Origin of the sequence: Devosia rhizoryzae, from assembly GCF_016698665.1 — a bacterium.
GTDB lineage: Bacteria > Pseudomonadota > Alphaproteobacteria > Rhizobiales > Devosiaceae > Devosia > Devosia rhizoryzae.
On record NZ_CP068046.1, the window covers coordinates 1,738,628 to 1,796,298 of the forward strand.

53 protein-coding genes (1 of these 53 cut by a window edge) are annotated in these 57,671 nt (G+C 62.1%); 25 read left to right on the forward strand and 28 right to left on the reverse strand.

Going from position 1 to position 57,671, the window contains the following annotated elements; translation table 11 throughout:
• Positions 1-19, reverse strand: the 5' portion of a protein-coding gene (locus JI748_RS08635; RefSeq protein WP_201637160.1) for a helix-turn-helix transcriptional regulator. 593 nt of this gene lie to the left of the window's left edge; the window shows 19 of its 612 coding nt (coding positions 1-19); it begins with the start codon at positions 17-19; the stop codon falls past the left edge of the window.
• Positions 20-203: 184 nt separating this feature from the next.
• Here JI748_RS08635 and JI748_RS08640 point away from each other — a divergent pair, with 184 nt between their 5' ends.
• On the forward strand, positions 204-755 hold the full coding sequence (locus JI748_RS08640) for a flavin reductase family protein (RefSeq protein ID WP_201636863.1): 552 nt from the start codon (positions 204-206) through the stop codon (positions 753-755).
• A 53-nt stretch (positions 756-808) separates the two neighbouring features.
• Complete coding sequence (locus JI748_RS08645) at positions 809-1,087, forward strand: DUF6894 family protein (protein ID WP_201636865.1); 279 nt, start codon at positions 809-811, stop codon at positions 1,085-1,087.
• Here the strand turns inward: JI748_RS08645 and JI748_RS08650 are convergent.
• Positions 1,084-1,224, reverse strand: a complete 141-nt coding sequence (locus tag JI748_RS08650; protein ID WP_201636867.1) for a hypothetical protein — start codon at positions 1,222-1,224, stop codon at positions 1,084-1,086. The two genes, JI748_RS08645 and JI748_RS08650, sit on opposite strands and share 4 nt — an antisense overlap.
• 157 nt (positions 1,225-1,381) lie before the next feature.
• Between JI748_RS08650 and JI748_RS08655 the strand changes: the two genes are divergently transcribed.
• The 9 genes from JI748_RS08655 (at position 1,382) to JI748_RS08695 (ending at position 11,508) form a co-directional block, all read left to right on the forward strand.
• Positions 1,382-2,326, forward strand: a complete 945-nt coding sequence (locus tag JI748_RS08655) for a class 1 fructose-bisphosphatase (protein WP_201636869.1) — start codon at positions 1,382-1,384, stop codon at positions 2,324-2,326.
• Positions 2,327-2,391: 65 nt separating this feature from the next.
• On the forward strand, positions 2,392-3,663 hold the full coding sequence (locus JI748_RS08660) for an AGE family epimerase/isomerase (RefSeq protein ID WP_201636871.1): 1,272 nt from the start codon (positions 2,392-2,394) through the stop codon (positions 3,661-3,663).
• A 57-nt stretch (positions 3,664-3,720) separates the two neighbouring features.
• Positions 3,721-4,506 carry an SDR family oxidoreductase gene (locus JI748_RS08665; RefSeq protein WP_201636873.1) on the forward strand — a complete coding sequence of 262 codons (786 nt, stop codon included), beginning with the start codon at positions 3,721-3,723 and terminating at the stop codon, positions 4,504-4,506.
• A 45-nt stretch (positions 4,507-4,551) separates the two neighbouring features.
• Complete coding sequence (gene cysQ, locus JI748_RS08670; RefSeq protein WP_233280648.1) at positions 4,552-5,412, forward strand: 3'(2'),5'-bisphosphate nucleotidase CysQ; 861 nt, start codon at positions 4,552-4,554, stop codon at positions 5,410-5,412.
• Positions 5,413-5,597: 185 nt separating this feature from the next.
• Positions 5,598-6,146, forward strand: a complete 549-nt coding sequence (locus tag JI748_RS08675) for a PadR family transcriptional regulator (protein WP_201636875.1) — start codon at positions 5,598-5,600, stop codon at positions 6,144-6,146.
• An 11-nt stretch (positions 6,147-6,157) separates the two neighbouring features.
• Positions 6,158-7,423 (forward strand): efflux RND transporter periplasmic adaptor subunit, encoded by a 1,266-nt coding sequence (locus JI748_RS08680; protein WP_201636877.1) that lies wholly within the window; start codon positions 6,158-6,160, stop codon positions 7,421-7,423.
• 11 nt (positions 7,424-7,434) lie between these two features.
• Positions 7,435-10,776: an efflux RND transporter permease subunit gene (locus tag JI748_RS08685; protein ID WP_201636879.1), complete on the forward strand. Its 3,342-nt coding sequence runs from the start codon at positions 7,435-7,437 to the stop codon at positions 10,774-10,776.
• 106 nt (positions 10,777-10,882) lie between these two features.
• On the forward strand, positions 10,883-11,122 hold the full coding sequence (locus tag JI748_RS08690) for a type II toxin-antitoxin system Phd/YefM family antitoxin (RefSeq protein WP_233280649.1): 240 nt from the start codon (positions 10,883-10,885) through the stop codon (positions 11,120-11,122).
• Between the two features lie 2 nt (positions 11,123-11,124).
• The gene (locus tag JI748_RS08695; RefSeq protein ID WP_201636881.1) at positions 11,125-11,508 is read left to right on the forward strand and encodes a type II toxin-antitoxin system death-on-curing family toxin; all 384 of its coding nucleotides are present in this window, start codon (positions 11,125-11,127) and stop codon (positions 11,506-11,508) included.
• Between the two features lies 1 nt (position 11,509).
• Here the strand turns inward: JI748_RS08695 and JI748_RS08700 are convergent, their stop codons facing one another.
• The 10 genes from JI748_RS08700 to JI748_RS08745 form a co-directional block, all read right to left on the reverse strand.
• Positions 11,510-13,405 (reverse strand): ABCB family ABC transporter ATP-binding protein/permease, encoded by a 1,896-nt coding sequence (locus JI748_RS08700; protein WP_201636883.1) that lies wholly within the window; start codon positions 13,403-13,405, stop codon positions 11,510-11,512.
• Positions 13,405-13,800: an ArsR/SmtB family transcription factor gene (locus JI748_RS08705; protein ID WP_201636885.1), complete on the reverse strand. Its 396-nt coding sequence runs from the start codon at positions 13,798-13,800 to the stop codon at positions 13,405-13,407. Before JI748_RS08705 ends, JI748_RS08700 begins: the two co-directional genes overlap by 1 nt.
• Positions 13,801-13,863: 63 nt before the next feature.
• A complete protein-coding gene (locus JI748_RS08710; protein WP_201636887.1) occupies positions 13,864-16,134 on the reverse strand; it encodes a LysM peptidoglycan-binding domain-containing protein in 2,271 nt (756 codons plus the stop codon).
• Positions 16,135-16,143: 9 nt separating this feature from the next.
• A complete protein-coding gene (cimA, locus tag JI748_RS08715) occupies positions 16,144-17,784 on the reverse strand; it encodes a citramalate synthase (protein WP_201636889.1) in 1,641 nt (546 codons plus the stop codon).
• A 3-nt stretch (positions 17,785-17,787) separates the two neighbouring features.
• Positions 17,788-18,282: a GFA family protein gene (locus JI748_RS08720; protein WP_201636891.1), complete on the reverse strand. Its 495-nt coding sequence runs from the start codon at positions 18,280-18,282 to the stop codon at positions 17,788-17,790.
• Entirely contained in the window at positions 18,282-18,755 is a 474-nt protein-coding gene (locus tag JI748_RS08725) for a GFA family protein (protein WP_201636893.1), read from the reverse strand. Before JI748_RS08725 ends, JI748_RS08720 begins: the two co-directional genes overlap by 1 nt.
• Positions 18,742-19,125, reverse strand: a complete 384-nt coding sequence (locus JI748_RS08730) for a VOC family protein (protein WP_201636895.1) — start codon at positions 19,123-19,125, stop codon at positions 18,742-18,744. Before JI748_RS08730 ends, JI748_RS08725 begins: the two co-directional genes overlap by 14 nt.
• 75 nt (positions 19,126-19,200) lie before the next feature.
• Positions 19,201-19,713 (reverse strand): endonuclease domain-containing protein, encoded by a 513-nt coding sequence (locus JI748_RS17540; RefSeq protein ID WP_325166907.1) that lies wholly within the window; start codon positions 19,711-19,713, stop codon positions 19,201-19,203.
• Positions 19,695-21,071: a cysteine--tRNA ligase gene (cysS, locus tag JI748_RS08740; protein WP_201636899.1), complete on the reverse strand. Its 1,377-nt coding sequence runs from the start codon at positions 21,069-21,071 to the stop codon at positions 19,695-19,697. Before cysS ends, JI748_RS17540 begins: the two co-directional genes overlap by 19 nt.
• A 271-nt stretch (positions 21,072-21,342) precedes the next feature.
• Positions 21,343-22,356: a fumarylacetoacetate hydrolase family protein gene (locus tag JI748_RS08745; RefSeq protein WP_201636902.1), complete on the reverse strand. Its 1,014-nt coding sequence runs from the start codon at positions 22,354-22,356 to the stop codon at positions 21,343-21,345.
• Positions 22,357-22,497: 141 nt separating this feature from the next.
• Between JI748_RS08745 and JI748_RS08750 the strand changes: the two genes are divergently transcribed.
• Entirely contained in the window at positions 22,498-23,640 is a 1,143-nt protein-coding gene (locus JI748_RS08750) for a DUF2865 domain-containing protein (protein WP_164534993.1), read from the forward strand.
• Here the strand turns inward: JI748_RS08750 and gltX are convergent.
• Together gltX and JI748_RS08760 are read right to left on the reverse strand one after the other, a co-directional pair.
• Positions 23,585-24,913, reverse strand: a complete 1,329-nt coding sequence (gene gltX, locus JI748_RS08755) for a glutamate--tRNA ligase (RefSeq protein ID WP_201636904.1) — start codon at positions 24,911-24,913, stop codon at positions 23,585-23,587. The genes JI748_RS08750 and gltX overlap by 56 nt on opposite strands.
• A complete protein-coding gene (locus JI748_RS08760) occupies positions 24,910-26,577 on the reverse strand; it encodes an NAD+ synthase (protein WP_201629645.1) in 1,668 nt (555 codons plus the stop codon). The genes gltX and JI748_RS08760 overlap by 4 nt, the downstream gene beginning before the upstream one ends.
• A 143-nt stretch (positions 26,578-26,720) precedes the next feature.
• Between JI748_RS08760 and JI748_RS08765 the strand changes: the two genes are divergently transcribed.
• Entirely contained in the window at positions 26,721-27,215 is a 495-nt protein-coding gene (locus tag JI748_RS08765) for a response regulator (protein WP_267911614.1), read from the forward strand.
• Here JI748_RS08765 and JI748_RS08770 read toward each other — a convergent pair.
• The 5 genes from JI748_RS08770 to rpiA all read right to left on the reverse strand — a co-directional run bounded on the left by JI748_RS08770 (position 27,212) and on the right by rpiA (position 33,392).
• Complete coding sequence (locus JI748_RS08770; protein WP_201629651.1) at positions 27,212-29,122, reverse strand: PAS domain-containing protein; 1,911 nt, start codon at positions 29,120-29,122, stop codon at positions 27,212-27,214. The genes JI748_RS08765 and JI748_RS08770 overlap by 4 nt on opposite strands.
• A 99-nt stretch (positions 29,123-29,221) precedes the next feature.
• On the reverse strand, positions 29,222-30,598 hold the full coding sequence (locus JI748_RS08775; RefSeq protein WP_201629653.1) for a class II 3-deoxy-7-phosphoheptulonate synthase: 1,377 nt from the start codon (positions 30,596-30,598) through the stop codon (positions 29,222-29,224).
• A gap of 79 nt (positions 30,599-30,677) precedes the next feature.
• On the reverse strand, positions 30,678-32,051 hold the full coding sequence (gene gor / locus JI748_RS08780; protein ID WP_201629655.1) for a glutathione-disulfide reductase: 1,374 nt from the start codon (positions 32,049-32,051) through the stop codon (positions 30,678-30,680).
• Positions 32,052-32,156: 105 nt separating this feature from the next.
• A complete protein-coding gene (locus tag JI748_RS08785) occupies positions 32,157-32,678 on the reverse strand; it encodes a DUF2059 domain-containing protein (RefSeq protein ID WP_210338801.1) in 522 nt (173 codons plus the stop codon).
• 15 nt (positions 32,679-32,693) lie between these two features.
• On the reverse strand, positions 32,694-33,392 hold the full coding sequence (rpiA, locus tag JI748_RS08790; protein ID WP_201629659.1) for a ribose-5-phosphate isomerase RpiA: 699 nt from the start codon (positions 33,390-33,392) through the stop codon (positions 32,694-32,696).
• 242 nt (positions 33,393-33,634) lie between these two features.
• Between rpiA and JI748_RS08795 the strand changes: the two genes are divergently transcribed.
• The 4 genes from JI748_RS08795 (at position 33,635) to JI748_RS08810 (ending at position 35,973) form a co-directional block, all read left to right on the forward strand.
• Positions 33,635-34,228 (forward strand): L,D-transpeptidase, encoded by a 594-nt coding sequence (locus JI748_RS08795; protein WP_233280470.1) that lies wholly within the window; start codon positions 33,635-33,637, stop codon positions 34,226-34,228.
• Between the two features lie 85 nt (positions 34,229-34,313).
• Positions 34,314-35,312, forward strand: a complete 999-nt coding sequence (gene moaA, locus JI748_RS08800) for a GTP 3',8-cyclase MoaA (RefSeq protein WP_201629660.1) — start codon at positions 34,314-34,316, stop codon at positions 35,310-35,312.
• 30 nt (positions 35,313-35,342) lie between these two features.
• Positions 35,343-35,531, forward strand: a complete 189-nt coding sequence (locus JI748_RS08805) for a DUF4160 domain-containing protein (protein WP_201629662.1) — start codon at positions 35,343-35,345, stop codon at positions 35,529-35,531.
• 31 nt (positions 35,532-35,562) lie between these two features.
• Complete coding sequence (locus JI748_RS08810) at positions 35,563-35,973, forward strand: DUF2442 domain-containing protein (protein ID WP_201629663.1); 411 nt, start codon at positions 35,563-35,565, stop codon at positions 35,971-35,973.
• Positions 35,974-35,977: 4 nt separating this feature from the next.
• On the opposite strand, the gene JI748_RS08815 is transcribed toward JI748_RS08810, so the two are convergent.
• Positions 35,978-36,382: a VOC family protein gene (locus JI748_RS08815; protein ID WP_201629665.1), complete on the reverse strand. Its 405-nt coding sequence runs from the start codon at positions 36,380-36,382 to the stop codon at positions 35,978-35,980.
• 4 nt (positions 36,383-36,386) lie between these two features.
• Complete coding sequence (locus tag JI748_RS08820) at positions 36,387-36,866, reverse strand: Lrp/AsnC family transcriptional regulator (RefSeq protein WP_201637168.1); 480 nt, start codon at positions 36,864-36,866, stop codon at positions 36,387-36,389.
• A 240-nt stretch (positions 36,867-37,106) separates the two neighbouring features.
• Between JI748_RS08820 and JI748_RS08825 the strand changes: the two genes are divergently transcribed.
• Positions 37,107-38,633: a sensor histidine kinase gene (locus JI748_RS08825; protein WP_201629667.1), complete on the forward strand. Its 1,527-nt coding sequence runs from the start codon at positions 37,107-37,109 to the stop codon at positions 38,631-38,633.
• A gap of 9 nt (positions 38,634-38,642) precedes the next feature.
• On the forward strand, positions 38,643-39,263 hold the full coding sequence (locus JI748_RS08830; RefSeq protein WP_201629669.1) for a DUF6683 family protein: 621 nt from the start codon (positions 38,643-38,645) through the stop codon (positions 39,261-39,263).
• Between the two features lie 161 nt (positions 39,264-39,424).
• On the opposite strand, the gene cobT is transcribed toward JI748_RS08830, so the two are convergent.
• Positions 39,425-40,447: a nicotinate-nucleotide--dimethylbenzimidazole phosphoribosyltransferase gene (cobT, locus tag JI748_RS08835; RefSeq protein ID WP_201629673.1), complete on the reverse strand. Its 1,023-nt coding sequence runs from the start codon at positions 40,445-40,447 to the stop codon at positions 39,425-39,427.
• A gap of 67 nt (positions 40,448-40,514) precedes the next feature.
• Between cobT and JI748_RS08840 the strand changes: the two genes are divergently transcribed.
• Entirely contained in the window at positions 40,515-41,294 is a 780-nt protein-coding gene (locus JI748_RS08840) for an adenosylcobinamide-GDP ribazoletransferase (RefSeq protein WP_210338802.1), read from the forward strand.
• Between the two features lie 63 nt (positions 41,295-41,357).
• Positions 41,358-42,044 (forward strand): retropepsin-like aspartic protease family protein, encoded by a 687-nt coding sequence (locus JI748_RS08845; protein ID WP_201629677.1) that lies wholly within the window; start codon positions 41,358-41,360, stop codon positions 42,042-42,044.
• Here the strand turns inward: JI748_RS08845 and dusA are convergent.
• Positions 42,041-43,042, reverse strand: coding sequence for a tRNA dihydrouridine(20/20a) synthase DusA (gene dusA / locus JI748_RS08850; protein ID WP_201629679.1), 1,002 nt, complete (start codon positions 43,040-43,042; stop codon positions 42,041-42,043). The two genes, JI748_RS08845 and dusA, sit on opposite strands and share 4 nt — an antisense overlap.
• Before the next feature lie 179 nt (positions 43,043-43,221).
• Here dusA and JI748_RS17595 point away from each other — a divergent pair, with 179 nt between their 5' ends.
• Positions 43,222-43,344, forward strand: a complete 123-nt coding sequence (locus tag JI748_RS17595) for a Mov34/MPN/PAD-1 family protein (protein ID WP_201637177.1) — start codon at positions 43,222-43,224, stop codon at positions 43,342-43,344.
• A gap of 405 nt (positions 43,345-43,749) precedes the next feature.
• Here the strand turns inward: JI748_RS17595 and JI748_RS08860 are convergent, their stop codons facing one another.
• The gene (locus JI748_RS08860) at positions 43,750-44,577 is read right to left on the reverse strand and encodes a hypothetical protein (protein ID WP_201629681.1); all 828 of its coding nucleotides are present in this window, start codon (positions 44,575-44,577) and stop codon (positions 43,750-43,752) included.
• 443 nt (positions 44,578-45,020) lie between these two features.
• On the opposite strand from JI748_RS08860, the gene JI748_RS08865 reads away from it, so the two are divergent.
• Both JI748_RS08865 and JI748_RS08870 read left to right on the forward strand, forming a co-directional pair.
• A complete protein-coding gene (locus JI748_RS08865; protein WP_201629683.1) occupies positions 45,021-46,364 on the forward strand; it encodes an FGGY-family carbohydrate kinase in 1,344 nt (447 codons plus the stop codon).
• 15 nt (positions 46,365-46,379) lie between these two features.
• A complete protein-coding gene (locus tag JI748_RS08870; RefSeq protein ID WP_201629686.1) occupies positions 46,380-47,672 on the forward strand; it encodes an NAD(P)/FAD-dependent oxidoreductase in 1,293 nt (430 codons plus the stop codon).
• On the opposite strand, the gene JI748_RS08875 is transcribed toward JI748_RS08870, so the two are convergent.
• Together JI748_RS08875 and JI748_RS08880 are read right to left on the reverse strand one after the other, a co-directional pair.
• Positions 47,669-48,580, reverse strand: coding sequence for a DMT family transporter (locus JI748_RS08875; protein WP_201629687.1), 912 nt, complete (start codon positions 48,578-48,580; stop codon positions 47,669-47,671). The genes JI748_RS08870 and JI748_RS08875 overlap by 4 nt on opposite strands.
• Before the next feature lie 231 nt (positions 48,581-48,811).
• Entirely contained in the window at positions 48,812-51,331 is a 2,520-nt protein-coding gene (locus JI748_RS08880; RefSeq protein WP_201629689.1) for a beta-mannosidase, read from the reverse strand.
• 211 nt (positions 51,332-51,542) lie between these two features.
• On the opposite strand from JI748_RS08880, the gene JI748_RS08885 reads away from it, so the two are divergent.
• Positions 51,543-53,522, forward strand: a complete 1,980-nt coding sequence (locus tag JI748_RS08885; RefSeq protein WP_201629691.1) for a putative bifunctional diguanylate cyclase/phosphodiesterase — start codon at positions 51,543-51,545, stop codon at positions 53,520-53,522.
• Between the two features lie 30 nt (positions 53,523-53,552).
• Here the strand turns inward: JI748_RS08885 and JI748_RS08890 are convergent, their stop codons facing one another.
• A complete protein-coding gene (locus tag JI748_RS08890; protein WP_201629692.1) occupies positions 53,553-55,409 on the reverse strand; it encodes an ABC transporter ATP-binding protein in 1,857 nt (618 codons plus the stop codon).
• 316 nt (positions 55,410-55,725) lie between these two features.
• Positions 55,726-57,576, reverse strand: a complete 1,851-nt coding sequence (locus JI748_RS08895; RefSeq protein WP_201629694.1) for an ABC transporter ATP-binding protein — start codon at positions 57,574-57,576, stop codon at positions 55,726-55,728.
• Positions 57,577-57,671: the final 95 nt, after the last annotated feature.

A 57,671-nucleotide genomic window follows, 5' to 3' on the forward strand; every position in this document is an offset into this window, starting at 1 on the left:
CGTGCATCTTGAGCGCCATAAGCACGCGCTCAGCAGGATTGCGCGGCGACCAGCCGGCATGGTCGCCCGCCGAACTTGACACATCTGGGGAAAGGGTTTTCAAAGCCATTGCTTGGAAATTACCGCGCCGACTGCCAGATGACAAGATGGTCCGATCGGGCCGTAGCCGCGTTAATGCCAAGCCACAACAGCGACAGACCAGCATGAACGCCATGACCCCCGAGTTCGAACTGCCCGATAGCATGGCCCTGCGCCCGCTGCGCCGCCCTGCGATCAGCGATGGCGAGTTCCGCGCGGCAATGGCAGGTCTCGCATCGAGTGTTCACGTGGTTACGGCGCGGCGCGGCGATGAACGCGTGGGGCGAACCGCGACGTCGGTGATTTCGCTCTCGAACCAGCCGCCCACGATTCTCGTGTCCATCGACATCGTCAGCCGCCTGGCCGATATCATTGCCCGCACCGGCGGCTTCTCTATTGCCCTGCTCTCCAACGAGCAGGCCGCCATTGCCGATGCGTTCGCCGGCAAGCTCGACGCACCGGACCGGTTCTCCCTAGGCCACTGGGGCAATTGGCCATCCGGTCAGCCGCAGCTTCATGGCGCTGTCACGGCGCTTGATTGCGAAGTCATCGGCGCCATGGAAACCGGCACGCATGTGCTCTACGCTGGCGCAATTATCGAGGCCGAGACCCACACTGCCCGGGCGCCGCTGATCTGGCATCAGCGCCAATATGGCAGTGTCGGCAGCATCGGCTAAGGCGGGCAACCGATCAGCCGAAGCATCGTTGTCCCGCCGGAACGGGGAATGCCATGCCGCGCTACTACTTCCACTACCGCACCGATGACCGACTGGTACCCGACCGCACGGGCACCGAATTTCCCGATCTTGATGCCGCCGAGCATAACGCTGCCGAAATCGGCAAGGCGATCATAGAACGCGCTGTTGCTGAAGGCGGCGAGGTGGAAGAAGCGCGCTCTATCGAGATAACCGACGAAGGCGGCCAGGAGCTGCTGTATGTGGTGTTTTGGGCAGGTCCGCAGATTGGCTCAGACCCGGCAACGCCGATCGAACCGGCGCGGCTGCACTAGCCGAACGTGGTGACCGCAAAGCCCAGCACGAGCGCCGCGAAAAGAGCGGCGTAGGAAACGTATTGCAGGTAAAGCTTGGGCATGGTGGATCCGCAAAGATGTCCATCAAAGACTACCAGCTTACTGGGGTTTAACAAGCTGTAAACTTCTGTGGCGAGGGTGTGGCGAGAAACGCATTGCTGTCGCGGTGGTCGCTTGTGAAAGAAGCTGCCCGCACCGGTTGTGGCTCACCCGAAAGTCTGCCTTGTCACCGCAGGCGCGTTTCCACACAAAGCCCTCAACAAGGAGCTGCCCATGACCACCCTGCCCGACTGGCTGAGCGCCGAAACCGATGACGCCGCACTCGCCAGCGCGATCGCCTCCATGGCGGCAGCGGGGGTCGACATCGCTGCGGAACTCCGGCAGGCGCCGATCAGCGGGCATACGGGTCTGGCTGGCGCGACCAACGTTCAGGGAGAGGCGCAGAAGGCGCTCGACGTCATCTCGAACGATATTGTTCTCAAGCACTTGGAAGCAAATTCGGTTATTTCGATTCTGATCTCGGAAGAGCTGGATGAAGCGGTTGATCTGGCGAGCGAAGGCCGCTTCATCATCGCTACCGACCCGCTGGATGGCTCTTCCAACCTCGACGTCAACGTCACCGTCGGCACAATCTTTTCCGTCCTGCCAGCCGAGGGCGGCCTGCTGCAAAAAGGCACGGCGCAACTGGCGGCTGGCTATGTCGCCTATGGCCCCGCCACGAGCCTCGTCGTGCGCATCACCGGCAAGACCAGCGTCTTTACATTGGACGAAAGCGGCACTTGGCAGCTGACCGTCGACACGGCCGCCATTCCGACCGCGTCGGGTGAGTTTGCTATCAACACGGCCCGTGAACGCTTCTGGGATGCGGCCACCACCGCCTATGTCAGCGAAAGCGTCGCCGGGGAAACGGGGCCTGCCGGCAAGCGCTACAACATGCGCTGGGTCGGCTCCATGGTCGCCGACATCCACCGCATCCTGATGCGCGGCGGTATATTCCTTTATCCTCTCGACAGCGAAACCCAGAGCAAAGGCGGCCGCCTGCGCCTTCTCTACGAAGCCAATCCCATGGCCTGGCTCGTCGAAGGCGCCGGCGGGCGTTCGACTACGGGGACGCAGTCCATCCTCGACGTCGAAGCCACTGGCATCCACCAGCGCATTCCGGTGATCCTTGGCTCGGCGGACGAAGTGGCGCGCATCGAGGGCTTCTACGCGCGCTGAGCTAAAGCAAATTGCATCGTTTCCGGCCGTTCGCTACAAGCTGCGGACCTGCCGGAGGACACAGCATGAGCGACGCCGCACTTCATTTGCCCAGGACCAATGCGAGCGCGTGGCAGGCCCGGCCTTTTCACCGCCAATACCTGATGCGGCAGGCCAATAACCTCTTCGACTTCTTCGAGTCCGCCTCGATCAACCCGGCCGGCGGCTTTCATGAGTTGAGTGACGATGGCGAGCCGCTGTCGCCGCAAAACCCGATACGGCAGATCCACGTCACCACCCGCATGATCCATTGCTCGGCCATCGGCAGCCTGATCGGCCGTCCTGGCTCGGATGAAGTGGTCGACCACGGCATGCGCTACCTCTGGGAAAAGCATCGCGACCCCCAGCATGGCGGCTATGTCTGGTCGCTCGACGACGACGGCCATGCAGATGCCAGCAAGCAGGCCTATGGCCACGCCTTCGTGCTTCTCGCCGCCTCCAGCGCCAAGCTCGTCGGCCACCCCTTGGCCGATCAGGTGATCGCCGACGTCACCAACATCATCGACACCCGCTTCTGGGACGACAAGGTCGGCGCGGTGCGCGACGAGTTCGGCAATGACTGGCGCCAAATTTCGACCTATCGCGGCCAGAACTCCAACATGCACATGACCGAAGCGCTGATGGCGGCCTACGAAGCGACTGGCAACAAACGCTATCTCGACAAGGCCAAGCGCATTGCCGACCTCATCATTCGCCGCAATGCCATGAAGCTCGACTTCCGCGTGGCCGAACATTTCCACGAGGATTGGCGCGTCGATCAGGATTTTGCCGGCTCCGAAATGTTCCGCCCGTCCGGAACCACGCCCGGCCATGCGCTCGAATGGTCCCGCCTCCTGTTCCAGCTCTTCGTGCTCACCCGCAAGGAGCATTCCTGGATGCCTGAGGCTGCCCGCAGCCTTTTCCGCCAGGCCATCGAGCTGGGCTGGGACAAAAAGCACGGCGGCTTTTTCTACACCCTCGACTGGAACAACCAGCCGATCATGCGTGAAAAACTCTGGTGGCCCGTCGCCGAGGCCATCGGCGCTGCCGGCTTTATTGGTGCGCATGACAAGGACGAGTTTTTTCAGGTCTGGTACCGGAAGCTCTGGGACTTTGCCGAGAACCACGTCATCGACCACGAGCGTGGCGGCTGGCTCAGCGAGCTCAAGGAAGACCTGACCCCGACCTCGCGTCTATTCGTGGGCAAGCCCGACATCTATCATGCCCTCCAGGCCTGTTTGATCCCGCTCTACCCTGCAGGCGGCAGCCTCACGCATGGGATTATGCAGGCGGACCACGTCAAGACGCTCGGTCACTGACCCAACAACCTTTGCGCCGCTCGAAACGTTAGCAGTCTGCTAGCACGGAGACGGCATATGAGCATTCTGGCGGGAAAAGTGGCACTGGTAACTGGTGCCGGATCAGGAATTGGCAAGGCGGCAGCCCTCGCCCTGGGCCGCGAGGGCGCCTCGGTCGTGGTCATGAGCCGCACCAAGGAAGAGATCGACAAGACCGCCGCTGAGATCCAACAAGCCGGCGGCAAGGCCCTCGCCGTCGCCGCCGACACGACAGATGATCCCGCGATGAAGGACCTCGTCGCTCAAACCGTTGAGAAATATGGCCGCCTGGATATCGTCGTGGCAAATGCCGGCATCAATGGCGTTTGGGCGCCAATTGACGAACTAAAGCCCGACGAGTGGGACAAGACCATCACGGTCAACCTGCGCGGCACCTATCTCACCATCCACCACGCTGTCCCCGAACTCGAGAAAAACGGCGGCGGTGCTATCGTAATCGTCTCATCAATCAACGGAACTCGAGCATTTGGCACCCCTGGTGCTACCGCCTATTCCGCAACGAAAGCAGCCCAGGTCGCCATGGCGCAGCAGCTGGCGCTGGAACTGGGCCAGCGCAGTATTCGCGTCAACGCCGTATGCCCCGGCGCCATCGAGAGCGAGATCAGCGACAATACCGAGCAGCGGAACAAGGAAAAATCCGAGGTTCCCGTCGAGTTTCCGGAAGGCGATATCCCGATCACCGGCGGCAAGCCGGGTAAGGCGGAAGACGTTGCAAACCTCATCCTGTTCCTGTCCTCGGACGCGTCGCGCCACATCACCGGCACACCGGTCTGGATCGATGGCGGGCAGGGTTTGCTCCGTTAGGCGCTTGGAGCGTAAAAGCCTGCTCCTATAGGCAATTGCCAGGCGTTGAGCGGCGTCGTAAAGCAGCGCCACATCAACGCCTGGTGCCGTATGACTGCCTCTTCCGCTGAGCTGACCGACCTCTCGGTCAAAGCCGCCATCGCTGCGGCGGAGGTGATCTGCGCGGTCTATCACCGCCCGATCCACGTGGAAACCAAGGCCGATGGCTCGCCGGTGACGGAAGCGGATGCTGCCGCGGAAGCGGTAATCATCCAGTATTTGCAGGGCACTGGCATCCCAATCCTAGGCGAGGAGAGTGTCGCTGCTGGTATCGTCCCGACCCTGGGCGAGCGCTACTTCGTCGTCGATCCGCTTGATGGCACCAAGGAATTCATCAAGCGCAATGGCGAGTTCACCGTCAATATCGGGCTTGTCGAGCATGGGCGTCCGGTCATGGGCGTCGTTCTTGCTCCCACGACCGGCGAGCTCTTCGTTGGAGACAATCGCGGCGCCTGGACTGCCAAGGTTGTCGATGGCGCCCTCACCGAGACGCATGCGATTTCCGTTGGCTGGCTATCGCGCCTGCGCATCGTCGCGAGCCGCAGCCACGGGCACCACGCCCTCGAAAAACTCTGCCAAACGCTTGACGTGGAGAGCGACGTCTCTGTCGGCTCCTCGCTGAAATTCTGCCTGCTCGCCCGCGGCGATGCTCAGCTTTACCCGCGTTTTACCCCCACCTGCGAGTGGGACACTGCGGCCGGTCAGGCCGTGCTCGAGGCGGCCGGCGGTGCCGTCGTGACGCTTGATGGCGAAGCGATGCGCTACGGCAAGCACGACCTTGGTTTCCTCAACCCCTATTTTGTTGCGGCGGCGAGCCTTGAATTAGCGCAAAAAGCTGCAACACAAATGCGGATATTGTTGAGCTGACTTCGCCATAATTTGCTAAGTCTTGGCTGGTAGTGCCAAGCCCCGGGCTGCAGAAGCAATCGCCTCATGCAACCGGCGCTTAACTGATCTGCGTATTTGCCTCTCGCGTATAGCTTGCGAGCGCTGCTCAGGGCATATATACGCCGAGCATATATCGGCTCGATATATGCCGACTGGAATCCAAGATGAACGTCCGAACCCTTTGCCTATCCATCCTCTATGACGGGGATGCCAGCGGTTACGACATCCGCCGTATGTGTACGGAGGAAGAATTCTCCTATTTCGTCGAAGCCAGCTATGGCTCGATCTACCCCGCGCTTGCCAAGCTTGAAGACGAGCAGCTCGTGACGAGCCGCACCGAGCAGCAGGACGGGAAACCTGCCCGCAAGGTTTATTCCATTACCGAGGCCGGACGTAGCGCCTTCGCCGAAGAACTCGGCGGGCCCCTGGGCGAAGACATGTTCCGCAGCCCGTTCCTCCTGTTCGCGCGGTTTGCGCATATTTTGCCCGCGGACCTGGTGGAAGAGCGCTGCATGGAGATGCTGGAGCGCACCATGTCGGGGCGCAAGCGGCTTGAAACCGCTGCCGAACGGCGCGACTGCAGCCCGGCCGACAAGTGGGTTATCGAATACGGACGGGCGATGCTCGAGCTTGCAGAAGAGCACATGCGTTCCCACATGTCCGAACTGATCACAATGGCGCGAGCCGAATCGCGCAAAGACGCGGCCGAGTAAGGGGCGACCTCATGCGAGCATTCTTTTCTTATGGCCTGGCCCTTTGCCTTCTGCTGCTTGCGGGCGGCTGGCTGGCTACCGGCACCCTGGTGCAGGGTGGACAGGGTCCCGGCAATGGTGAAAAGCCCATCGTTTCCGTCATCGAGGGGGAAGAACACGGCCCCATCGCCACGGCACTGAGTGACGCAGGCGTCTTGGCTCACCCCCATGAGCCCGAGGTCGACCCTGCCCTCACCATTGCGCAGCGGATCGAGGAAACGACTGGCGCTTCGGCGCCCAAGCAGAGCGTCCGTACCGCGCGCTTTACCGCTCAGCCCATGCCGATCGAAGTGCCATTGCGCGGCCGCACTCAAGCGCGGGCCACCGTTTCCGCCGTAGCGGAGACTGCCGGCACTGTTGACACTGTGCATGTCACCAAGGGCCAGCGCGTCGAAGTGGGCGATCCGCTTTGCACGCTCGACCAGGGCACCCGTGCCGCCGCCGTCGCGCAGGCCGAAGCTGGGCTCGAACAGGCCAATGCTGCCCTTGCGCAAGCCGAACTCAATGCCAGCACCAATGTCGATTTGCGTGAGCGTGGGCTTGCTGCCGCCAACACCGCAAACGCCGCTGAGGTTGCCCTGGCCCAGGCCCGCGCCGGTGTCACTCAGGCCCAGGCTGGTCTCGACAATGCCCGGGCCGAACTCGACCGCACCGAGATTGTTGCCAAGGTTGAAGGCCTCGTGCAGGACCCGGTGGCTATCCAGGGCTCGATGCTAAGTGCAGGCTCTCCGTGCGCTACCATCGTGCAACTGAACCCGATGGTTTTCACCAGCATGGTTCCCGAGGCACATATCGGCCTCGCGCATACCGGGCTCGACGCAACGATCAAGACCGTGACGGGTCAGACTGTCGAGGGCAAGGTGACCTATATCTCTTCGGTTGCCGACGCGGCGACGCGTGCTTTCCCGGCTGAAATCGAGATCCCCAATGATGACTTCGCTATCCGCGATGGCGTCACTGCCGAAGCGGTCGTCAATATCGGCACTGCTCCGGGCCATCTCCTGCCCCAATCGGTGCTGACGCTCGACGATGACGGCGCCCTGGGTGTTCGCACCGTGGAAGACGGCGTCGTTGCCTTCCATCCCGTGACCATTGTCAACGACACCCGCGAGGGCATTTGGGTGACTGGCCTGCCGGCCGTCGCCGATGTCATCACCGTGGGCCAGGAAAATGTTACCTCCGGACAGGCAGTCGATGCCAGCCCGGTGGCCGTTTCTGCTGAAGCCACCGCCAGCTAAGGATCGCTGTCATGCTCGATTTCATCGAACGAGTTCTCAGGATGCCGCGCGTCGTCCTGACGATCATGCTGCTGATCCTGGGCGCCGGTACGGCGGCATATGTGAATATGCCTAAGGAAAGCTTCCCGGCGATCGACATCCCCTACCTTTATGTTTCGATCACCCAGACCGGCGTGTCGCCCCGCGATGCCGAAAACCTCCTCGCCAAGCCGGCTGAGGAGGAGTTGGCCAATCTTCCGAACCTTTCCAACATCACCTCGACCTCGACGACCGGCCACGCCTCGATCTTCCTCGAGTTCGACATCAATGCCGACAAGGACCAGGCGCTGCAGGATACGCGCGCCCGCATGGACGCGATCAAGGCGAAGCTGCCGACCGACGCCATGGACCCGACCGTTTCCGAAGTCGATCTGGTCGGCGGCGCCGTCATTTCGGTTGCCGTTTACGGTGATGCACCGGAAAAGGAACTCGTGCGCCGCGCCGAGCAGCTGCAGGACGCGCTTGAAGCAATCGGCGATGTGCGCGAAGCGACGCTTTCCGGCGCGCGCGACGAGCAGCTCGAGGTCCGCGTCGATCTCCTGCGCCTTGAAACCTATGGCCTCACCGCCAATCAGCTGTTCGATGCCCTTGCCCGCAATAACATGGTCGTGCCGGGCGGCACGCTCAACACCGGACAGGGCTCGTTCAACATCGAAGTCCCCGGCCTCATCACCAATGCCGAGGACGTCTACAACCTGCCGCTCAAGACTGATGGCAACACCATCGTCACCTTTGGCGACGTTGCAACCATCACCCGCAGCCTGGCCGATGCGACCGAATATACCCAGGTCAACGGCTCCCCTGCCCTGATCCTTGGCGTCAGCAAAAAGCTTGGCACCAACATCATCGACGTGTCCGACAAGGTTCGCGCCACGACCGAAGAGATCGCCAAGGAATGGCCCAGCGGGGTCAGCTACTCCTTCTTCCTTGATCAGGCCGAAACCACCCAGAGCCTTTTCCGCTCGCTCGAAGCGGCCGTGCTGACCGCCGTTGCTCTGGTGCTGATCACCTGCGTCGCAACGCTTGGCGTCCGTCCGGCGATCATGATCGGTCTGTCCATTCCGCTGTCCTTCATGATGGCGTTCCTCGTGGCAGAAATGCTGGGCATGACCATCAACATGATGGTGATGTTCGGCCTCGTGATTGCCGTGGGCGTGCTGGTCGACGACCCTGTCGTGGTCGTCGAATATGCCGAGCGAAAGCTCATGGAGGGCGTGCCCAAGCGCGAGGCCTTCATCATGGCCATGCGCAAGATGTTCGTGCCTGTGGTGGGCGCGACCGCCACGACGCTCGGCGCCTTTGTGCCACTGCTGTTCTGGCCGGGCATTATCGGCAAGTTCATGAGCTACCTGCCGACCATCGTGATCATCGTCATGATCGCGTCCTTTATTTCGGCCTTGATCTTCATGCCGGTGATCGGCTCGATCATCGCCTCGACCCATGTGGACGAGAAGGAAAAGGCCAAGGCGGATATCGTCATGTATCCGGACAAGTTCGACTCCAAGAAGGTCGGCGGCCTTACAGGCATCTATGTCCGCATCATGGAAAAGCTCCTGCATTGGCCACTGCCCACATTGGCAGTCGGCTTCGGCATCATCGCCACGATCTTTGTGACCTATGCGATGAACCCGACCGGCACCGAGGCTTTCCCCGCATCCGAGCCGGAGTTCGCCACCGTCGCCGTCGTCGGCCGCGGCAACTACTCGCCTGAGGAAATCCGCGACCTTCTGATGGAGATCGAGGACGAGTTGGTGCAGGTCAACGGCATCCAGGACGTGATCATGCAGTTTGGTTCGACCGGCGCATTCTCGACGACGCCGCCCGACACGATCGGCAATTTCCAGCTGCAGTTCACCAACTGGAACCATCGCGTTCCGGCCGAGCAAATCTTTGCCGATATTCGCGAACGCGTTTCCGGTTTTGCTGGTCTCGACATCCAGCTCCTCGCGGCCGAAAACGGTCCGCCCGCGGGCAAGGACCTCAACATGCGCGTTGAGAGCGAGAATTACGACGACCTCGTTCCCGTGGTCACGGCCATCCGCGATAAGCTGGCGACCTGGCCTGAAGTGGTCGACGCCGAAGACGGCCGCCCTTCCCCCGGCATCGACTGGCAGATCACCGTTGATCGCGCGGAAGCGGGCAAATACGGCATCGGCGTGCGCGAGCTTGCCCCCTATGTGCAGCTCATCACCTCGGGCGTAAAACTCGGCACCTACCGCGACAGCGAAACCGGCGACGAACTCGACATCCGTGTTCGCCTGCCTGAAGAAGAGCGCACCTTCGACGCGCTCGACTCCATGCGCATTGCCACGCCGCAGGGCCTGGTTCCGGTCAGCAACTTCATCGACCGTACCGCCGTGCCCAAGGTCGCCAATATCGAGCGCCGCAACCAGGTCTATGTGATGAATGTCGCAGCCGGCCTCACCAACCTGCCCGAGGGCGTCTACGCTGCCGACAAGGTCGCCGAGCTCCAGACCTGGATCAGCGAGCAGAACTTCCCCGAAGGCGTCAACGTCGTCTTCGGCGGTGCCGAAGAACAGATGGGCGATGCAAACGCGTTCATCGTACAGGCCCTGGGCATGGCCATGGCCATCATCTTCTTCGTGCTGCTGCTCGAGTACAACAGCTTCTACCAGGTGCTGGTGACGCTCTCGACCGTCGTCATGTCGGTGGCCGGCGTGCTGCTTGGCATGCTGGCGACGGGCATGACCTTCTCGGCTATCATGACCGGGCTCGGCATCGTGGCGCTGGCGGGCATCGTGGTGAAGAACGGTATCGTTCTGATCGATACCTATAACGACTACCACCGCCATGAGGGCGTGGAAGCTGTTAAGGCGATGTTGCTGACCGTCAGCCAGCGCGTGCGTCCGGTGCTGCTCACCGCCTTCCTTACCGCCTTGGGCGTGATCCCGATGTGGGCGAATGTCGAGTTCGACTTCATCCGCCGCGAGATCGTTATCGGCGGCCTCGCCGGATCGTGGTTCATCCACCTGTCGGCCGCGCTGGTGTCGGGCCTCTTCTTCTCGACGCTCCTGACCCTCATCATGGTGCCGGTGATGATCACGGCCCCGACGGTCATGTGGGCGCAGATCAAGTGGCTGGGCTCGATCTTCGCCCGCCTCGGCGGCTGGATCGCCAGCCCGTTCCGCCGCAAGCCTGCCATGGCAACCCCCGCCGGCTTCGACGGCATGGCGCTCGAAGTCCCCGAAGACGCCGACGGTTCGCGCCGCTACATCGTCTCCAAGGACGTGGGCCTCGTGGAGAAAGAAGCCAATGGTGTCACCGTCGTCAGCCGCAGGGATGCGGCAGAGTAAGCTCCGGCCAGTGCCAAATGCAAAAAGGCCCGCAGCAATGCGGGCCTTGTTTTTTGTCTGACCTATGTTAGATATCCAAAATAGCTAATTTAGCCGGAGAGTTCAGATGGCCGAGATTTCCGCAACCGATGCGAAGAACAAGTTTGGTCAGGTGCTGGAGATGGCACAAGCCGGGCCGGTGCATGTGCAGAAAAATGGGCGGGACGTTGCTGTGGTATTGTCCCCGGAGCAATATGCACGGCTGCAAGCTGCCAGCGCCGGACCTCGCGTCAACCCGTTGGTACAGAAGCTTCATAACGACAGTCTGAAGCGCTGGGGGCGGGTTTACGAAGCTTTGGCTAAGTAGCCATGGCCAGCAAGACCTACCTATCGTTGGATGATGCACTCTGGATCCACGAGCAGCAGCTTCTTGAATATGGCGGCGCCAAAGGCGTTCGTGACTTAGGACTAATCGAGTCAGCTTTGTTGCGGCCGCAAACGGGCTATTACTCCGATCTTATCGAAGAAGCCGCTGCTCTTTGGGAGAGCTTGGCCATGAACCACGGATTCATCGACGGCAACAAGCGGGTGGCGTTTGCCTGCACCATCCTGTTCCTGCAGCTCAACCAGACTGAGCCCACAGGGACTGAAGACGAGTGGATCGAGTTCATATACAGCAACCTGGAGGCAGGCACCTTCCGCAAGGAAGTGATAGAGACTTGGCTTCACATGCACACGACGCCGGCCTCATAGCCTACTCCGCCGCCGGGGTACCCCGCTTTACAAAGCCATCCGGGTCTTCCTGGGTACGCGCCAGAAGCTCTGCTGCTTCGCTGGCTTCGCGCTGGCGGTTCCACATCTGGGCGTAGAGGCCGTCCTGCGCCAGAAGCTGGAAGTGGCTGCCGCGTTCGGCAATCTGGCCTTCGCGCAGCACCAAGATTTCATCAGCATTGACCACTGTCGACAGCCGGTGGGCAATCACCACCGTGGTTCGATTGCGCGAGACGACGTCGAGCGCCTGTTGGATGTCACGCTCGGTCTTGGTGTCGAGCGCCGACGTCGCTTCGTCGAGGATCAGGATCGAAGGGGATTTGAGAATGGTGCGCGCGATCGCCACGCGCTGCTTCTCGCCGCCGGAGAGCTTCAGGCCACGCTCGCCCACCGGCGTGTCATACCCCTTGGGCAGCGCTTCGATGAAGCTACCAACCTGCGCCATGGCAGCGGCCTGCCTGATTTCCTTTTCGGAGGCGCCGGGACGCCCGTATTCGATATTGTAGCCTATGGTGTCGTTGAACAGCACCGTGTCCTGCGGCACCATGCCGATGGCCGAGCGGAGGCTCTCCTGCGTCACGTCGCGCAGGTCCTGCCCGTCGATGGTGATGCGGCCGCCGACAACATCATAGAACCGGAACAGCAGCCGCGAGATCGTTGACTTGCCGGCACCCGTTGGTCCAACGATGGCGACGGTTTTGCCTGCCGGGACTTCGAAACTCACGCCCATAAGGATCGGGCGATCGGGATCGTAATGAAAATGCACGTCCTCAAAGCGGATGACCGGGCCAGTGATTTCGAGCTGCCCCGCGCCAGGCTTGTCAGTGATCTCGGGGTCGCGGTCGAGCAGCTTGAACATTTCTTCGATGTCGGTCAGGCCCTGCCGCAATTCGCGATAAACGAAGCCGATGAAGTTGAGCGGCCGGTAGATCTGCATGAGGAAAGTGTTGAGCAGGACAAAGTCGCCCAGCGTCAGCGTACCGTTCATCACGCCCATGATCGACATGATCGAGATGATCAGGAAGCCGGCATAGAAGATAATGGCCTGGCCGAAATTGAGGAAGCCCAGCGAGGTCCAGATGCGGATGGCGGAGCGTTCGTAGCCGGCCATGGCGTTGTCGAAGCGCTCGGCTTCCATCTTCTCATTGGCGAAATACTTCACCGTTTCGAAGTTGAGAAGGCTGTCGATGGCCTTGCCATTGGCATCGGTGTCGCTGTCGTTCATCTGGCGGCGAATGCTGATGCGCCAGTTGGAAGCCTTGATGGTGAAGTAGAGATAGGCCCAGATCATCACCACGAGGACGCCGAGATAGCTTATCCCGAAGAGCCAGACGAATATGACGGCAACCACCACGAATTCGACGATCGTGGGCGCGATGTTGAGCATGGCGAAACGGACAACCGTTTCGATGCCCTTCGTGCCCCGCTCGATGACGCGGGAGAGCCCGCCGGTGCGCCGCTGCAGGTGGAAGCGCAGCGACAGGCGGTGCATGTGGTGAAAGGTCTGGAGCGCCAGTTTGCGCACCGCGTGCTGGCCGACACTGGCGAAGAGAACGTCGCGCAGCTGCTGGAAGCCGGCATCGATGATGTTGCCCAGCACATAGGCGATGACAAGGACGATTGGCACCGCCATGCCGAGGATCATCGCAGTATTTGGGGTGCTGCCATCGAGGCTGTCGATGATGCCCTTATAGGCGAAGGGAACCAGCGTCGTGGCGACCTTGCTGGCCAGAAGCGCCGCGATGGCGAGGCTGACGCGAAGCTTGAGATCGGGCCGCCCCTCGGGCCACATATAAGGCCAGAGATTGCGAACTGTGGAGAATACGGAGCCTTCGTCCGCGCTGACGGACGGCTTCTTTTCAGGACTGTCTAGGGACATCAGGCGGGTTCCGCTTCCTTGCTCGCAACAAGCGGGGCAAGACCTTGCAGGAGCCCGCCAAAAGCGGAATTGAGTTCTCCAAGCTTGTCGTGGCTGATGCAGTAGCGATTGCGGGTGCCTTGCGCCTTGCGCGTGATCAGGCCGGCATCGAGCAGGACCTTGATGTGCTGCGACACGGTCGACTGAGCCAGGGTTAGGCTTTCGGTGACATCGCCACAGCAGCATTGCCCCTGCTGGCTGGCGAGGATCCGCAAGATTTCGAGCCGGACCGGATGGCCAAGAGCCCGCATGATATTGGCAATGTCGTCGTCTCGCATGGGCGCCGCTTGTCTGCGCATGGTCGAGGCGCGAAAACGCCCGGGCTCATGCTTGATCGGTGGATTGCGATGGAACATGGGGAGTTTGCCGGCAAAGGTCAATCCCCATGGGAACGGCGCCCGCAGGCGCCGTTTGGATTATTAAAGGCCTTCGGGCAAATCAAAGACCTGGCCGGGATAAATACGATCCGGATCGCGGATCTGGCCGGTATTGGCATCGTAGATCGTCGTGTACTTGATGCCCTCGCCATAAACACGGCGCGCAATGGTCCAGAGATTGTCGCCGCGGCGGATAATGGCCTTGCCCGAAGCAAAACGCTGCGCCTCCGGATCGCCAAGCGATACGGCAACCATGGTGGGCACATCGGGTTCTGGTTCGGCGACAGGCTCGGGCCGAGCGACGGGCGCCGGCTCGGCCACAGGCTGAGGGATTGCCGGCGCTGGCTCGACGGGTGTGGCCGGTTCAACCGCAGGCTGGGCCGCTGGGGCAGCGTCAGCTGCCGGTTCGACAGGGTCGGCTGGCTCTGCATCAGGCGCAGGCGCCGCGGTGGCCGGCTGGTTGGTTGCTGCAGGCGACCTTGCCGGCTGGGCGGGCACGGACGGCCTGGGCCGAGGTGCCGATTCTGGTTCAGGCGCAGCAGGTGTCGCTGGCTCTGCTGCTGGCGCTGCCGCAAAGGGCTCCGGCTCCGCTTCGGGTCGAGCCTGTGCCGCTGCGGACGGCGCCGGAGTTGCGGCAGCCGGCGTTGGCTGTTCAGCTTGAGGCAAGGGCTGGGGCATCGGCGTTGCAGATGCGGGCTCCGCAGGCGTAGCGGTCACATCGGCCGGTGCTGTTGGAGCGGGCGTGACTGCGTCCGCCGGTGCTGGCTCGTCTGCCGGAGCAGCAGATCGTGCGACCGGCTCTGCCTCCGCAGGCTCTTGGTCCGCTTGGGCAACGACGATCGGCTGGTCGGCCTCGGGAAGTTCAACCACGAAGTTGACCTCTGCGCGGGCGGCAACGTCGGCCGAACCCTGTCGCAGCAGGTCAGCTCGCACCCGCTGGTTGGGCTTGTCGAGCACATCACCGGCTTCCACCAGCCAGCGGCCATCCTCCACTTCGGCATCGGCCACGAACTGGTCGTCGACATAGAGGCGCACCGTGCCGCCTTCCGGCCCGGCGCCGGCAAAGAAGGTGCGATTTCCTTCCTTTTCGATGGCGTCGATGGTGGGCGGCAGCGTATCGGCAACAGCTGCGACAGCCTCTCTTTGAGGAGCTTCTTCCACCGGCTCTTCCACGGTCGCGACCGCGGGCGCCTCGACCTCAGCAGCCGGTAATTGCGCCTGGGCTACGGCAGGGGCTTCCGGCTCACCAGCGACAACGACAGGCTCCTCGGCTGCCACTTGGGGAGTTCCGGCGGGTACTTCGACCTCTGGTTCAGCCGGGCTCGTGGCGTCGGTGGCTTGTGGCGCAGGGTCCGGTTCGATGGCTGGAGACACTGCCGGTTGGTCCGCCTGCGGGAGCGCGGCCACTGTCATGTCAGGGGCTGCTGTTTCCGTCCCTTCGCTTACGGCCGCTTCTGGCTCCTCGGCTGCTGCAACTTGCGGCTCCTCGGGAGTGATGGCAGTTGCGTCGGCAACGTCAGCCGCTCGCTCCGCTTCTGCAGCCTCGGCAATGGCGGCCTCAGATGTGTCTTCAGCAGCAGGCTCAGGTGCTTCTTCAGCAACAGGCTCCGGTGCGGGTTCTGCTTCCGCGAGGGCGAGATCTTCCGGAGCAGTCAGGCCTTGCAGCACTTCGCTGGCTTGCCCAGGCGTGCTGGCGACCACCAGTGGCTGAGTGGTCTTGTCTTCGTCGATAACGACGATAAACGATTCTGCCGCGGTGCCCGGCTTGCCGGTTTCGCCCAGGGTGATTTCAAGGCCGCCGGGTGGCAGTGGCTCATCGGGCACGAAGACCCAGTCGCCGCTCTGTTCCACCGTGGCTACGCCGAGTGGCTCGCCATTGGCGAAAAGCTCGACCTCGCTGCCGGGCGTACCGCTTCCGGCGATGACGATGGAGCCATCGGGCTCCGCTCGCAACAGCCCGAATGTGGCCGCAACCACATCGTTGACGGTGGTCTCAGCCGGTGGTGTCACATCGAGCGATGGCTCAGCGGTAACAGCAGCTTCTGGCCTTTGTGCCGCCTCAGACGGTTCAGCATCGCCGACGCCTTCGGTCGCTTCGGTATCGGCGACTGCGGCAGCGGGCGGCGCGGGGATCAAGCCAACATCGACCATTCGGCCGCGGAGACACTGTCCCATGCCGTCGGGGCTGTTGAAGCAGGTGACGACGGAAGGGCCGGTCAACACGCCAAGAATAACGACTAAGGTGACCGCGGCGGCCCCAATGGTCAGGGCGAGTGGTCGTTTCGAAGCGGTGTCGGCCAGTTTATTCTCCACAAGTCCAGATCAGCCGGCCACCAATGCTGGCCGACGTTGTGCCGTTACCGTCGAAACCAGAGCCGCTTCTGTTTTCAACAGCTTGTATGTGATGGATTCATACAGAGCTTCAAAGGACGCATCAATGATATTGGGCGAAACGCCAATGGTGACCCAGCGCTCGCCGGAACCGTCGCGGCTTTCGACCAGTACACGGGTGACCGCGCCCGTGCCGCCGTCCAGGATACGGACCTTGAAGTCGGCGAGTTCGACATCCTCGATCAGCGCAGAATACTTGCCCAAGTCCTTGCGCAGGGCCTGGTCCAGCGCGTTGACGGGGCCGTTGCCTTCAGCCACCGACATCAAAAGTTCGCCGTCGATGCGCAGCTTCACCACGGCTTCGGTGACCGTCATTTCCTCGCCCTGCGCATTGTGGCGGCGCTCGACCATGGCGCGATAATGCTCGACCTGGAAGAAGCTTGGCAGCGTGCCCAGAACCTCGTGCGCCAGCACGCAGAACGAGGCGTCGGCGCCGTCATAGGAATAGCCGAAGGCCTCGCGCTGCTTGACTTCGGCCAGCAGCTTTTCCAGGCGCTGATCGTCCTTTTCGATGCGAATGTCGTGCCGCGCCAGAGCAGTCAGAAGATTGGATTTGCCGGCCTGTTGCGAGACCATGATGCTTCGCTCGTTACCGACGCTTTCGGGCGTAACATGCTCGTAGGTCGAGAAATCCTTGAGGAGAGCGGAAGCATGGATGCCCGCCTTGGTGGCAAAGGCCGAGGCGCCGACATAGGGCGCCTGCCGGGCCGGGGCACGGTTAAGACGATCGTCGAAGGCGCGAGAAATGTGGGTCAGGCGCGCAAGCCGCTCGGGTGTGATGCCGGTCTCGAAACGCTGCGCATAGAAAGGTTTAAGCACCAAGGTCGGAATCAGCGAAACGAGGTTGGTGTTGCCGCAGCGTTCGCCCAAGCCATTGAGCGTGCCCTGGACCTGGCAGACCCCCATTTCGATGGCCGCGAGCGCATTGGCGACCGCCTGGCCGGTATCGTCATGGGGGTGGATGCCGAGCTTTTCACCCGGCGCATGTGACAGAACCGCGCTAACGATTTCGCGCACTTCCGACGGCATCGTGCCCCCATTGGTGTCGCAAAGGACAACCCAGCGGGCGCCAGCGTCGAGGGCCGTCGTGACGCAGGCCAGCGCATAGGTCGGATTGGCCTTGTAGCCATCGAAGAAGTGTTCGAGATCGATCAGCACTTCCTTGCCGGCAGCGGCGGCAACGCGCACCGTATCGGCCAGGCCTTCGAGGTGCTCTTCCGTGGTTGAGCCCAGCGCCAGCTCAACCTGATAGTCCCAGGCCTTGGCGACGAAGCAGGTCGCATCGGCCTTGGATTGAAGCAGTGCCTGCACGCCGGGGTCGTTGTCCGCCGAGCGCCCTGCCCTCTTCGTCATGCCGAAGGCGGTGAAAGTCGCCCTTTTGGTGCGGCGCTGTTCGAAGAAGGACGTGTCGACCGGATTTGCCCCGGGATAGCCGCCCTCGATATAGTCGACACCCAGCTGCTCAAGCATCTCGGTGATGGCGATCTTGTCCTCCAGCGAGAATTCGACGCCGGCGGTTTGCGCACCGTCGCGCAGGGTGGTGTCGAAGAGATAAAGGCGGGTGCGGGACATGGTCTACTCAGGCCAGACTTGGGTATCGTGGTCGGGATGCTGACGATTGCTGTTGGCGATGGCAGCGGCCCAGGCGGCATCGTCATCCGGTCCGGTCCCGGTCGTTCCGTTGTCGCGAAGGCTGAGGATGCTCTCGAACCAGGGCACCTTGCCCTCGTTGCCATCGCTGGTCCTGGGCGGGAAAAGCTCGGGGTGGTCGAGCGATCCGATGGTGAAGTTGATGCGGTCGCCGTTAATCGTTTCGTAAAAAAGAGGCGTGCCACATTGGGCGCAAAAGCCGCGATCGACGTGATCGGAGCTGCGAAAGCGCCCCGGCGTGCCGCGCGTCCAGGTCACGGCTTCCTTCGGCGCTGCGACCAGGGCAATAAAGATGTTGCCCGCCGCCTTCTGGCACATGCGGCAATGGCAGATATGGGCATTGTCCAGCATTTGCGTCGCATGGTAGCGCACCGCGCCACACTGGCAGCCGCCGCTGACCGCTATATCCACGCGATCCATCAGGCGTCTCCCTTGGGCGGCCAGGCCTCGGTGTCGTGGTCCGGATGCTGGTTGGAGTGGATGCCGGCCATGAAGTCGCGCCACTCGTCGCTGACCTCGTGCCGCACCGGGATGCTGGTCAGCGTATCGAAGAAGGGCAGCTTGTCGTCCGGATTGACCTGGATTTCCGGCGCGGCCACGGTCGGGTCGTCAAAAGTGCCGATCGCCAGTTCGAGTCCGAAGCGCGTTTCATAGGCAAGTGGGGTGCCGCACTCGCCGCAAAAGGCGCGGCGAGCGGCATCCGAGCTCTGAAACCACTTGGGCTCACCACGGGTCCAGGTGGCGTTATGCGCCGTCACCAGCGGGCCAAAGAACCCGCCGAACGCTTTCTGGCACATGCGGCAATGACAGATCGACGGCCGCCCCAGGCGCGTCACGCGAAAGCGCACCGCGCCGCATTGGCAGCCACCAGTATGGGCATCACTGGGGGGCATGACACACTGCTTCGATATTGTTGCCGTCCGGATCGTAGACGAAGGCGGCATAGTAGGTGGGGCTGTACTCGGTCCGGATACCGGGCCCGCCATTGTCCTTGCCGCCCGCAGCAATCGCCGCTGCATAGAAGGCGTCCACTTCGGCGCGGGTGCGGGCAGCGAATGCCGTGTGACGCCCGGGGCCCGCGTCCTTGCTTTCGCTCAGCCAGAAGACAGGCACGTCCCGACCATAGCCGCAGACATGGACGCCGCCGGTATACTCGGTCGGTATCTCGGACATGCAACTGCCCCCGAGCGCCGCGAAAACAGCGTCATAGAAGGCGCGGCCGCGGGTCCAGTCGGAAACGAAGATGCCAGTGTGATCGATCATGGGAAGTCTCCTTGCGTTAAAGAAGGCCACGAAAGCGATAAGTCGCGTCAGCCGATGTCAGGAGCCGCAAAGCGATCATGATTGCTGCTCCTGCAAGCGTGCCCAGATCGCGTCGGCGACGTGTTCGGGCCGCGCGAGAATATCATTGTTCCAGACGCGGAACAGGCGGAAGCTTTGCGACCGCAGATAGTTGTCGCGAGTGGCATCGCCCTTGCTGTCGGCGTGTTGCGAACCGTCTGCTTCGACGATCAGCCGGGCTGAATAGCAAACAAAATCAGCTATATAGTGGTCGATCGGCTCCTGGCGTCGAAACTTGAATGCCGCAAAGCGTCGATTGCGCAGAAGTTGCCAAAGCTTCCGCTCCGCTTCGGTTGGCTCGTGTCGCATCCTGCGGGCGAAGGTCTTGAGCCTCGCGTTTGCGGAAACGTCGTCCCCCTCATCCGCCCTTTGGGCACCTTCTCCCGCAAGGGGAGAAGGGGGCTCCGTGGTTGGCGCGGGCTCCCCCTCTCCCCTTGCGGGAGAGGGTGGCTCGGCCAAAGGCCGAGACGGGTGAGGGGTTGTGTCCAATGTCACCGCTTCACCTCCCATTTCGTCTGCCGCTGGCCAGCTTCATCCTTGTAGTCCATCAAGGCAATCCCTTGCTCGGCCAGATCCTTCCGGATGGCGTCAGCTTTGGCGAAATCCTTGCTGTTGAGCGCATCGAGGCGTTCGGCAACTTTGCTCGCGACGCCCGTGTCCTCGGCCACTTCGCGCTTGATCTGGATGCCCATCAACGCAGCCAGCGAGAGGCCGTCGGCGGCCCTGCCCTCGTCCATGATCAGGGCATGGATGCGGCCGATGGCGCCGGGCGTGTCGAGATCATCGGCGAGGCGATCGACGAGGTCTGGCGACAAGTCGGATGCCGGCTCGGCGTCGCCCGCAGCGCGCTCCCATTTTTCGAGCAGGGTCACCGCTTCTTCAAGGCGCCGCTGGGAGAAATCGATCGGCTCGCGATAATGCGTCATCAGCATGGCCAGCCGCAGCACTTCGCCCGGCCATTTTCGGCCGCCGAAGTCTTGCGTTTCGAGCAGCTGGTGGATGGTGAAGAAGTTGCCGAGCGACTTGCTCATCTTCTGGCCCTCCACCTGGAGGAAGCCGTTATGCATCCAGACATTGGCCATGGCGTGCGAGCCATGGGCGCAGCGGGACTGGGCGATTTCATTTTCGTGGTGCGGAAAGATGAGGTCGAGCCCTCCGCCGTGAATGTCGAAGGTTTCGCCAAGGTAACGCTCCGACATGGCCGAGCATTCGATGTGCCAACCTGGGCGGCCGCGGCCCCAGGGACTGTTCCAGCCGGGTTCGTCGGCGGACGACAGTTTCCAGAGCACGAAATCAGCCGGATTGCGCTTGTGCGTGTCGACAGCGATGCGGGCGCCGGCGAGATTGTCGTCGAGGTTGCGCCCCGAAAGCTGACCGTAATCGGCCATGGAGTCGACCGCGAACAGCACTTCGCCTTCCGCGACATAGGCATGACCACGGCCGATCAGCGTCGTGATCAGCTTCTGCATGCCCTCGATATTGTCGGTGGCGCGTGGTTGCACCGTCGGCTCGAGGCAGCCCAGGGCTGCGACGTCCTTCTGGTATTGCGCAGCCGTGGTCTCGGTCACCCGGCGGATCGCGTCGTTGAGCGGCAGATCGGGAAAGTCGCGCAAGGCGCGGGCGTTGATCTTGTCATCGACGTCGGTGATGTTGCGCACATAGGTGACGTGCTCGGCGCCAAACGTGTGACGCAGCAGCCGAAACAGCAGGTCGAAGACGATGGCGGCGCGGCCATTGCCGATATGGGCGAAGTCATAGACCGTCGGGCCGCAGGCATAGAGCCGCACATTGCTCGCATCCATCGGCGTAAATGGCGCCTTGGCGCGATGGAGCGTGTTGTAGAGCGAAAGCTGCGGCTTTGCCGTCATCGGAAAGTCTCTTGGCCAGACGAAATCGTGCTCTGGCGGGAGAGGTTCTATCCATTTGACTTACGAGGATGAAGAAGACCGCTCCGCCAACGCTTGGGTTAGCAGGTAATAATGAACCAGGTAATGGTGCACGGGGTCTTCATAGCGCGCGAGATTGGCCGGACCAGCCGCAGAAAGCAAGCGCAAAACAAAAGAGGGCGACCCGAAGGTCGCCCAATCGCTTTGGAGGCGACAATCCAAGCGTCTCACGTGCGGGCGTCATCCCCAACGACTACACGGGAATGTTACCGACCTCGACGCGTTGCGCGATGCTGCCGAAAACGGGTGCGCTGCCGCTGTCCACGGCAAAGATGCGGACTTCGTCACCGGCCTTGAGGAAAGGCGTGCGGGCGCCGCCGAATTTGGCTTTCTCGGCGGTCCGCGCCTCGGCGATACAGGCAAAGCCGATGCCGTTCGATTTGATCGGCAGCGTCTCATCGTGGGCATTGGAGATGGTGCCGCCGCCGATGATCGTGCCCGCCGTAAGGTTGCGGGTCCGTGCCGCCTCGACGATCAGGTCGACGAAATCGAAATGCACACCGACGCCGGCATTGGGCTGGCCATAAAGGGCGCCATTGACCTCGACGCGGACCGGAAGATGAAGGCGATTGTCGCGCCAGCGCTCGCCGAGGCTATCCAGCGTCACGGCGACCGGCGCAAAAGCGGTCGAAGGCTTGGAATGGAAGAAGCCAAATCCGTTCTGAAGATCATCGGCCACCAGCCGGCGCAGGGAGACGTCATTGATCAAGGTTACCAGGCGGATAGCGGCGCTTGCCTGTTCGCGCGTGGCGCGCATCGGAACAGCGCCGATGATGACGGCGACCTCGGCTTCAAAATCGAGCGCCAGGTCATCGCCATAGATGGGCAGCGGATCCGTCGGTCCGGAAAGCGAATCAGAAGCACCCTGGTAGAGCAGCGGGCGGACCGATTGCAGCTCGGCATCTTTGCTGCCCTTGAGCGAGCGTACGCGTTCGAGGTGGCTCATGTAACCCGAGCCATCGATCCACTGGAAGGCGCGCGGCAGCGGCGCATGCGCCAACTTGGCCTCGAACACCTGCCCGGCAATCTCGCCGGCTTCGAGCTGCGCCGCCAGCGCAGAAAGGCCCGGGGCCAAGGCATCCCAGCCGTCGAGTGCCGCCTGCAAGGTCGGCGCGATGCGGCCTGCCGAGACAAAGCGGCTGAGGTCATTGGAGACGATCACGAGCTGTCCATCGGGACGGCCGTTGCGGAGGGTCGCGAGTTTCATCTTCGTGCTGCTTCTTCTCGACAGTGACCCGGACGCGCTACCACGGTGTCGCGGGCACAGCTATAATGTTGCCATGGGTCCTAGCGATGTCTTAAGGGCCAAAGGGTCGCGACGGTTGCGGCCCATGGACGGGAATATCTAGTGGCTTTTTCTTCGACCGGCCTGCGCGCTCTTGGCCTTCTCCTGTTGTCGCTGATCGTTTTGGCGCTCGACGTCGAAGCGGCGCATGCGCAAGCCGCGCAATGCGCGCAGTTGCAGGGCGCCTTGGCGCAGTTCGACCGCAATGGGGATTTTCGTCAGATCGACGGCAATACCAATTCGGCGCGCCAGCTGCAGCGCGCGGTGCAGGATGCGGAAAGCCAGTATATTCGCCAAGGCTGCAACGACGATGCCAAGGCCGGACGGGTGCTGACGCAGCAATGCCAGCTCATTGCTCGCGACGTGCTCGACCTGCGCCGCCAATATGCCGAGGTCAGTCAGTCGGTCGAGACTGCCAATGCCGTGGCCGGGCAGCGCGAGGCGATCCTTCAGGAAATGGCGCGCTTTGGTTGCAATGCCGGTTCCAGCGCGACCTTCAGCAGCGAGCGACAGTCGATCTTCGACCGCATTTTCGGCACCACGTCGGAAGGCGATTTCACCGATGGCGATTTCGTCGATGGCGGCGACTATTGGCAGTATCAGGGCTATTCGACCGTGCGCACGGTGTGCGTGCGGCTCAGCGATGGCTACTTCTGGCCGATCAGCTATTCGACGCTGACCGACTATGTCGGCAACGATGCGCAGACCTGCCAGGCGTCATGTCCCAATACGCCCGTCGAGCTCTATTTCTACGACAATCCGGGCCAGGAGCCCGAGCAGATGCGCAACATGTCGGGGCAGATGTATACCTCGCTCCCCCAGGCCTTTGCCTATCGCAACGACTTCGACGAAAGCGCCAGCTGCCGTGCCACGCCGACGTCAAACGGCGCCGTGACCATGGCCAGCACCGGCGATGGCAGTAGCCGGGCCATGCTCGACATCAATGGCCTGAGCTTTCCCATGCCCCTGCGCGATCCGCGCGGCGTGGTGCCGGTACAGGCGGCTGTGGCCGCCCAGCCGGTGACCGATCTCGCCATGGTCGACGTGCCCCTGCCCCGCCCCCGTCCTGCCGGCCCGGGCGAGCCGGCGCGTCCGGCCAATGTGGCACCGGCCGAGACGCTGCGCGTGGTTCAGTTCGGCGACAAGAAGGTCAGGGTAGTCGGTCCAGACACGCCTTACGCCCAAGCAGGACAAGCAGGCTCTTAAGCTCTGGGCCATCGTGGCGGCCGGTCAGCGCCATGCGCAGCGGCAGGAACAGGGCCTTGCCTTTGCGACCGGTCGTGGTCTTGAGCGTTTCGGTCCAATGCCCCCAGGTCGTTTCGTCCCAGGGCTCGGGCGGCAGCAGCGCCTTGGCGAGCGCCAGGAAATCCTGATCCTCGGGCGCGATCACCGGCTCCATCGGACCGAGGAGAATCTTCGACCATTCCGCGATGTCGGGGAATTTGACCAGGTTCTCGCGCAGCAGCAGCCAGATGGCTTCGCCTTCGAGCCCCATGGAAGACAAGCGCGGAGCCGCTTCGTCGTAGGGCATGGCGTGGAGAAGCTTGGCATTGAGGCCATCGAGTTCGGCGGGGTCGAAGCGGGCCGAGCCATGCGAAACCATGGAAAAGTCGAGCCGCTCGGCAATCGCATCGAGACTGGCATAGGGCTCGACCGGAAGGCTGGTGCCGGTGAGCGTCGCGACGGTGGCAATGGCCAGCGGCTCGTAGCCTTCCTCACGAAAGTCGCGGACAGACTGCGAGCCGAGGCGCTTGGAAAAGCCCTGCCCCTGAGCGTCGGTCAGAAGATTGTGGTGGCCGAAGGTCGGGACCGGGCCGCACAGGGCTTCGAAGATTTCGATCTGCGTGCCGGTATTGGAGACGTGGTCCTCGCCGCGGATCACATGGGTGATGCCAAGGTCGATGTCGTCTACCACCGAGGGAAGCGTATATAGGTAGGAGCCGTCGGCGCGAATAAGCACTGGGTCGGACATCGAGGCGGTGTTGACCGTCTGCGGGCCCTTGATCAGGTCGTCGAACTGCACGGGGCGACCGTCGAGCTTGAACCGCCAATGCGGCTTGCGGCCCTCGGCTTCGAGGCGGGCGCGGTCCTCGGCGGAAAGCTCAAGCGCTGCGCGATCGTAGATTGGTGGCTTGCCGAGGAGGCGGGCGCGGGACCGCTTGCGGTCGAGCTCGTCCTCGGTTTCGTAGCAGGGATAGAGCCGGCCGGCGGCGATCAGCCTGTCACGGGCGGTGTCGTAGAGATCGGTCCGCTCGGACTGACGGACCAGCAGGTCCGGCGTGACGCCAAGCCAGGCGAGATCTTCTTCGATGCCGTCGGCAAATTCGCGGGTCGAACGCGCCAGATCGGTGTCGTCCATGCGCAGCACGTAGCGGCCGCCATGGCGACGGGCGAAAAACCAGTTCAGCAAAGCCGGGCGGGCATTGCCCAGGTGAATGCGGCCGGTTGGCGACGGGGCCCAGCGAACGGTGACGCTCATCCGACAACGGTATCCTTGAAGCCATTGGTGATGGGGTAGCGGCGGCCCTGGCCGAACGCCTTGGGTGTGAGCTTGGGTCCGGGAGGCGCCTGGCGGCGCTTGTATTCGGCGATGTTGACCAGCCGCTGGATGCGCAGCACGAGGTCGCTCTCGAAACCATCGGCCACCATGTCCGCAACCGATTGCTCTTCCTCGATCATGGCGGTGAGCAATGCATCGAGCACCGGGTAAGGCGGCAGGCTATCTTGGTCCTTCTGGTCCGGCCGCAATTCGGCGCTGGGTGCCTTGTCGATGATGTTTTGCGGGATGACCATGCCGGACGGGCCAAGACTGTCGCCGGGGAGATGGACATTGCGCCAGGCGGCAAGGCGATAGACGTCCATCTTTAGCATGTCCTTGAGCGGATTATAGCCCCCGTTCATGTCGCCATAGATGGTCGCGTAACCGACCGCCATTTCGCTCTTGTTGCCGGTGGTCAGCAGCATGGAGCCGAGCTTGTTGCTCACCCCCATCAACACCACTCCGCGCATGCGGCTCTGGATGTTTTCCTCGGCAAGGTCAGATGGCCGATCCGCGAAGATCGGCGCCAGCTGTTCGAGTGCATGGTCGACCGGATCGCCGATCGACACCACATCGTAGCGCACGCCGAGCAATTCAGCGCATTCCTTGGCATCCTTGATGCTGGCCTCGGACGTGTAGCGGTAGGGCAGCATGATGCAGTGCACCTTGTCCGGCCCGAAGGCGTCGACGGCCATGGCGGCGACCACCGCGCTGTCGATGCCGCCGGAAAGGCCGAGCACGACATGGTTGAAGCCATTCTTGTGCACATAGTCGCGCAGTCCCAGCACACAGGCGCGCCATGGCGCTTCGTCCACCGAGGTGAGCTCGGTCACCGTGCCTTGCGCGCAGGTCCAGCCGTCCTCGCCGCGCTGCCAATCGCTGACGATGAAATCGGTTTCGAAGGACTTGCCTTGGAAGACCAGCTTGTCGCCCGGCTCCATGCCGAAAGAGGCGCCGTCATAGACGAGCTCGTCCTGGCCACCGACCTGGTTGAGATAAAGCAGCGGGATTTGGTCTTCGCCGGTGCGGGCGCGGACGAGATTTTTGCGCACATGCTGCTTGTTGCGCCAATAGGGCGAGCCATTGGGGCAGAGGAGGATTTCGGCACCGCGCATGGCGAGGTGTTCGCAAACCGACTGGTGCCAAATGTCCTCGCAGATCGGAATGCCAATCGAGACGCCCTTGATGGTCACTGGCTCGGCAAGGGGGCCGGCGGTGAAATAGCGCTTTTCGTAGAAGACATCAGTGTTCGGCAGTTCGCGCTTGAGGCGGACGGCGACGATCTCGCCGTTTTCGGCAACGATCACCGCGTTGTGGAGCCCATTGCTGTCCTGCCAGATGGTTGGAAGGATCAGCGTCACGTCGCTCCGATCGGTGTCCCGCGCAAGCTCCTGGGCCGCCTCGACGGCATCGCTGATAAACTTCGGCTTGAACAGCAGATCGTCCGGGAAATAGCCGGTCAGAAACAGCTCGGAGAACATTAGGATGTCCGCCTTGGCGGCCTTCGCGTCGGCAAGCGCTTTGCGGGCAAGCGCCAGATTGCCTTGGAGATCGCCCACCTTGGGATTGAGCTGGGCGAGGGCAATGCGGAGCTGATCGGTCACGGTGGAGCGGGCCTGATAATCGGAAGATGCTCGGCAGACTTAGCTTCTCGCCCGGGTGAGAGCAAGCCAAGCCAATTGCCCTGGGCTTGCAGCTTTGGTAACCGTTCCCGTCATAAACTGTTCACAAGCGTGCTAGCGCGAGAATTTTCTGCAACCAACGTCGGCAGGTTGAGTTCCGCGTACTCTGTTATTGTTTCCGAAGTTATGCCCTCCTCATGTACCGAATTCTGATCGTCGAAGACGAGATAATCGTCGCAACCGAAATCGAGTATGTCGTGACCGACATGGGCCATGACCCTGTTGGCATAGCGGCGGATCAGAAGTCGGCATTGGCGAAGGCGCAGAATACCGATATCGCACTGGTGGATCTCAACCTGCGCGACGGCCCAACCGGGGCAACCATCGGCAAGATCCTGGCGCAGACGCATGGCGTGACGGTTGTGTTCATGACCGCCAACCCGACCCAACTTGGCGATGGCGTGCCGGGCACGGTCGGGGTCCTGCCCAAGCCGGCAACCGAACGCGACCTGCGCGATGTGCTGAATTTTGCCGTCGCCCGTCACGTGGCGGAAGAAGCCAAGCCTCCCAAGAAGCTCAAGCTTTTCACTTTCTCCGGCAATGCCGGCCTTGCCAGCTAGACTTCCGGCAGCGATCGTAGCCGCGAAGAGCGGCTGAGTGCATCTTTTGGCATGGTCACCTCGACCACCAATCCCTCGGGCAGCCAGTGTCGTTCGACCTTGCCCCGCATCTGACCCTCAACCGACATCTGCACCAAGCGTGTGCCAAAGCCTGAGAGCTTGGCCGGCTGCGTGACAGACGGGCCGCCCCTCTCACGCCATGTCAATCGGTAGTCGTCGTCGCCCTCGGCGCCGGTGATCACAACCATGCCGTCGTCGCTCGACAGCGCGCCATACTTTGCGGCATTGGTCGCCAGTTCATGAAACAAGAGCGCCAGCGGCGTTGCCGTCGCATCGTCGATGGCAATGTCGTCGCCGGCAAAGACCACACGCTGCTCATCTTCCTGACCATACGCCCGCATCAGGCGATCGACCAGCGCCGACAACATCCCCTGCCCGTCCCGCGACCCGGACAAATGGCTGTGCGGCCGCACGAAATCATGCGCTTCGCCCAGTGCGAACACCCGCTGCCGCAGCTGATCGGCAAAAGACCTGGCCTCGGGATGATTGCGCGCCGACAGGCTGATGATGCCGGTCAGAACCGCAAAGATGTTCTTGATGCGATGGCTCAGCTCCTGGGCCACAAGCTCGCGTTCGTTGGCGGCTTGCCGTGACTCATGAATGTCGGTGCAGGTGCCGATCCAGCGCAAAATGCGGCCCTGCGCATCCCGGATCGGCAGGGCTCGTCCGAGCGTCCAGCGATATTGGCCGCTATGGTGCCGCAGCCGGTATTCGATCTGGTAGGGTTTGCCGGTTTCCAGCGACTCGCGCCACACGGACCATGCCCGCTCCTGGTCATCAGGATGGAACACGTTGTTCCAGCCCTTGCCGTCGGTCGTGCCTTCCGGCACGCCGGTGAACTCGTACCAGCGCGCGTTGTAGTAGTCGTGATAGCCGTCCGGGAGTGTCGACCACACCATCTGCGGCATGGTGTCGGCCAGCGTTCGGAACCGCAACTCGCTGGCGGATAGCGCCTCCGAGACCTGCTTCTGCTCGGTGATGTTGACCGAAACGCCGGGAAAGCGAACCGCCTTGCTCTGGGCGTTCAGCCGCGGGCGGCCGGAAGCCAGCACCCAGACCACCCCAGCCTCGGTGACAATCCGATATTCTGAATGGAAGGGCGATCCGTCCGCAAGAACTGTCTGGATCTCACGATTGACACGCTCGACATCGTCGGGGTGGATACCTTTGAAGAATTCTTCGATCGGCAGTCCGCGGACAGCCTGATCCGGATCGATGCCGTAGAGTTCGGCGAAGCTGGCATCGCTGGTGACGCGATTGTTGAGCACGTCCCAGTCCCAGGTGCCCACCAGATTGGTGCCCGACACCGCCATCGAAAGGCGCTCTTCGCTGCGGGCGAGAGCCTGCTCCGCCATGACACGCACCGTCACGTCGATAACAACGCAGATCGTGCCCACCGGGCTGCCGGCCTCATCGAGCACCGGGCTATAGTGAAGATCGAGCCAGACCGTTTCGAGGCTGCCATGGCGATTGAGCCTGAGCTCCTGGCCCAGCATGCTCTTGCCTTCGCCCCTCAACCCGCGCTCGATATTTTCGCGATTAAAATCGGCGACTTCCGGCCAGGCCTCGACGGCGGGTTGGCCGAAGATCTGCGGGTGCTTGGGTCCGGCAAATACCGCGTAGCCGGTATTGTAGAGAAGGATGCCATGCGGTCCGATCAGCATCACCGTGGGCGTTGTCGCCACCATCATATTGCGGACGGCACTGATGACGCTGCTGGACCAACCGGAGAGTGGGCCGAGCTCGGTCTTGGACCAATCAAATTCATTGAAAAGCTTGATCGTGGGATCAAGTTCGAAACGTGCGCCCTCTTCGGCAGTGGCTTGGGGAAAAAGGGTTTTCGGCATTATCTAGTCGGGTACCGCCTCCAAAACCCTACTCTGAACGGCTCTTAGACCGCAGTGGCACTGTCGGGCCGAGCCCTAGAATGCCTCAAGTCGCGCGCATTATTCACCCGCCATCCGGTGTTCGCGCACAGGCTTTTGCGCGTGCACTTCCTCGGCGACGAGGAAGGCCAGTTCCAGCGCCTGGCTGGCATTTAGGCGCGGATCGCAATAAGTGTTGTAGCGGTCTGAAAGCGTCGTTTCGGTGACAGCCGACACGCCACCGACGCATTCGGTGACATCGTCGCCGGTCATTTCGATATGAACGCCACCGGCATAGGTGCCCATGTCGCGGTGGACGTCAAAGAAGTTCTTGACCTCCGACAGCACCCTGTCGAACGGCCGCGTCTTGTAGCCCGTCGAGGCCTTGATGGTGTTGCCATGCATCGGGTCGCAGCACCAGACGACGGTTCGACCGGCCTTCTGCACGGTCTCGATCAGGCGCGGCAGGTGCTCGTGCACCTTGTCGGCGCCGAAGCGGGAAATCAGCGTGATGCGGCCGGCCTCATCGGTCGGGTTCAGCCGGTCCAGCAGGCGCAACAGGTCGTCACTGGCAAGGCTCGGGCCGCACTTGATGCCGATCGGGTTGTGGATGCCGGCAAAGTACTCGACATGCGCCTCGTCCGGGTTGCGCGTGCGATCGCCGATCCAGAGCATGTGCCCGGAGGTCGCGTACCAGTTGTTGGTGATCGAGTCGCGGCGGGTCAGCGCTTCTTCATAACCGAGCAGCAGCGCTTCGTGGCTGGTGTAGAAGCTCGTCTGGCGCAGGGCCGAGGTGTTGTCCGGATTGATGCCGAGGGCCGACATGAAGGTGATGGCGTCGTCGATCTTGCGCGCCACTTCCTCGAACCGGGTCTCCCAATTGGACCCCTTCATAAAGCCCATGGTCCATTCGTGGATGCGGGTCAGCTCGGCATAGCCGCCGGTCGAAAATGCGCGCAGGAGGTTGAGCGTCGCTGCCGACTGGCGATAGGCCTGCAGCATGCGATCGGGATCGGGGACACGGGCGCCTTCGGTGAACTCGATGGCATTGATGATGTCGCCGCGATAGCTGGGCAGCTCGACGCCGTCGATCACCTCGGTATCGGCCGAGCGCGGCTTGGCGAACTGGCCGGCAACGCGCCCAACCTTGACCACGGGCTTGGACGCCCCATGGGTCAAGACCACCGCCATCTGCAAAAAGACGCGGAAGAAATCGCGGATATGGTCGGCGCCATGCTCGGCAAAGCTTTCAGCGCAGTCGCCGCCCTGCAAGAGGAATGCCTCACCGCGTGAGACGGCGGCCAGGCGCGACTTGAGATCACGGGCTTCGCCGGCAAAGACCAGCGGCGGGAAGGTCGCCAACTGCCGCTCGGCGCTCTCAAGAGCCGCCGTGTCGGGATAGGCAGGAACCTGCTTGATCGGCTTGTTGCGCCAGGAGCTCGGGGTCCAGGTGGTCATCTTTGATCTCGCTTGTGCCGGTTCACTCGGCTGCCGGGCGATCTAGCAAGCCGCCGCCCCCCTGCCAAGGGACAAAGGGCTATGCCTTCTCACCATTGCGGTAGACATAGGTCGGTGCTTTGAAGGTCACGAGCTCCTCGGCAGCCGATGGGTGGAGCGCGATGGTGCGGTCGAGATCGGCCTTGTTGGCGCCCATGCCGACGGCAATGGCAACCATCTGGATCATCTCGGCGGCGCTCGGACCCTGGATGTGAACGCCCAGCACCTTGCCGCCGTCCTTTTCGGTGATCAGCTTGATGATCATGCGCTCGGTGCGATCGGACAGCGTGTTCTGCATCGGCCGGAAGCGGGCTAAGTAGACATCGATGTCGCCATGCGTTGCCGCCTCGGTCTCGGTGAGGCCGATGACGCCGATTTCCGGCTCCGAGAATACGGCAGTCGGGATCTGGGAGAGGTCTACAGCCTGCGGATTGTTGTTGAACACCGACTCGGCAAAGTACTGACCTTCGCGAATAGCGACCGGGGTGAGCTGGACACGACCGGTGACATCACCAACCGCATAGATCGAGGGAACGGAGCTTTGCGAATAGCGGTCGACTTCGATGGCACCGTTGTCGTTGAGCTTAACGCCTGCCTCTTCAAGACCGAGGCCCCCGGTATTCGGCCGGCGGCCTGTTGCAAACATGACGGCGCCAAACGGGGCCGAAACGCCGTCACTGAAGGTTGCAGTGATGTCGTCACCGGTCTTGGCGAGGCGCTCGATCCGGGTCTGATAGATGATGCGAACACCGCGTTCGGTGAGGCCGGCCTCAAGCCCGATGCGCATGTCCATGTCGAATTCGCGCAGGATACAGGTGCCGCGATACACCAGGGTCACGTGAACGCCGAGGCCGGCAAAGATCGTCGCGAATTCTACCGCGATATAGCCGCCGCCCTCAATCAGAATCGAGTGGGGCAAGGCCGGCAGGTCAAAGGCCTCGTTGGAGGTGATCGCCAGTTCCTTGCCGGGAACATCCGGAATGAACGGATGCGCGCCGGTGGCGACGAGGATGATCTTGGCCGTGAGTTCGCGATCGGCATTGATCAGCCGGACGCTGTTGGGACCGGTGACCACCGCGCGGTCGCGAATGACTTCGGCGCCAGGCTTTTCAAGATTGGTGACATAGGCGTGCTCGAGCCGGGAGATTTCCTTCTCCTTGGCGGCGACAAGCGTCGGCCAGTCGAAGCTGGCATCGACCTGCCAGCCGAAGCTTTCGGCAATCTCGAAATGGTCCTTGTAGCGAGCGGCATAGACATAGAGCTTCTTGGGCACGCAACCGCGGATGACGCAGGTGCCGCCAACGCGGAACTCTTCGATGATTGCGACCTTGGCACCATAGGTCGCCGCCATGCGCGCAGCGCGTACGCCGCCCGACCCGGCGCCAATGACCACGAGATCATAGTCGAAGCTCATCTGTGTCGCCCCCGTTTCATCGTCAAGTACCGATGAATGTAGTGTCACTGCCCGCATAAAAAAAGACCCCGCACCGGGCGGGGTCATGTCTCGACTGGCTGTCGCTTAGAGTTCGACGCCCTGGGCTCGCAGACCGGCGCGAACCTTTGCAAAAAATTCGGAGCGCAGATTGTTAGTATAGACCTGCAATACGCGGCTCAGATCCTGGTTGAGTTCGTTGTTGGCATTGGCAAGCTTCTGACCCGTGGGGGATTCATAGAAGGCCACGATCTGGTTGAGCTCTTCCATGTTGAAGCGCATGGCATAAAGGCGCGCGAACTGGTCAAGCAACTCGCCCTTGCGCCCGCTATATTCCTTGATGACCTCGTCGATCACTGCAGTCGTCTGTTCGCCCAGTTCAGGGTTGAGCGAGGTGATCTGCTGCAAGGTGGCAACGCCGGTCTCGACGACAGTGGTTTCGAAGATGGCGCCGTTGTCGGTCAGGTCCACATATTTGCGGGCGAGCGCCAGCTGCTCGGGCGCCACTTCCTGCGCATAAGCGGGAGCAGCAAAGGTGAATACACCAGCAGCCATCACCGCGCAGAGCAGCGCCTTGGCACCGCGCATTACCGTCCCGTTCAATGCCATCTTTTCCGTCCCAGATCAGAAATTTCGTTGCAGTGTTTTCACGCCATCGGGCGTCGCCACAAAGGCCTTGCTGCACATATGCAGGAAGAGCCCGTGCTGGACAACTCCCGGAATGTTCAGAAGGTCAATGGAGAGCGCTTCTGGCGCTGAAATGCGGCCAAAAAATGCGTCAAGGATCAGGTGCCCGCCATCGGTCTGGTATGGCGCGCCGGCCGCTTCGCCCCGCAGCTTGATCCCGCCAGTGCCGCCATGGCGGCGCATGGTTTGCTCTACAAGGTGACGCGTGGCACCAAGGCCGAAGCGGTTCACCTCGATGGGCAGCGGGAACTGGCCCAGCGCTTCAACGAGTTTGGAGCCATCGGCAATGACGATCATGGCGTTTGAAGCCGCCGCCACGATCTTTTCGCGCAGAAGCGCCCCGCCAGCGCCTTTGATAAGGTTCAATTCCGGGTCGATCTCGTCGGCTCCGTCAACCGTGAGGTCCAACCGATCCAGGGTTTCCAGATCCGACAAGGGAATATTGAGCTCCCGTGCCTGTTGGGCCGTGACTTCAGATGTGGGCACACAGATGACGTCGAGCCCGGCGGCAACCTTATCGCTAAGAAGGTCGACGAAGTGGCGGGCAGTCGAGCCGGTGCCCAGTCCCAGGCGCATGCCGGACCGCACCTCGTTCAGCGCCATGGCTGCGGCTTGCCGTTTAAGTGCTTCGCTCATCTTCCCCTCCGAGAGACACCGCGCATGGCGGTAGCGCGATCATCCTGTCAAGCTCGAAGGAGTGCGCAGTCAGCATTTGGTAAACATCCACTGTAACCGCGCAGCAACACAATAAGGCGATGATGGGGCAGTCATGGCGGAAACGTGGCGTCTGATCTTCCGTGTTTTCACCAGTCGAAGTAAGTAGCGTTAATTGTCGCGGCATCGAATCGAGCCAGCGCGTTTCCCTGAGGCCAAGTGGAATGAATATTCTCAAAGTTGCTCTGGCGATTGGCATGTCCATCGTGCTGTCGGCAAGCGTGATCGCGCCAGCTGCTGCGGCGCGCTGGTACAATCCGTCGACCAACCAGTTCGAGGACATCGAAGCAACGGCCGCTTCCGGCCGCGGCGGCAGCCCAATCGAAAAGACGATCGTCGACTACGAAACCAACCAGAAGCCGGGCACGATCGTGATCGAGACCGGCGAACGCCGCCTTTATCTCGTGCTCGAAGACGGCAAGGCGCTCAAGTATGGTATCGGCGTGGGCCGCGAGGGCTTCACATGGTCCGGCACAAACCGCATCTCCCGCAAGGCCGAGTGGCCCGGCTGGACGCCTCCCGCCGCGATGCGCAAGCGCGTTCCCGATCTTCCGGCCTATATGCCCGGCGGCCCAGACAATCCGCTCGGCGCCCGCGCCCTGTATATCGGCTCGACACTTTACCGCGTCCATGGCACGTCGGAGCCTTGGTCGATCGGCCAGGCCGTATCGTCGGGTTGCATCCGCCTCACCAATGAAGATATCACCGATCTTTACGAGCGCGTTGCCGTTGGCGCCAAGATCATCGTCAACCACTAGGTCCGACACCAATGTTTGCATCAAGGCCGCCAACAGGGCGGCCTTTTTCATTTCCGCTGCGCCCAACTTGCGCTAGCATATCCCCATGACTGCCCGTCCGCTCATCGATAGCTTTGGCCGCCAGATCTCCTATCTTCGGATTTCGGTGACAGACCGCTGCGACTTCCGCTGCGTTTACTGCATGGCCGAAGACATGACCTTCCTTCCCAAAAAGGATGTGCTGAGCTTTGAGGAAGTGGAAGCCATCGCCGGCGCCTTTATCGCGCGGGGCACCACCAAGATTCGGCTAACCGGCGGCGAGCCGCTGGTGCGCCGGGACATCATGGACCTGGTGCGCAGTCTTGGCGGGCGCATCGGCAACGGGTTGGACGAGCTGACCCTCACCACCAATGGCAGCCAGCTCGCCAAGTACGCCGAAGGGCTGTTCGCTTCAGGAGTGCGGCGGCTTAATGTGTCGATCGACACGCTTGATCCCGTCCGTTTCGCCGAGATCACCCGCCGCGGCAGGCTCGACCAGGTGCTGGAGGGTGTCGAGGCGGCGCAGGCTGCGGGCCTCAAGATCAAGATCAACATGGTGGCGATGCGCGGCGTCAACGACGACGAAATCGAGCCGATGATGGCCTGGGCCCATGGCCGGGGCATGGGCCTCACCCTGATTGAAGGCATGCCGCTGGGCGAAGTCGGCCTCGATCGCGTTGACACCTACCTGCCCCTGCGCGAACTGCATGAACGCCTGTCGCGTCGTTATACGCTGACCAAGCTCGACAAGCGCACAGGTGGCCCTGCGCGCTATGTCCATGTTGCCGAAACCGGCGGGACGCTCGGCTTCATCACCCCGATGAGCCACAATTTCTGCGAGAGCTGCAACCGCGTCCGCCTCACAGCGACCGGGCAGCTCTACCTCTGCCTTGGCCAGGACGATCAGGTGAACCTGCGCGACGCCTGGCGCGAGGGCGGCGCCCAGGGCCTTGATGCAGCGCTCGACCACGCCATGATCATCAAGCCCAAGGGCCACGACTTCGTCCTCGACCGCACCCGCAGCGAACCCGCCGTCGCCCGCCACATGAGCGTGACCGGGGGTTAGGTTGATAAACCCAACCGCTTGGGTTATCAGATGGTGACCGTGTTGCGCGAAGGTGGCCTTCGCTACGTCATCTATCTTAACGACCACGAGCCGGCACATCTTCATGTCTACGGGGATGGCGAGGTCAAAATCGACATTGCGACACTTAAGATATTGTCGGTCAGAAGTATGAGCAGACGCGATGTGTCGCGCGCTCTAGTGATTGTCGCCGCTCGTTAGGGTGAGTTTCTGAGACGTTGGGAGAGTATCCATGGATGACATGCTCGTCGACGAGGCAGACTATGAGGCGGCGCTGCAGCAAGGCGCTGTGGAACGCTCGCTCGCGCCCTTGCCTCTGTCGGTGCGTTATGACGCCGGCTCTAGGCGCTTTATTCTGGAATTCGATAACGGGGCTGCGTTTCTGATCCCCGCGGCACGCTTGCAAAATCTGGCCGACGCCAAGAGAGAAGACCTTGAACAGGTTGAACTCGCCGGCGAGACCGGTTTGCATTGGCCGAACCTGGATGTCGATTTTACAATTGCCGACCTATTGCAGGGCGTATTCGGCACGGCCGCTTTCATGAGTGCGGCACGTAAAGGGGGACAATCACGCTCCCTGGCGAAAATGGAGGCAGCGCGCCGGAACGGTCAGCGCGGCGGTCGCCCCCGCAAGTCCTCCTAGAGCCTCACCCCCGCCCCGGCGCTCGCTCGATCAGTTCCACCAGCACGCCGTCGGGATCGCGCACGAAGGCGACGCGGCGGATCATTTCGGGGTTGTAGGCATCGCGGGGGCGTTCGGCGATCTCGATCCCAGCGGCTTCCAACTTGGCCACCATGGCGTCGACATCGGTGAAGGCAAAGGTGAGGTGCCGCAAACCAGCTTCCGACAGGGGCACATCTCTGAAGCGCCCTGCCCCGGCTTTCGGCGCCACGATTTCGAGCATCCCGCCGCCCGCGTCGAGGAAGGCTAGCTCGCCCGCATCGACGCTTTTCCGAAAAGCGAGCCTCAGCCCCAGAAGGCCACAGTAGAAGGCGATCGAGCGCTCCATATCGCCGGATGTCGTGCCGACATGTTCAAAGCCGAGCAGCATGGGCTTACTTGTCGTCGTCGACGACGATGGCAAAATCGAGCGGCAGCGCCGTCGTGTACTTGATCTGCCCCATGGCGAAGGCCGAGCTCACATCGGTCAGATTGATCTTGCTGATCAGCCGCTTGTAGAATGTGTCATAGGCGTGAATATCTGGCACCACGACGCGCATCAGGTAATCGACGTCGCCGCTCATGCGGTAGAATTCGACAACCTCTGGGAACTCGTCGATCACGCCGGAAAATTTGCGCATCCAGGCTTCGTTGTGCTCGTTGGTCTTGACCGAGACGAAGACGGTCACGCCCACATTGACCTTGGCCGGATCGAGCACCGCGACACGGCGCTGGATCACCCCATCCTCTTCCATCTTCTGGATCCGGCGCCAGCAGGGCGTGGTGGAAAGCCCCACCTTGCGGCCGATTTCGGCCACCGGCATGGTCGCATCTTTTTGCAGAAGCGACAGGATTTTGCGGTCGATCTTGTCCAATGCCACGTGTTCCCCCTGAAATCAGATTGCGTGCAGACTGCTTATGCCCCGCGCCTGCGGCAGGATGAGTGCCATATCAGCCAATCCGGCGCAATAAAATTGCTTGGGCATTTTGAGGTGGACAGGTGGGAAATTCGCCCGCGGGACGAAACCGGGTGTTAACCACGCTCCCCTAAGGTCCAATCCATAGCGTCGCGAATGCGTTTCTTTCGCACTGATTTAGTAACGAGTATGAGTCCCATGGCGTCCCTGCCGGCTACCGATGCCGAGGTCCGTGCGCGTGCCGCCGGCGACGGCAAACGCACCGCACAGAAGACCGTTGTCGAAGCCCGCCAGCGCCTGACCTCGAGTTCAGGCACGCGTGCCGATTTCGATTTCGAACTCATCAACGACTATGCCGCTTCGCGCATCAATGCCGCGCTGCCGATGGCGGCGATCGTGGGCATTCTCGCCATCGTTGCGAGCTTTTGGGTACCGCTGACCATTGCGGCGCTTTGGGCCGGGCTCGTCATTGCCAGCCTCCTGATCGTCGTCCTCACCGCCCAGCGCTTCAAGCGCAGCGATCCTTCCAAGTTCAATGCGGGCCGCTGGACCACCAATTTCGTCGCCGCCGAAGCGCTTGGCGGCATCGCCTTGTCGCTCCTGGCATTCTTCACCTTCTTCGTGAACTCGGGCGGTCTGACGCCGGTGATGTTCGCTATGGCGCTGGTGGGCGTGGCGAGCAACGCCGTCGCCACCCACACGCTGCCGCCGGCAACGCTGATGAGCACGATGCCGGTGACCCTCACCGTCTCCATCGCGCTCCTCGCGCAAGGCGGCACGCTAAATTTCACCCTGGCCGCGGTCACCATCTGCGGCGAAGTGTTCTTCGTTTTCCTCGCCCGTCAGCTGCACACGTCCGAGCTCGAAACCATCTCGCACCAGTCCGAAAAGGACACGCTGATCTCCGAACTCGAAGAAGCGCGCAACATGTCGGACGAGGCGCGCCGGCATGCCGAACAGGCCAATATCGCCAAGTCGCAGTTCCTCGCCACGATGAGCCACGAGCTTCGCACCCCGCTCAACGCCATTATCGGCTTTTCCGAAGTGCTAAAATCGGAGCTCCTCGGCTCCCACAACGTGCCGCAATACAAGGAATATGCCGGCGACATCCATTCCAGCGGCCAGCACCTTCTCAACCTCATCAACGAGCTGCTCGACCTCAGCCGCATCGAGGCCGGTAAGTACGAGCTCAACGAAGAAGCCGTGTCGCTGGTCGACATCGCCGCAGATTGCAAGCGCATGATGGAGCTGCGCGCCAAGTCCAAGGGTATCGAGCTGGTGTTCAGCGTCGGCGACAATCTGCCAAAACTCTGGGGCGACGAGCGCGCCATCCGCCAGGTCGTGCTGAATCTTCTTTCCAACGCGATCAAGTTCACGCCGCAACAGGGCCGCATCGTCCTCGTGGTGCAACGCAGCGGCGATGGCGGACAGCTGATTTCGGTCAAGGACAATGGTCCGGGCATTCCCGAAAACGAAATCGAGACCGTGCTCTCCTCCTTTGGCCAGGGTTCATTGGCGCAGAAAACCGCGGAGCAGGGCGCAGGCCTGGGCCTGCCCATCGTTCAGAAGATCATGGACCTCCACCAGGGCCGGTTCGATCTTTTCTCCAAGCTGCGCTTCGGCACCGAAGTGATCGCCACCTTCCCACGCGCCCGCGTCATGGACGCCCTGGCTCCGGTCGTCGAAAAGCGCAACCGGCTGGAAATCTACTCGGCTACCGGTTAGCTTGCCGCCATGAAGCGTCTGGTCGCCCCTGCCCTTTTCGCACTGCTGCTCGCCATCGCCAGCCCCTCCGCCCAGGAGGCGCCGGCTTTCGACACCAGCTATCGTGTTTCGCCCAGCGTCTCGGCAAGGGTTCAGCGGGCGTTCCTGACGGAGATCAGGTGGTCTCAAAGCGCCGCCTTGCGCGACAGCCTCGCTGCCTCCTTTGCCGAAAAATCGCCGCTTGACCGGTGGCAGGAGCTGGTCGCGCGAGACGGCCTCACCACCGGCAACGTCGCCGATGCGCTGACCTCCTTTTGGGTGCTGAGCTGGATCACCGCCAATGCGGCCTATGGGATCAAGATCGACAATGCTCCGATCCGGCGCCAGCTGGAGCAGGCCTTTGCCAGCGACGCTGCGTTCGCAACCTTGACGGACCAGCAGCGGCAAGAAATGGCGGAGGGCTACATCCTCCAGTTCCTGGTGCAGCATGCCGCGCTCAACGCTGCGGTAGAGCGCAAGGACATCGCGGCCCTCAATCAGCTGTCCGCTGCAGCGGTGCTGACTTTCCGTGAAGAGATGGGGGTAGATCTCCTTGGGCTGGTGCCGGGGCCAGAGGGGTTTCAGCCGAAGACCCCGGCGTCGACGCGGTAGCAGATGGTGCCGGATTTATTCTTCTCCCCCTCGGGGAGAAGGTGGCGCGTAGCGCCGGATGAGGGGAGTGATCCACGGCGTCTAAGCGCTGTGGGTAATCCCCCCGTCACCGTCTCGGCTGCACCGAGCCAGCTCTCCGGATGGGGAGAGGAATAGAGCGACTACTCGTCGGTCCCGCTCACCCCAGCGCTCTCAAAGGTCGCCATGTTGTCATGGAGGTGGAGCGCGGTCTTGGCCATCACCGCCGCCAGGGCAGCGCCGCTGCCTTCCCCAAGGCGCATGCCCAGATCAAGCAGGCCCACCTGCCCCATTTTCTCGAGCACCAGCGCATGGCGCCCTTCGGCCGAGACATGGGCGAAGAGGCAGTGGTTGATGGCAGCGGGATTGACGGCATGGGCGATGGCCGCAGCAGCCGTCGCCACATAGCCATCGATGATCACGGGCACCTTCTGGTGCCGCGCCGCAACGATGGCGCCCAGCATGGCGGCGATCTCGCGGCCACCGAGGCGGGCAAGAATGGCCAGCGGATTGTCAAGCTCTGCGCGGTGTAGCGCAAGAGCCCGATCAACCGCATCAGCCTTCCGGGCGAGGCCCGCATTATCGATGCCGGTACCGCGGCCGACCCAATCGGCGCCGGTGCCACCATAAAGGGCAGCATAGATCGCGGCTGCGATGGTGGTGTTGCCGATGCCCATTTCGCCCAGGCAGATAAGGTCGGGCTTTCCGGCCACTGCTTCCATGCCATAGGCGATGGTCGCGGCACACATGCCATCGTCGAGCGCCGGCTCATGCGTGATATCGCCGGTGGGCAGTTCGAGCGCCAGCTCGAACACCCGAAGGTTGATCTCGTGCAGGGCGCAGATTTGTGAAATCGCGGCGCCGCCATTGGTGAAATTGGCCACCATCTGCGCCGTGACCTCGCGCGGAAAGGCGGAAACGCCCTGATCGGTCACGCCATGATTGCCGGCAAAGATCGTGACCATCGGGTTGCCGAGCCGCGGCTTGGCGCGGTGCTGCCAGCGGGCGAGGAACTCCACCAGCTCTTCGAGCTTTCCCAGCGATCCCGGCGGTTTGGTCAGTTGGCTGTCGCGCTGGCGCACGGCCTCCACCGCCTTGTCGTCGCCATCGGGCACCGCGATCAGCAGCTCGATAATATCGGCAAAGGCGGGGTTGAGAGCGGGCATGGCTGGCTCCAGCATGCTAGGAGAGGTCGGGGCGCCGCCTTGTTGCCCATTCCGGAGCCGATTGCAATTGACGCCAAATGCCAAAAGCCTCGCCCTGAGGTTTCGTGACAACCTGGTGATGGCGCTGCGGTTCTTTTCACGCCTGCCCACCGGCGGCGGACCGCACGAGCGGCCCGAGCTTGGCCGCATCGCCGTGGTCCTGCCCCTTGCGGCGGTGATCATGGGGATCAGCCCGGTTGCGGTTCTGGTCGGCGGGGCAGCGTTGGGCTTGCCAGCCTATTCTGCGGCAACGCTGTCGGTGGCCGCCATGGTGGTGATCGGCGGCGCCATGATGGAGGACGCTTTGGCCGACGCGGCGGACGGGCTCTTTGGCGGCCACACGCGCTTGCGCCGGCTGGAGATCCTCAAGGACAGCCGCCATGGCAGTTATGGGGTTGCGGCGCTCTGCCTCTTTCTGCTGCTTCGGGTCTCGGCGCTTGGGAGCATCATTGCGATCGATCCGCTCCTTGCCGGCCTGGTCTGGCTGTCCGCCAATGTGGCCGGGCGATCTGCATCGCTTTGGCTGGCGGTCGACCTGCCGCTGGCGCGTCCCGAAGGAGCAGCCGCGACGGTTGGCGCCCTGCCCCGGCGCCAGTTTATTGTAGGTGCAGCCCTGGCAGCATTGCTGGTTTTTCTCGGGGCCCCGACGCTTGGCGTCCTGATAGCCCTGCCCGTACTCGCTCTTGTGGTATGGTCCTGGGGTCGGCTTTGTCATCGTCTGGTGGGCGGGCAGACGGGCGATCTGATCGGCGCCGCTGCCGCCTTGGGTGAGATCACCGTGCTCACCGTCTTGTTGATCTTTGTCTGACGCCTTGAAATCGCCGCCGCCACTCCCTTTATCGGAAGGGTCGGCCGAGAGGAGAATTCGAGCATGATCTTTATCGGCATTGCCCTCTTGGTCGCGGCTGGCATCGTCGTCATGATCAGCGCCGATGCGGGAAGCCTCGTCGGCCTTACCCAGACGCAAACCGCGCAGCTGGTGCCGCTTCTTATCATCCTCATCATCTTCGCCGGTGGCCTTTTCACGCGCACTCACCGCTTGCGTGAACTTATGGGCGGCATTTTTCTTTGGGCGGGTCTCTTCGCCGTGGTCATGGTCGGCTACGCCTATCGCGATGAACTGACGGGAATCGCTGGGCGCGTCGCTGGCGAGTTCCAGCCCGGGGTTGCCCTGGTCGATACCGAAGGCGGCACCGCAACCTTCCGCCGGGGCATGGGCGGACATTTCGAAGTCAAGGCCACGATCAACGGCCACACGACGCCTATGGTGTTCGACACCGGCGCCAGCGCCGTGGTGCTGACGGTGGCCGATGCGCAGGCGGCTGGGATCGATACCGCCAATCTGCGCTACTCTGTGCCGGTCTCCACCGCCAACGGCCAAGGCATGGCGGCGCGGGTACGGCTCGATGCCATCATCGTCGGCGGCATCGAGCGCCGCAATATTACAGCCTTCGTCGCCAATGTCGGGGCGCTGGAAACCAGCCTACTCGGCATGACTTTCCTTGAAACCCTCAGCCGCTACAGCGTTACGCAGAATTCGCTGGAACTGGTGGACTAGACGGCCTCTGCCATAGGCTCCACCACCGAAAGCGCCCGCATCAGCACTTCGGGCCCAGCGTTGCGCTTGGCGGCATCCATGCTCAGGATCTGCCGGAACTGCTTGGCTCCCGGCCGGCCATTGGCTAGCCCCAGCATGTGCCGCGCGATATTGTTGAGCCGGGCCCGGCCTGCGCTGAGCTCTGTTTCGGCGTAGCGAGCCATGGCTTCCATGATGGCTTCGAGATCAGGCACCGGATGCACATCGCCGAAAATGCGCGCATCCACATCGCCCAGCAGCATGGGATTGTGATAGGCGGCACGCCCCAGCATCACGCCGTTCATATTCTCGAGATGCGCTTCCGCCTGCTCCAGCGTCTCGATGCCACCGTTGATCGCCATCGGCAGCGGCTGCAAGCGGTCGCGCAGGCGATAGACGCGCGGATAGTCGAGGGGCGGGATGGTGCGATTTTCCTTGGGGCTCAGCCCCTGGAGCCACGCCTTGCGCGCATGCACATAAACGGCATCCACGCCTGCCTCAACAATCTTATCGGCGAAGCGGTCTAGGCTTTCCTCGATATCCTGATCATCGATGCCGATACGGCACTTGACCGTCACCGGCCGGTCCGTCGCTTCGCGCATGGCGCGCACGCAGTCGGCGACCAGGTCGGGCTCCGCCATGAGGCAGGCACCAAACTTGCCCGATTGCACCCGGTCCGAAGGGCAGCCGACATTGAGGTTGTATTCGGCATAGCCGAAAGGCTCGGCGATGCGGATGGCCTGCGCCAGATCGCCAGGGTCCGACCCGCCAAGTTGCAGCGCCACCAGCCCCTCATGCTCACCAAATTGCAGGTGCCGCTCGGCATCGCCGTGCACAATTGCGCCGGTGACGATCATCTCGGTGAACAACAGTGCATTGCGCGTCAGCAGCCGATGCAGCGTCCGGCAATGCCGGTCGGTCCAGTCGATCATAGGCGCCACAGAAAAGCGCCTCGCTCTAGCAAGGTCTTGTTTTTGCATCACAATTTCTAATGCACCACAGGTTGCATACGCTGGCGCTATGCAGTTTTGGGACATTCTCTAACATTCGCAAACACTTGTGGCCACTCAAAGTCCCGTCACGGTCATTTCGCAACTGCACCACAACTGCACCAGAATGATTGGACGAACTGCACCAAAGATATTCCACAATCAGTTGAATAGCGGAATCGGTCTCTGGTACACTTCACTCACACCCACAGACGAGGGCAGCGCCCTCCCAGGAAGATGAAAGTGAGCAGACTTCCAAAATGCCCGTTCTGCAGCACACAGCTTTCAGCTGAACCGAGTGAATGTAATCTTTGCACGCGCTGCGGAGCTTTGTTCGGTGAGCGAGAAGGCATGCTGGAGACGCTAAATCGGCGCGATTGCGGCTCGCCGGCCAGTGTTGAGATCCAAAATTGCGATTTTGAACTTTGGTACAACGAAGCAATGGCTGCGAGCAACGAGGCAGGATACGCCGGCATAAGCGCAGCAGAAACCATTCGGCTTTTGGATAGTGACTGCCAAGAGTTGCGCGGAATAAATAATTCCATGCTGTGCCTACTGCGGGAAGTAGAGAGCGCCTTCCAACTAGACGTGGAGGGCCTGGGCAGCTGCCTCAATCCGGGGAGCGCATTCGCTCGGCCTTGGATAGAGAAATTCACCGGTCTGATTTCGACACTGCAGGAGCGAGGGCGGCGGCACCGTTAACCTAAGTCAGACTCCATCTGACCGGGCTTCCTAGACACCAGCTCTCCAACAGTCACGACCTCGTAGCTCTCGTTCAACCAGGTCTCCGACAACCTGTCGTAGACTTGGTTGACCCTCAAGACCGCACGAAACGCATCGCCCTGTCTCAACGACAGCTGCCGGTTCTCCAGCCGGTCGAAGAAGGTCTGATCCAAGACCGGTGCCGAAATCCTGAAGCCATTCCAGACGAACTCCCACTTTCGCGACGAACGCTCGAAGACGGCTTTGTGCACCGAGAGGATCGCGTTGTGCTCCTGCGAACGCCTGCCGTCGTCTGTTGCCGGAACAGAGTTCTGCCTGATGATGGGGAACAGCCCACGCGGAATGTCGAGCACAGGTTCTGGGTCGGTAAGGTTCCTGGCAATGCCCAGCGACGTGACGGAGGGATCGTGCTCAAGCACCTCCATCGTCTTCGAGACATGCCGGTTCACGGCCGGGCTACGCTCAACCTCGGCTTTGTGGTCGAAAGCCTCCTTCGGAACGATGATCCGATCAGAGCCGTGCTCGATGATCACATAATCTGAGTTGACCGTGATGACCGGTGGCGTATCCGGGTCGATCACCTTCTCCCAGAGGAAGGTGGCGAGCAGAGCGATGACGAGATCACGGGCCGTCTGACCGCTGAACAGATTCAGCAGCGAGCGCTTTTCGGTCTTGAGACGTGCCCTGAAGCTACCTGGCCCCACCGCCTCGATAGCCACCTCAAGCGAGTAGCCCGGATTGACCTCGTGGTTGATGGCGCGGATCGCCTCGGCGATGGAGACGAGTGCATTGCCGAACGTCAACGCATCGACCTCGGCCGTCCTACCACCGAAGTGTAGAACGAACCCATCATCGTCAAACGTGCGCAAATCAATAGTGGTTATAACGCAGGCACTCTGCCCAAGAATCCTTAATGTGTCACCCAACTTGGTACTGCACCACGCTCGCCGTGGCATGGCGGTTTGTGGTGCCTAGGGTGCCTGCGTGACGCGGCGTGGCCGAGGGTTTCGCTGAATCTGCACCTGCACCACAGAGCCAACTGCACCAGAACTGCACCATTGCCCACAGCGAAATAAATTCACTAATAAACACAATGGCTTAAAAGTGATCTGTACACTCGATCATAGGCGCCACAGAAAAGCGACGCGCGCGGTTTATGTCGGCAGTGTTCATGGCGCTGCTCTAGCGCAAAAGCGCTGCGACGCCAAATCTGGCGCAGAGGCGTGATTCCGGTTAAATCCGGCTCATGACCATCCCTCGCCACATCGCCGTGATCGACATCGGCAAGACCAATGCCAAGGTGGTGCTGATCGACAGCACCACCAGCACCCAGTTGGCCAGCCGCAGCACGCCGAACGTGGTCCGCCGCGATGGACCCTATCCGCATGCCGATGTGGAAATGCTCTGGCGCTTCATTTGCGACAGCCTCACCGCCCTTCATGCCGAGCACCGCATGGATGGCATTTCCATCACCACTCATGGCGCCACCGCCGCTCTGATGGCGGGCGACGAGCTCGCGCTGCCAGTGCTCGACTACGAACACCCCATCGTGCCCGAGGGCTATGAGGCCGTCCGCCCGCCCTTTGCCGAAACTCTGTCCCCCCGTCTTCCAGGCGGGCTCAACCTTGGCGCACAGCTTTTCTGGCAGGCGCAGACCTTCCCTGCCGAATTTTCACGCGTCACCGCCATCCTGACCTATCCGCAGTATTGGGCCTTCCGCCTCACCGGTGCCCCAGCCAGCGAATTGACGTCACTGGGCTGCCACACCGACCTCTGGGCTCCCGACCGCAACGCGTTTTCCACCCTCGTCGACACCATGGGTTGGCGCTCGCTGTTCCCGCCGATCCGGCCAGCGATCTCGACCATCGGCACGCTGCGCCCTGAACTCGGCCTACCGTCGCTGCCCGTCACCACCGGCATCCACGATTCCAACGCCTCGCTCCTGCCCCATCTGGGCCGGCACGCCGAGCCGTTTACCATCCTCTCCACCGGCACCTGGTCCATCGCCATGACCGTCGGCGGTCCGACCTATGCGCTCGATCCGGGCCGCGACAGCCTCGCCAATGTGGATGCCCACGGCCGCCCCGTGCCCACCGCCCGCTTCATGGGCGGCCGCGAGTTCGACCTTCTCGTGCCCCAGATCGCCGAGCCGAGCGAAGCGGACATAGAACTTGTAATAGACCAGGCCATCATGGCGCTGCCGAGCTTCACCCCCGGCGTCGGCCCCTACCCCGACCACCAGGGCCGCTGGACCGTCGACCCAGACACACTCACCCCCGCCCAGCGCACCGCCGCCGCCTCGCTCTACCTCGCGTTGATGGCGCGAACCTGCCTCAGCCTTTGCGGTCTGGGACGTTCGATCACCCTGGAAGGCCCCCTCGCCCGCAACCAGCTGTTCGGCGCCGCGCTCACCCAACTTACCGGCGTCCCGGTCCATGCCTCGGGCGATGCGACCGGAACCAGCCTTGGCGCCAGCCTGTTGTTCGGAGGCTCCCTGTCGCAAGGCGAGCCTGGCGCCCCGATCGCGCCGCTCAACATCCCAGGCTTTGATGCCTATAGTGAACGCTGGCACCAGCGTCTCGCGCCCTAGCCTGAAGGAGGCCTCATGGCAGACCGCAAGCACCGCGTCGTGATCGTCGGCGGAGGCTTTGGCGGTTTGCTGGCGGCTAAATCACTGGGTTCGGCCAATTGCGAGGTCGTGCTAATCGACCGCCGCAACCACCACCTCTTCCAGCCCCTGCTCTACCAGGTCGCCACCGCCGCGCTCAGCCCCTCCGAAGTTGCCTGGCCGATCCGGCACCTCCTCCGCTATCACCGCAATGTCCGCGTTATCATGGCGACCGTCACCGGCGTCGACACCGCCAATCATGCCGTTCTGCTCGAAGACGGCTCCAGCGAAAACTATGATAGCCTGATCCTCGCGACGGGCGCGCACCATGCCTATTTCGGCCATGACGAGTGGGAAGCGTTCGCGCCGGGCCTCAAGACCGTCGAAGACGCCACCGCCATACGCCGCAAGCTGCTGCTCGCCTTCGAAGCGGTCGAGCGCGAAACCGATCCCAAGCGCCGCCAGGCCCTCCTGACCTTCGCGCTGATCGGCGGCGGACCGACCGGCGTCGAAATGGCCGGCGCAATCGTCGAGCTCGGGCGCGCCAGCCTTCGCGGTCAGTTCCAGACCATCGACCCGCGCGAAATGCGCGTCGTCCTGATCGAAGGCGGCAACAAGATCCTGGGCAATTTCGACGAAGATCTCTCCGGCTACGCCCTCCAGTCATTGCGCAAGATGGGTGTCGAGGTGGAGCTCGGCAGGCCGGTTACGGCCGTGGACGCAGATGGCGTCACCTTCGGCGACCAGCGCCTCGAGGCCAAGACCATCATCTGGGGCGCGGGCGTCGCCGCCTCGCCCGTCGCGAAGTGGCTCGATATCGAGGGTGACAAAGCCGGGCGCATCAAGGTGGAGCCGGATCTCTCCGTGCCCGGCCATCGCGATATCTTTGTGATCGGCGATGCCGCCTCGATCCTCCAGGAGAACGGCAAGCCTGTCCCCGGCATCGCGCCCGCAGCCAAGCAGCAGGGGCGCTACGTGGCCAACCTCATTCGTCATCGGCTGGGCGGAAACCCGCCGCCGCCACCCTTCCGCTACAAGCATGCCGGCGATCTTGCCACCATCGGCAAGCGCTCAGCCATCATTGATTTTGGCTGGATTAAGCTGCGGGGTGCGCTCGCCTGGTGGGTCTGGGGCTTGGCCCACATCTACTTCCTGGTCGAAACGCGCACCCGCATCTTCATCACGATCAGCTGGCTCTGGATCTACCTTTCCGGCAATCGCAGCTCGCGACTCATCACCCATGGCATGGCCCCGCACCCCAAGCCCCTGGACGAAGTCGACAAAGGCTAGCGTTCGATATCCACGGCGCTCGCCCGTTTTGCCAGTTGCCGCTCGCGCAGCCAGATGTAGAGCCCGCTCGCGATGATGATCACGACGCCCAGGATAAACCACTGGTCTGGCGGCTGGTTGAAGATCAGCCAGCTGGCGATCGAAAGATAGATCAGGCTCAAATAGCTGAACGGCGCCAGTGTCGCCGGGGTAGCGAAGCGGTGCGCCACGGAATTGAGATAATGGCCACCCAGGCCTGCCGCGCCCATGATGAAGAAGGCAACCCAGGAGACCGGCAGGCTGGGCCAGGTCCAGCCGGTAAACGCGACCGGCAGCAATAGAACAACTGGGGTTATCCCGGCATAAAACTGCTGTGTCAGCGCGGTGTCCACGCCAGCCAGCTTGCGCGTCAAAATCGAGAACAGCGCAAGAAAGAACGCGCATCCGAGACTCAGCAGCGCTGCCGGATGAAAGGCTTCCGATCCCGGCCGCACGATGATCAGAATGCCGACGAAGCCGACGCCAATTGCCAGCCACCGCCGCCAGCCGACCTTATCGCCCAGCAGCGGCCCGCACATGGCGCAGATCATCAGCGGCGAGGTGAACTGGATCGCGCTGGTCACGGTCAGCGGCAGGAACTTCATGGCCAGGAAGTTGAGCCCGGTGGTGAGCAGGAGACAGGCCCCGCGCAGCAGTTCCAGCTTCAGATTATTGCTCTGAAACAGCGCCCGGCCGCTGACCGGCAGAAACAACAGCACCAGGAGGATCAGGTGCATGCTGTAGCGCATGAAAACAATCTCGGTCGTCGGTATCCCCTCCACCGACAGCCACTTGGCGGAAATATCGAGCACCAGCAGAACCAGCTGCGAGGCCAGAACCAGCATGATGCCGAAATTGGCACGGCTCTCGATGGGGGAAACGGCGGGCATCAAACTTCCAGGTCGCCTTCAGGGGCGCAGGCGACCGATGGCTGACCGGGCGCGGCAAGTCAACCGGGTTGGAGTGGAAGACGGTTAGGCCCCCACCCCGCCTCCCCCTGCAGAAAGGGGAGGAGCCCTGCCGGTGCGAGACCGCCAATCGAGCCTCAGGCACAGTGGAGCTCCTCCCCCTCCTAAAGGGGGAGGCCGGGTGGGGGTGGGTCACACGCACTGAACCTCAGCTCAGAACGTCTCCGCCAAATGCCGAACCTGCAACGACCCTGCCAGCTCGGACGAACGCACCGTGCCGCCATGGCGCGGGTGGAAAACGAGTTCCACCGGCCGCCCCGGCAGCAGCGTCAGCGCGTTATCGGAAAAATACCCAGGCGCATCGACCGTTGCCGTTGTAAAGAACGCCGGCTTATCCGCCTCCAGCGTCAGAACGGCCTGCCCGTCACGATCCGACCATGTACTCGAAACCGTCGCCGGCACCAGTTCATAAGCCTTGTAGGGCTGCGGAAAATAGTCGTTCTCGCCGAGCACAATGCCCTGCGCGTCGGTCCAGACGAAAAACAGGAATTCGTCGGCCGCCAGGTCACCATAGGGAACTTCGGTCACGGCAATGGCCGCATCGGCTCCCACGGCCGAATTGCCGGCAAAGAGCGTGCGGCTTTCGCCCGAAACCTTGACCGCCTGTACCTCGAGCTTGATCGAGACCGGCCGGCCGGTGTCGTTGATGGCCTTGAGCACGATGCGGTCGGGCAGCTGGTTCTCGACCGGTGTCCCGCGTGAGTTGGTCTTGACCTCGACGATCTCCGGCACGGCGACGACGTTGACCAGGTTGTAGAAGCGGCGCGCCATGTAGTGCATCAGCTTCCACTGCCCGCCGTAATCAAGGCTTGACCAACTCGCTACCGGCCAGATGTCGTTGATCTGCCAATAAAGCGTGCCCATGCAGCGCGGCTTAGTCGAGCGCCAATATTCGATGGCGGTCTTGATGGCGAGGCCTTGCTGGATCTGGCTTAGAAACACCATCTGGTCGAAGTCGCGCGGGAAGCGGAAGTAGCGCGTCATCGTCTCGAGGATGCGCGCATTGCCGCCATTGTTTCGCTGGTGGTTTTCCATCACCGGCGAGGACGGGTTGCGGTCCTTGGGCTCGGCAAACGTCTCGATGACATTCATCGAGGTAAAGCTCTGGAAGCCGAACTCGGAGGCAAAGCGCGGATTGACCGTGCGATAGGCGTCAAAGCTCTTGGCCGAGTGCCAAACGTCCCAATAATGCGTGTCGCCGCGCGTATCGGCATGCCAGCCGTCGGAGAAATCGAGATAGCCCATGGACGGCGAGGACGGCCAGAAGCGGCGGGCCGGGTCTTCATCCTCGACGATATTGCCGAGCATGGAATTGAGCCGGTCGTAATTGGCGACGTAGCGTTCCGGCGCGGCCTTGGTTTCGGGATACCAGCCGAGCGAGCCGATGACCTCGTTGTCGCCGCACCAGAGGGCGATCGAGGCATGGTGGCTAAGGCGGCGAACCTGCTGGGTTATTTCGAGCCGGACGCTGTCGAGGAAGGGACGGTCGGATGGGTAGCTCATGCAGGCGAACATGAAGTCGTGCCAGATCAGGATGCCGAGCTCGTCGCAGAGATCGTAGAAATAGTCCGGCTCATACTGCCCGCCGCCCCAGATGCGCAGCATGTTCATGTTGGCGGCCTTGGCGCTGTCCAGCAGGTCGCGGATCACCTCCGGCGTCACGCGGCTGGGAATGGCGTCGGCCGGGATCCAGTTGGCGCCCATCATGGTGATGTCGCGGCCATTGATGCGGCACTTGAATGTATGGTCGATCTCGTCTTTTTCGACGACCCATTCGAGCTTGCGCAAGCCGATCTTGCGGGTCGTGATCTCGCCTTCAAGATTGGTGGTCAGCTCGTAAAGCGGCTGCTCGCCCTGCCCTGCCGGCCACCAGATGCGCGGGTTCTGGATGGTGATGTTGTGGGTGAAGACGTTCTCGCCCTTTTGCACCGCGACTTTGTCGGTCACGACCTGACCGTCGATCCTGTGCTCAAGTTCCACCTCACCATGAGCAAAGGCAAATAGACGGGTCTTCACAGCGAGTTCGACCGAGTTCTCGCCGTGGGTCTGGTCGACCTGCACGCTTTCCTGCCGCGCCAGCCGCGCCTTGCGCAGGCTCATCGTGCCATAGACGCCGATGGGCATGGTGCAGATGCCCCAGTCCCAACCGGCATGGCAGGCAGCCTTGCGGATGAAGTTCATGTGGATGCCGGCGAGGCCGTTGGTCTGGTAGTTCTTGGTGAAGGGGATCGGGAAAGGATGGGCGTCAGCGCGGGCTTTGGCGACGTCCGGCGCGATGTCGAAATCGATCCGCAGCGTGTTGTCGCCTTCATGCACCTTGCCGGTAACGTCGATGTCGTGACGGACGAAGCTATTGTCGGTGCGGGCAATCTCCTCGCCATTGAGAAGAATGGTCGCGATGCAGTCCACTTCCGCCAGCGTCAGCGTCAAGAAACCGTCGATGTCGGCGGCGGAGGCGGTGAAGCGGCGCTCCACCGACCATGCCGTTTCGTTGACCCACATCACCACCTTCTCGTTCTCCCCGTAATAGGGATCGGGGATGAGAGCGGCTTCGAGCAGTGCGCCGTGCACGTCACCCGGGAGCGTGATTGCGGTGGCGATATCGCGCGTCGGGCTTGTGAGGTGGAACTCGCCGTTCAGGGCTAGGGCAGTGTTGTGGCTGGCAATGGCCATAGTGGTCTCCTCGGCCCGGCTTCCATTGCCGGTGCAATCGATTTCACTGCTTGTTCTAGCGGCAGGTGCCTCGCCTTCCAATGGGTGGCGCAACGTTTTCCCGGGCGCAATATCTCGCACGATTTACGGATAGAATAGGCGGCAGACCAGAAGTTTGCCTTACGGATATATTAGGCATTAACCAGCTACTTTCGGGGGGAAAGGCCTATAGATGTCCGCCCTCCGACAGTATCGCGACATTGCAACGGACTCAGCTTCAGCGCCCGATCTCAGTGTGGCGCAGTGGAAGGCTGTTCGCCGTCAGGTGCCGCTGCTTTATGCCATGTTGGTGGCAAACACGGTTATTCTGGCTGCCACTCATTTCGGCGCCGCCCCGATCGAGTTGACTGTCTATATTCCAGCTCTCCTCGCCTTCGTCTGCATTGCCCGCACGGCCGTGTGGTACCGCAGCCGCACCGACGAGGTCGTGTTGAGCAAGGCGCAAGCCGGTTTGCGTTCCATGGTGTGGGCTGGCGCTGCCCTCGCCATCGGCTTTACGGCCTGGAGTTTTAGCCTTTATCCCTATGGCGACGCTTACCTGCATTCGCAGATCGCCTTCTACATGAGCATCACCACCATCGGCTGCATGTTCTGCCTCATGCACGTGCGAACCGCAGCCCTCGTGGTGGGGGTGTGCGTCCTTGTGCCCTTCACCGCCTTCTTCCTTATGACCGGGCAGGAGACCCTGGTCGCCATTGCCATCAACATGGTGCTGGTGGTGACCGTGCTGTTGGTAATCCTTCTCAACAATAACAAGGATTTCGCGGCGCTGATCGCCTCTCGGGCCAATATCATCGCGAGCCAAGGCGATACGCTGCGTCTGCTCGATGAGAACCATAAGCTTGCCAATCTGGACAGTCTTACCGGCGTGCCAAACCGGCGGTGCTTCGACCGGCGGTTGCAGGAGCGGCTGAGCGAGGCGCAGCAGGCCGGCAAGTCCATCGCAGTCGCCCGCATCGACATCGACAACTTCAAATCGGTCAACGAAATCTTCGGCCAGATTACCGGCGATCAGGTGCTGATCGAGATCGCGCGCCGCATCGAACAGGTGAAGCGCGAAAGCACGATCCTCGCCCGGCTCGAAGGGGGCACCTTTGCCTTGATCATGCTCGAGCCTACAGACGCGGCGGCACAGCAGCGTTGCGCCGACGCTATCCGCGGAGTTTTCCAGCACTCCTTTGAAATGCCGCTCGGCACCGTGCGCGTCACAGCCTCGATGGGCATTGCTGCGTCCCGCCCGGAAGATACCGCCGACACCCTCTTTGACCATGCCGATTACGCCACTTGGGTTGCCAAGCGCGAGGCCCGCGGCGGGGCCGTGATGTTCACCGACCGGCACGCCTCGGAGCTGATCAAGGTGCGGCAGATGGAGCAGCTGCTCCACAGCGCTGACCTCGACAGCGAGATCTACATTTTGCTGCAGCCGCAGTTCGACGTTTCGGCCGGCGTCACCACCGGGTTCGAGGCTCTTGCCCGCTGGCGCAGTCCGATACTGGGCGAAGTCTCGCCGGGCGAGTTCATCCCCATGGCCGAACGCATCGGCCAGATCTGCCGCATCACCCAGATCGTCCTGCGCAAGGCGCTCGAGGTCAGCGTCACCCTGCCTCGCGGCCTGCGGCTTTCGGTCAATCTTTCGGCCCACGATATCGGCTCGCTCGCCGCCATGGAGCAGCTGGTGAACGTGGTGAAAACCTATCCGCGGCCCTGCCGGCTTGATTTCGAGATTACCGAAACCGCCATCATGCGCGATCTGCGCCAGGCCAATGTTTCGCTTCTTGCCCTGCTCGGCCTCGGCGCCCGCATTGCGCTTGACGATTTCGGCACCGGCCATTCAAGCCTTACCCACGTGCAGAAACTGCCCCTGCACCGCATCAAGATCGACCGCTCATTCGTCGCCGAAGTCACCACCGATCCGGCCAGCCGCGCCATCATCAAGACCATGATCGACCTCTGCCGAAACCTTGGCATCTCCTGCGTTTTCGAGGGCATCGAGACCGAGGCACAGCTTGAGGCGCTGGTGACCCTGGGCGGTCACGTCATGCAGGGCTACCTCTTCGGCCGCCCCATGCCCGTGGCCATGCTCGACAGCTATCTCGCCAATGAGAGCAGCAGGCGCGCCGTACGCAACCCACAATTCAGCGCCGCAAGCTGAAAGGGCGGGACTCTCGCCCCGCCCTCCCCATCACTGCGCCGCGTCGAGATCAAGGAAGCCGCCCGACTGCCGCTGCCAGAGCATGGCATAATGCCCGCCCCGCGCCAGCAGCTGGGCATGCGTCCCCTCCTCGATGATCCGACCCTGCTCCAGCACCACAAGCCGGTCCATGGCCGCAATGGTCGAGAGGCGATGGGCGATGGCGATCACCGTCTTGCCCGCCATCAACTGCGTTAACTGCTCCTGGATCGCCGCCTCGACCTCGCTATCGAGCGCCGACGTCGCTTCGTCCAGAACCAGGATCGGCGCGTTCTTGAGCAGCACGCGGGCAATGGCGATGCGCTGCCGCTGCCCGCCGGACAGTTTGACGCCGCGCTCGCCCACCTGCGCCTCGTAGCCCCGCCGGCCCTCGGGGTCGGAAAGGCCCATGATGACGTCATGCACATTGGCCTGCACGGCGGCGCGGATCATCTCCTCCTCAGTCGCATCCTGGCGACCGTAGATAAGGTTCTCCCGCACCGAGCGATGCAGCAGCGACGTGTCCTGGCTGACCAATCCAATTGCCGCCCGCACGCTTTCCTGAGTCACGTCGCGCACATCCTGACCGTCGATGCGGATCGAGCCTTCCTGCACATCGAACATTCGCAGCGCCAGGTTCACCAGCGTCGACTTGCCCGACCCGGACCGCCCGACGAGCCCGATCTTTTCGCCCGGTGCCACCCTCAGCGAAAAGCCGTCGATCACCGAGCCAGCCTTGCCGCGCCAATAGTTGAAGCTGACATTGTCATAGACTAGCTCCCCCTTGGTGACCTCGAGCGGCTTGGCCGCGGGCGCGTCGAGCATGGTCAACGGCTGCGCAATGGTCTCCATCGAATCCTTGGTGGTGCCGACCTGGCGGAACACGTTGGAGCCGATCTCAAGGATCCAGCCGCTCATGTTCATGATCTGCAGCACGAAAGGAATGGCCGTCGCCACTGCCGCCGCGCTCAGCGTGCCCTGGTTCCAGCCCGCCAAAGCCAGCCAGGTCACCGAGACGACCAGGCCTGCATTGAGCAGAAACAATACCGACCACATGTACGTAAAGACCCGCATCAATTTGCGGAACTCGACCACATGCAGCATGACGCTTTCGGCGACATACTGGTCCTCGTGCTCGCCACTGGCAAAAGTCTTGAGCGTCTGGATATTGGTGTAGCTATCGACGATGCGCCCCGTCATCACCGACTTGGCTTCCGAAAGCGTTTCGGAATAGCGCGCGATCAGCGGCATGGTGATGGTGAAGAGCACGGCATAGACCAGCAACCAAAGCGCGATCGGCACCAAGAGGACCGGATCGAGCTGCGCCAGGACGATCACTGCCACGATGACAAAGACCAGCGCGTACCAGGCGGCGTCGATGGTGAGGTTGACCCCGATTTCGATGGCTTCACCGGCTTGAATGACCTTATTGGCGATGCGCCCAGCAAAGTCGTTCTGGAAATAGGTCCAGCTCTGCCGGATCACGTGCCAATGGCTTTGCCAGCGGACGATGTCGACGAGATTGGGCACGATGGCATGGTTGCGGATCAGCGTGTCGAGGAGAAAGGTTGTCGGCCTGACGAGGACGACGACTATCACCATGAACAGCAGGGTCTGGCCGTGCAGGTCGAAGATCTGCCCTGGCGGCGTGGTTGCCAGCATGCCGACCACGAGGCCGACAAAGACAGGCATCAGCGCATCGGCGACGGCACCGATGGCGACACAGATGATGCGAAGGATAAAGGCGCCCCGGAATTGGCTGACGAAGTAGCCAACAAAGGCATTGATGCCCATGGGCGGCTGGCGATCCTGAGCCAGTGCGGTGGGGGCATAGAGGTTGTCGAAGTAGTTGATGACGCGGTTGAACATTGTTCTGAGCTCTTAGCTGAGCCGCGCCTGATGGGACTCCCGTGGGTCCGGATCAGGTTCGGTATCGGTCCGATTTGGTGTGCCTGGCTGCGCTTGCGCCGGAATGGGAAAGGTCTCGGATCGTGATGATGTCACCCATCTGGGTTCTCCTTGGTTTGTCTAGTCTTCCTTCTCCCCTTGCGGGAGAAGGTGCCCGAAGGGCGGATGAGGTTGGGAACCATCCGCAACTTCGAAATGATTGATAGTCCACAACCCCTCACCCGTCTCGCGCTGCGCGCGAGCCACCCTCTCCCGCAAGGGGAGAGGGGAAGGCGGATTACTCCGCCGCATCCTCGGCATCGTCCAGCTCCAGGAACCCGCCGCTTTGGCGGCTCCAGAGCTGGCTATAGATGCCACCGGAATTGACGAGCTGGGAATGCGTCCCCTGCTCGACGATCGCGCCCTTGTCGAGCACCACCAACCGATCCATCATGGCAATGGTCGACAGGCGATGCGCAATGGCGATCACCGTCTTGCCATGCATCAGCATCTGCAGCTGGCTCTGGATGGCGGCCTCGACTTCGGAGTCCAGCGCCGAGGTCGCTTCATCCAGCACCAGGATCGGCGCGTTCTTCAGAAGCACGCGAGCGATGGCGATACGCTGCCGCTGACCGCCCGAGAGCTTGACGCCGCGTTCGCCAACATGGGCATCGAAGCCCGTGCGGTTCTGCAGGTCGGTGAGACCGCCGACAAAGGCGTGCGCCTCGGCCTGCTCGGCTGCCGCCAGCATCATTTCTTCGGTCGCGTCTGGCCGGCCATAAAGAATGTTGTCGCGCACCGAGCGATGCAGCAGCGACGTGTCCTGCGTGACGACACCAATATTGGCGCGCAGAGAGTCCTGCGTGACATTGGCAATGTCATGCCCGTCGATGAGAATGCGCCCTTCCGCGCGGTCATAGAACCGCAGCATCAGGTTGACCACGGTCGACTTGCCGGCACCCGACCGTCCCACCAGGCCGATCTTTTCACCCGGACGGATGTGAAGGTTGAGGTTCTCGATGACGCCCGACTTCTTTCCGTAATGGAAGGAAACGTTTTCGAACTTGATGTCGCCTGTAACCGGCGGCAGCGGCTTGGCGTCCGGCTTGTCGGCGACGACGCGCGGCAGCGAGATCGAGGAAATGCCGTCCTTGACCGTGCCGATATTCTCGAACAGCGAGGACATTTCCCACATCACCCACTGGCTCATGCCCTGGAAGCGCATGACAAGACCCAGCGAGACGGCGAGTGCACCCGGCGACATCAGCCCGTTCAGCCAAAGCCAGATGCCGGTCGCTCCAACCGAAAACAGCAGCAGCGCATTGCTCCACAGCACCAGCATGTTGAGCATCGAAAAGAACCGCATTTGCCGGTAGACGGTATCCAGGAACTGGTCCATCGCCTCCTTGGCATAGGTCTCTTCGCGGTTCGAATGGCTGAAGAGCTTGACCGTCGCGATATTGGTATAGCTGTCGACGATGCGGCCGGTCATCAGCGAGCGCGCGTCGGCCTGCGCCTGGGAAATCTTGCCCATGCGCGGGATGAAGTAGACCATGATCGAGATATAAGCGACGAGCCAGCCGATGAAGGGTATGGCCAGGCGCCAGTCGGCAGACGCTGCCAGGATCACGGCGCCGGTGAAATACACCGTCACATAAACCAGCATGTCCAAAAGCTTCATCACCACTTCGCGGACGGCGAGCGAGGTCTGCATCAGCTTGGCGCCAATGCGGCCGGCAAACTCGTCCTGGAAGTAGCTCATCGACTGACGGATGAGGTAGCGATGCGCCATCCAGCGAATGCGCTGCGGAAAATTGCCCAACAGCGTCTGGTTCATCGTGAGCGTCGAGACCAGCGCAATGCCCGGCACGATGAAAACGATCATCGCGCCCATCAGCGCCAGCTTCCAGCCGTCGGTCTGGAGGAACGTCTCCGGATTGGCATCGGCCAGCCAGTTCACTACGTCGCCGATAAAGCCGAAGACGATGATTTCGCCGATGGCGACGCCAGCCGCAGCGGCGGCCATCAGCGCCAGCCACTTCTTGGCGCCATGGCTATAATGAAGACAGAACGCCAGGAGCCCCTTGGGCGGCTCAACCGGTTCGCCGACTGGATAAGGATCCAGCCTTTGCTCAAACCAACGAAACATCGTCGCTACCTTGTTTTTCCTGCAGTCGTCGGAACATCGCACCCGGCCGGCTGCGTCCGCTCGCAACAGGCAGGGCTTCTCGTATGACGAACGAG

Excerpts from the sequence above, each read along its gene's own strand:
- JI748_RS08640 (WP_201636863.1), top strand. The coding sequence starts at position 204 with ATGAACGCCATGACCCCCGAGTTCGAACTGCCCGATAGCATGGCCCTG.
- JI748_RS08645 (WP_201636865.1), top strand. The coding sequence starts at position 809 with ATGCCGCGCTACTACTTCCACTACCGCACCGATGACCGACTGGTACCC.
- JI748_RS08655 (WP_201636869.1), top strand. The coding sequence starts at position 1,382 with ATGACCACCCTGCCCGACTGGCTGAGCGCCGAAACCGATGACGCCGCA.
- JI748_RS08660 (WP_201636871.1), top strand. The coding sequence starts at position 2,392 with ATGAGCGACGCCGCACTTCATTTGCCCAGGACCAATGCGAGCGCGTGG.
- JI748_RS08665 (WP_201636873.1), top strand. The coding sequence starts at position 3,721 with ATGAGCATTCTGGCGGGAAAAGTGGCACTGGTAACTGGTGCCGGATCA.
- JI748_RS08675 (WP_201636875.1), top strand. The coding sequence starts at position 5,598 with ATGAACGTCCGAACCCTTTGCCTATCCATCCTCTATGACGGGGATGCC.
- JI748_RS08680 (WP_201636877.1), top strand. The coding sequence starts at position 6,158 with ATGCGAGCATTCTTTTCTTATGGCCTGGCCCTTTGCCTTCTGCTGCTT.
- JI748_RS08685 (WP_201636879.1), top strand. The coding sequence starts at position 7,435 with ATGCTCGATTTCATCGAACGAGTTCTCAGGATGCCGCGCGTCGTCCTG.
- JI748_RS08690 (WP_233280649.1), top strand. The coding sequence starts at position 10,883 with ATGGCCGAGATTTCCGCAACCGATGCGAAGAACAAGTTTGGTCAGGTG.
- JI748_RS08695 (WP_201636881.1), top strand. The coding sequence starts at position 11,125 with ATGGCCAGCAAGACCTACCTATCGTTGGATGATGCACTCTGGATCCAC.
- JI748_RS08700 (WP_201636883.1), bottom strand. The coding sequence starts at position 13,405 with ATGTCCCTAGACAGTCCTGAAAAGAAGCCGTCCGTCAGCGCGGACGAA.
- JI748_RS08705 (WP_201636885.1), bottom strand. The coding sequence starts at position 13,800 with ATGTTCCATCGCAATCCACCGATCAAGCATGAGCCCGGGCGTTTTCGC.
- cimA (WP_201636889.1), bottom strand. The coding sequence starts at position 17,784 with ATGTCCCGCACCCGCCTTTATCTCTTCGACACCACCCTGCGCGACGGT.
- JI748_RS08720 (WP_201636891.1), bottom strand. The coding sequence starts at position 18,282 with ATGGATCGCGTGGATATAGCGGTCAGCGGCGGCTGCCAGTGTGGCGCG.
- JI748_RS08725 (WP_201636893.1), bottom strand. The coding sequence starts at position 18,755 with ATGCCCCCCAGTGATGCCCATACTGGTGGCTGCCAATGCGGCGCGGTG.
- JI748_RS08730 (WP_201636895.1), bottom strand. The coding sequence starts at position 19,125 with ATGATCGATCACACTGGCATCTTCGTTTCCGACTGGACCCGCGGCCGC.
- JI748_RS17540 (WP_325166907.1), bottom strand. The coding sequence starts at position 19,713 with ATGGGAGGTGAAGCGGTGACATTGGACACAACCCCTCACCCGTCTCGG.
- cysS (WP_201636899.1), bottom strand. The coding sequence starts at position 21,071 with ATGACGGCAAAGCCGCAGCTTTCGCTCTACAACACGCTCCATCGCGCC.
- JI748_RS08745 (WP_201636902.1), bottom strand. The coding sequence starts at position 22,356 with ATGAAACTCGCGACCCTCCGCAACGGCCGTCCCGATGGACAGCTCGTG.
- gltX (WP_201636904.1), bottom strand. The coding sequence starts at position 24,913 with ATGAGCGTCACCGTTCGCTGGGCCCCGTCGCCAACCGGCCGCATTCAC.
- JI748_RS08770 (WP_201629651.1), bottom strand. The coding sequence starts at position 29,122 with ATGCCGAAAACCCTTTTTCCCCAAGCCACTGCCGAAGAGGGCGCACGT.
- JI748_RS08775 (WP_201629653.1), bottom strand. The coding sequence starts at position 30,598 with ATGACCACCTGGACCCCGAGCTCCTGGCGCAACAAGCCGATCAAGCAG.
- gor (WP_201629655.1), bottom strand. The coding sequence starts at position 32,051 with ATGAGCTTCGACTATGATCTCGTGGTCATTGGCGCCGGGTCGGGCGGC.
- JI748_RS08785 (WP_210338801.1), bottom strand. The coding sequence starts at position 32,678 with ATGGCATTGAACGGGACGGTAATGCGCGGTGCCAAGGCGCTGCTCTGC.
- rpiA (WP_201629659.1), bottom strand. The coding sequence starts at position 33,392 with ATGAGCGAAGCACTTAAACGGCAAGCCGCAGCCATGGCGCTGAACGAG.
- JI748_RS08795 (WP_233280470.1), top strand. The coding sequence starts at position 33,635 with ATGAATATTCTCAAAGTTGCTCTGGCGATTGGCATGTCCATCGTGCTG.
- moaA (WP_201629660.1), top strand. The coding sequence starts at position 34,314 with ATGACTGCCCGTCCGCTCATCGATAGCTTTGGCCGCCAGATCTCCTAT.
- JI748_RS08805 (WP_201629662.1), top strand. The coding sequence starts at position 35,343 with ATGGTGACCGTGTTGCGCGAAGGTGGCCTTCGCTACGTCATCTATCTT.
- JI748_RS08810 (WP_201629663.1), top strand. The coding sequence starts at position 35,563 with ATGGATGACATGCTCGTCGACGAGGCAGACTATGAGGCGGCGCTGCAG.
- JI748_RS08815 (WP_201629665.1), bottom strand. The coding sequence starts at position 36,382 with ATGCTGCTCGGCTTTGAACATGTCGGCACGACATCCGGCGATATGGAG.
- JI748_RS08825 (WP_201629667.1), top strand. The coding sequence starts at position 37,107 with ATGGCGTCCCTGCCGGCTACCGATGCCGAGGTCCGTGCGCGTGCCGCC.
- JI748_RS08830 (WP_201629669.1), top strand. The coding sequence starts at position 38,643 with ATGAAGCGTCTGGTCGCCCCTGCCCTTTTCGCACTGCTGCTCGCCATC.
- cobT (WP_201629673.1), bottom strand. The coding sequence starts at position 40,447 with ATGCCCGCTCTCAACCCCGCCTTTGCCGATATTATCGAGCTGCTGATC.
- JI748_RS08845 (WP_201629677.1), top strand. The coding sequence starts at position 41,358 with ATGATCTTTATCGGCATTGCCCTCTTGGTCGCGGCTGGCATCGTCGTC.
- dusA (WP_201629679.1), bottom strand. The coding sequence starts at position 43,042 with ATGCAAAAACAAGACCTTGCTAGAGCGAGGCGCTTTTCTGTGGCGCCT.
- JI748_RS08865 (WP_201629683.1), top strand. The coding sequence starts at position 45,021 with ATGACCATCCCTCGCCACATCGCCGTGATCGACATCGGCAAGACCAAT.
- JI748_RS08870 (WP_201629686.1), top strand. The coding sequence starts at position 46,380 with ATGGCAGACCGCAAGCACCGCGTCGTGATCGTCGGCGGAGGCTTTGGC.
- JI748_RS08875 (WP_201629687.1), bottom strand. The coding sequence starts at position 48,580 with ATGCCCGCCGTTTCCCCCATCGAGAGCCGTGCCAATTTCGGCATCATG.
- JI748_RS08880 (WP_201629689.1), bottom strand. The coding sequence starts at position 51,331 with ATGGCCATTGCCAGCCACAACACTGCCCTAGCCCTGAACGGCGAGTTC.
- JI748_RS08885 (WP_201629691.1), top strand. The coding sequence starts at position 51,543 with ATGTCCGCCCTCCGACAGTATCGCGACATTGCAACGGACTCAGCTTCA.
- JI748_RS08890 (WP_201629692.1), bottom strand. The coding sequence starts at position 55,409 with ATGTTCAACCGCGTCATCAACTACTTCGACAACCTCTATGCCCCCACC.
- JI748_RS08895 (WP_201629694.1), bottom strand. The coding sequence starts at position 57,576 with ATGTTTCGTTGGTTTGAGCAAAGGCTGGATCCTTATCCAGTCGGCGAA.